At 72.6% G+C, this 55,734-nt stretch carries 51 protein-coding genes, 3 tRNA genes and 2 pseudogenes (2 of these 56 cut by a window edge); 15 read left to right on the forward strand and 41 right to left on the reverse strand.

What is annotated here, in order from left to right:
- From AB0D29_RS08360 to AB0D29_RS08380, 5 genes and pseudogenes are all read left to right on the forward strand, one after another.
- Positions 1-100 carry the end of a hypothetical protein gene (locus AB0D29_RS08360; RefSeq protein WP_362852749.1) on the forward strand. Its footprint begins 248 nt before the window's first position, so 100 of the gene's 348 nt are visible here — the last part of the coding sequence; its start codon lies off the left edge, out of view; it ends in the stop codon at positions 98-100.
- Between the two features lie 82 nt (positions 101-182).
- Positions 183-809, forward strand: a complete 627-nt coding sequence (locus AB0D29_RS08365) for an RNA polymerase sigma factor (protein ID WP_362852750.1) — start codon at positions 183-185, stop codon at positions 807-809.
- Positions 806-1,924 (forward strand): CU044_5270 family protein, encoded by a 1,119-nt coding sequence (locus tag AB0D29_RS08370; RefSeq protein WP_362852751.1) that lies wholly within the window; start codon positions 806-808, stop codon positions 1,922-1,924. The genes AB0D29_RS08365 and AB0D29_RS08370 overlap by 4 nt, the downstream gene beginning before the upstream one ends.
- 96 nt (positions 1,925-2,020) lie before the next feature.
- A pseudogene (locus AB0D29_RS08375) lies at positions 2,021-2,630 on the forward strand (bifunctional DNA primase/polymerase).
- Positions 2,621-2,694 (forward strand) — tRNA-Lys (locus AB0D29_RS08380). The pseudogene AB0D29_RS08375 and the gene AB0D29_RS08380 overlap by 10 nt, the downstream one beginning before the upstream one ends.
- Before the next feature lie 78 nt (positions 2,695-2,772).
- On the opposite strand, the gene AB0D29_RS08385 is transcribed toward AB0D29_RS08380, so the two are convergent.
- Positions 2,773-4,008 (reverse strand): M6 family metalloprotease domain-containing protein, encoded by a 1,236-nt coding sequence (locus tag AB0D29_RS08385; protein WP_362852752.1) that lies wholly within the window; start codon positions 4,006-4,008, stop codon positions 2,773-2,775.
- Between the two features lie 346 nt (positions 4,009-4,354).
- Here AB0D29_RS08385 and AB0D29_RS08390 point away from each other — a divergent pair, with 346 nt between their 5' ends.
- Together AB0D29_RS08390 and AB0D29_RS08395 are read left to right on the forward strand one after the other, a co-directional pair.
- The gene (locus AB0D29_RS08390) at positions 4,355-6,253 is read left to right on the forward strand and encodes an EAL domain-containing protein (protein ID WP_362852753.1); all 1,899 of its coding nucleotides are present in this window, start codon (positions 4,355-4,357) and stop codon (positions 6,251-6,253) included.
- Positions 6,254-6,371: 118 nt separating this feature from the next.
- Positions 6,372-7,079 carry an ALF repeat-containing protein gene (locus AB0D29_RS08395; protein ID WP_362852754.1) on the forward strand — a complete coding sequence of 236 codons (708 nt, stop codon included), beginning with the start codon at positions 6,372-6,374 and terminating at the stop codon, positions 7,077-7,079.
- A gap of 73 nt (positions 7,080-7,152) precedes the next feature.
- Here AB0D29_RS08395 and AB0D29_RS08400 read toward each other — a convergent pair whose 3' ends face one another.
- The 3 genes from AB0D29_RS08400 to AB0D29_RS08410 form a co-directional block, all read right to left on the reverse strand.
- A complete protein-coding gene (locus AB0D29_RS08400) occupies positions 7,153-8,463 on the reverse strand; it encodes a tachylectin-related carbohydrate-binding protein (RefSeq protein ID WP_362852755.1) in 1,311 nt (436 codons plus the stop codon).
- Between the two features lie 149 nt (positions 8,464-8,612).
- A complete protein-coding gene (locus AB0D29_RS08405) occupies positions 8,613-8,831 on the reverse strand; it encodes a hypothetical protein (RefSeq protein WP_362852756.1) in 219 nt (72 codons plus the stop codon).
- 62 nt (positions 8,832-8,893) lie between these two features.
- Positions 8,894-9,076, reverse strand: a complete 183-nt coding sequence (locus AB0D29_RS08410) for a hypothetical protein (RefSeq protein ID WP_362852757.1) — start codon at positions 9,074-9,076, stop codon at positions 8,894-8,896.
- 264 nt (positions 9,077-9,340) lie between these two features.
- On the opposite strand from AB0D29_RS08410, the gene AB0D29_RS08415 reads away from it, so the two are divergent.
- Positions 9,341-10,327 carry a helix-turn-helix transcriptional regulator gene (locus AB0D29_RS08415; RefSeq protein WP_362852758.1) on the forward strand — a complete coding sequence of 329 codons (987 nt, stop codon included), beginning with the start codon at positions 9,341-9,343 and terminating at the stop codon, positions 10,325-10,327.
- Here AB0D29_RS08415 and AB0D29_RS08420 read toward each other — a convergent pair.
- The 4 genes from AB0D29_RS08420 to AB0D29_RS08435 all read right to left on the reverse strand — a co-directional run bounded on the left by AB0D29_RS08420 (position 10,324) and on the right by AB0D29_RS08435 (position 14,589).
- Positions 10,324-10,557, reverse strand: a complete 234-nt coding sequence (locus AB0D29_RS08420) for a DUF397 domain-containing protein (RefSeq protein ID WP_362852759.1) — start codon at positions 10,555-10,557, stop codon at positions 10,324-10,326. The two genes, AB0D29_RS08415 and AB0D29_RS08420, sit on opposite strands and share 4 nt — an antisense overlap.
- Positions 10,517-11,365 (reverse strand): helix-turn-helix transcriptional regulator, encoded by an 849-nt coding sequence (locus tag AB0D29_RS08425; protein ID WP_362852760.1) that lies wholly within the window; start codon positions 11,363-11,365, stop codon positions 10,517-10,519. The genes AB0D29_RS08420 and AB0D29_RS08425 overlap by 41 nt, the downstream gene beginning before the upstream one ends.
- Before the next feature lie 155 nt (positions 11,366-11,520).
- The gene (locus AB0D29_RS08430; RefSeq protein ID WP_362852761.1) at positions 11,521-13,218 is read right to left on the reverse strand and encodes a glycosyl hydrolase family 18 protein; all 1,698 of its coding nucleotides are present in this window, start codon (positions 13,216-13,218) and stop codon (positions 11,521-11,523) included.
- A 255-nt stretch (positions 13,219-13,473) separates the two neighbouring features.
- Complete coding sequence (locus tag AB0D29_RS08435) at positions 13,474-14,589, reverse strand: LLM class flavin-dependent oxidoreductase (RefSeq protein ID WP_362852762.1); 1,116 nt, start codon at positions 14,587-14,589, stop codon at positions 13,474-13,476.
- A gap of 229 nt (positions 14,590-14,818) precedes the next feature.
- Here AB0D29_RS08435 and AB0D29_RS08440 point away from each other — a divergent pair, with 229 nt between their 5' ends.
- Entirely contained in the window at positions 14,819-15,577 is a 759-nt protein-coding gene (locus tag AB0D29_RS08440) for an IclR family transcriptional regulator C-terminal domain-containing protein (protein WP_030718073.1), read from the forward strand.
- Between the two features lie 66 nt (positions 15,578-15,643).
- Here the strand turns inward: AB0D29_RS08440 and AB0D29_RS08445 are convergent.
- The 7 genes from AB0D29_RS08445 to AB0D29_RS08475 all read right to left on the reverse strand — a co-directional run bounded on the left by AB0D29_RS08445 (position 15,644) and on the right by AB0D29_RS08475 (position 24,408).
- Positions 15,644-15,717: transfer RNA gene (locus AB0D29_RS08445), tRNA-Lys, on the reverse strand.
- 68 nt (positions 15,718-15,785) lie between these two features.
- On the reverse strand, positions 15,786-16,445 hold the full coding sequence (locus tag AB0D29_RS08450) for a response regulator transcription factor (protein WP_362852763.1): 660 nt from the start codon (positions 16,443-16,445) through the stop codon (positions 15,786-15,788).
- The gene (locus AB0D29_RS08455) at positions 16,424-17,713 is read right to left on the reverse strand and encodes a sensor domain-containing protein (RefSeq protein WP_362852764.1); all 1,290 of its coding nucleotides are present in this window, start codon (positions 17,711-17,713) and stop codon (positions 16,424-16,426) included. Before AB0D29_RS08455 ends, AB0D29_RS08450 begins: the two co-directional genes overlap by 22 nt.
- 295 nt (positions 17,714-18,008) lie before the next feature.
- Positions 18,009-19,679, reverse strand: a complete 1,671-nt coding sequence (locus AB0D29_RS08460; protein ID WP_362852765.1) for an AMP-binding protein — start codon at positions 19,677-19,679, stop codon at positions 18,009-18,011.
- A 26-nt stretch (positions 19,680-19,705) separates the two neighbouring features.
- Complete coding sequence (locus AB0D29_RS08465; RefSeq protein ID WP_362852821.1) at positions 19,706-20,299, reverse strand: lytic polysaccharide monooxygenase; 594 nt, start codon at positions 20,297-20,299, stop codon at positions 19,706-19,708.
- A gap of 186 nt (positions 20,300-20,485) precedes the next feature.
- A complete protein-coding gene (locus AB0D29_RS08470; protein WP_362852766.1) occupies positions 20,486-23,047 on the reverse strand; it encodes an SPFH domain-containing protein in 2,562 nt (853 codons plus the stop codon).
- An 11-nt stretch (positions 23,048-23,058) separates the two neighbouring features.
- On the reverse strand, positions 23,059-24,408 hold the full coding sequence (locus tag AB0D29_RS08475) for a peptidoglycan-binding protein (RefSeq protein WP_362852822.1): 1,350 nt from the start codon (positions 24,406-24,408) through the stop codon (positions 23,059-23,061).
- Positions 24,409-24,634: 226 nt separating this feature from the next.
- Between AB0D29_RS08475 and AB0D29_RS08480 the strand changes: the two genes are divergently transcribed.
- Positions 24,635-24,708 (forward strand) — tRNA-Lys (locus AB0D29_RS08480).
- 78 nt (positions 24,709-24,786) lie between these two features.
- Here AB0D29_RS08480 and AB0D29_RS08485 read toward each other — a convergent pair.
- The 13 genes from AB0D29_RS08485 to AB0D29_RS08545 form a co-directional block, all read right to left on the reverse strand.
- Positions 24,787-25,446: a class F sortase gene (locus AB0D29_RS08485; protein ID WP_362852767.1), complete on the reverse strand. Its 660-nt coding sequence runs from the start codon at positions 25,444-25,446 to the stop codon at positions 24,787-24,789.
- 12 nt (positions 25,447-25,458) lie between these two features.
- Positions 25,459-26,067 (reverse strand): hypothetical protein, encoded by a 609-nt coding sequence (locus AB0D29_RS08490; protein WP_362852768.1) that lies wholly within the window; start codon positions 26,065-26,067, stop codon positions 25,459-25,461.
- A gap of 98 nt (positions 26,068-26,165) precedes the next feature.
- Positions 26,166-26,945, reverse strand: coding sequence for an HAD-IIA family hydrolase (locus AB0D29_RS08495; RefSeq protein ID WP_030718049.1), 780 nt, complete (start codon positions 26,943-26,945; stop codon positions 26,166-26,168).
- 116 nt (positions 26,946-27,061) lie between these two features.
- Positions 27,062-28,585: an alkaline phosphatase family protein gene (locus AB0D29_RS08500; protein ID WP_362852769.1), complete on the reverse strand. Its 1,524-nt coding sequence runs from the start codon at positions 28,583-28,585 to the stop codon at positions 27,062-27,064.
- 172 nt (positions 28,586-28,757) lie between these two features.
- Positions 28,758-29,831, reverse strand: a complete 1,074-nt coding sequence (locus tag AB0D29_RS08505) for a 2-aminoethylphosphonate ABC transporter substrate-binding protein (protein ID WP_362852770.1) — start codon at positions 29,829-29,831, stop codon at positions 28,758-28,760.
- Positions 29,832-29,917: 86 nt separating this feature from the next.
- On the reverse strand, positions 29,918-30,715 hold the full coding sequence (locus AB0D29_RS08510; RefSeq protein WP_362852771.1) for an ABC transporter permease subunit: 798 nt from the start codon (positions 30,713-30,715) through the stop codon (positions 29,918-29,920).
- Positions 30,702-31,646, reverse strand: a complete 945-nt coding sequence (locus AB0D29_RS08515; RefSeq protein WP_362852772.1) for a 2-aminoethylphosphonate ABC transporter permease subunit — start codon at positions 31,644-31,646, stop codon at positions 30,702-30,704. Before AB0D29_RS08515 ends, AB0D29_RS08510 begins: the two co-directional genes overlap by 14 nt.
- A complete protein-coding gene (locus AB0D29_RS08520; RefSeq protein WP_362852773.1) occupies positions 31,639-32,715 on the reverse strand; it encodes an ABC transporter ATP-binding protein in 1,077 nt (358 codons plus the stop codon). Before AB0D29_RS08520 ends, AB0D29_RS08515 begins: the two co-directional genes overlap by 8 nt.
- Positions 32,712-33,407: a phosphonatase-like hydrolase gene (locus tag AB0D29_RS08525; protein WP_362852774.1), complete on the reverse strand. Its 696-nt coding sequence runs from the start codon at positions 33,405-33,407 to the stop codon at positions 32,712-32,714. Before AB0D29_RS08525 ends, AB0D29_RS08520 begins: the two co-directional genes overlap by 4 nt.
- 5 nt (positions 33,408-33,412) lie before the next feature.
- Positions 33,413-34,534: a TIGR03364 family FAD-dependent oxidoreductase gene (locus tag AB0D29_RS08530; protein WP_362852775.1), complete on the reverse strand. Its 1,122-nt coding sequence runs from the start codon at positions 34,532-34,534 to the stop codon at positions 33,413-33,415.
- 159 nt (positions 34,535-34,693) lie between these two features.
- Positions 34,694-35,458 carry a GntR family transcriptional regulator gene (locus AB0D29_RS08535; protein ID WP_362852776.1) on the reverse strand — a complete coding sequence of 255 codons (765 nt, stop codon included), beginning with the start codon at positions 35,456-35,458 and terminating at the stop codon, positions 34,694-34,696.
- Positions 35,459-35,784: 326 nt separating this feature from the next.
- On the reverse strand, positions 35,785-36,525 hold the full coding sequence (locus AB0D29_RS08540; RefSeq protein WP_362852777.1) for a hypothetical protein: 741 nt from the start codon (positions 36,523-36,525) through the stop codon (positions 35,785-35,787).
- A gap of 436 nt (positions 36,526-36,961) precedes the next feature.
- Entirely contained in the window at positions 36,962-38,089 is a 1,128-nt protein-coding gene (locus tag AB0D29_RS08545) for an ROK family transcriptional regulator (protein ID WP_362852823.1), read from the reverse strand.
- Between the two features lie 127 nt (positions 38,090-38,216).
- On the opposite strand from AB0D29_RS08545, the gene AB0D29_RS08550 reads away from it, so the two are divergent.
- Entirely contained in the window at positions 38,217-39,347 is a 1,131-nt protein-coding gene (locus AB0D29_RS08550; protein ID WP_362852778.1) for a Gfo/Idh/MocA family oxidoreductase, read from the forward strand.
- Positions 39,348-39,417: 70 nt separating this feature from the next.
- Here the strand turns inward: AB0D29_RS08550 and AB0D29_RS08555 are convergent, their stop codons facing one another.
- From AB0D29_RS08555 to AB0D29_RS08570, 4 genes are all read right to left on the reverse strand, one after another.
- Positions 39,418-40,275 carry a fumarylacetoacetate hydrolase family protein gene (locus AB0D29_RS08555; protein ID WP_362852779.1) on the reverse strand — a complete coding sequence of 286 codons (858 nt, stop codon included), beginning with the start codon at positions 40,273-40,275 and terminating at the stop codon, positions 39,418-39,420.
- A 185-nt stretch (positions 40,276-40,460) separates the two neighbouring features.
- The gene (locus tag AB0D29_RS08560) at positions 40,461-41,234 is read right to left on the reverse strand and encodes a YidC/Oxa1 family membrane protein insertase (protein WP_362852780.1); all 774 of its coding nucleotides are present in this window, start codon (positions 41,232-41,234) and stop codon (positions 40,461-40,463) included.
- A 132-nt stretch (positions 41,235-41,366) separates the two neighbouring features.
- Positions 41,367-41,684 (reverse strand): DUF6412 domain-containing protein, encoded by a 318-nt coding sequence (locus tag AB0D29_RS08565; RefSeq protein WP_030718027.1) that lies wholly within the window; start codon positions 41,682-41,684, stop codon positions 41,367-41,369.
- Positions 41,685-41,807: 123 nt separating this feature from the next.
- On the reverse strand, positions 41,808-42,617 hold the full coding sequence (locus AB0D29_RS08570) for a class E sortase (RefSeq protein WP_362852781.1): 810 nt from the start codon (positions 42,615-42,617) through the stop codon (positions 41,808-41,810).
- A gap of 74 nt (positions 42,618-42,691) precedes the next feature.
- Here AB0D29_RS08570 and AB0D29_RS08575 point away from each other — a divergent pair, with 74 nt between their 5' ends.
- The gene (locus AB0D29_RS08575) at positions 42,692-43,687 is read left to right on the forward strand and encodes an SEC-C domain-containing protein (protein ID WP_362852782.1); all 996 of its coding nucleotides are present in this window, start codon (positions 42,692-42,694) and stop codon (positions 43,685-43,687) included.
- A gap of 37 nt (positions 43,688-43,724) precedes the next feature.
- On the opposite strand, the gene AB0D29_RS08580 is transcribed toward AB0D29_RS08575, so the two are convergent.
- From AB0D29_RS08580 to AB0D29_RS08590, 3 genes are read right to left on the reverse strand one after another with little or no spacing between them, the layout of a single operon-like run.
- Positions 43,725-44,651: a YDG/SRA domain-containing protein gene (locus AB0D29_RS08580; protein WP_362852783.1), complete on the reverse strand. Its 927-nt coding sequence runs from the start codon at positions 44,649-44,651 to the stop codon at positions 43,725-43,727.
- A 31-nt stretch (positions 44,652-44,682) separates the two neighbouring features.
- Entirely contained in the window at positions 44,683-44,979 is a 297-nt protein-coding gene (locus tag AB0D29_RS08585) for a hypothetical protein (RefSeq protein ID WP_362852824.1), read from the reverse strand.
- Positions 44,980-45,018: 39 nt separating this feature from the next.
- The gene (locus AB0D29_RS08590) at positions 45,019-45,213 is read right to left on the reverse strand and encodes a hypothetical protein (protein ID WP_362852784.1); all 195 of its coding nucleotides are present in this window, start codon (positions 45,211-45,213) and stop codon (positions 45,019-45,021) included.
- Between the two features lie 275 nt (positions 45,214-45,488).
- Here AB0D29_RS08590 and AB0D29_RS08595 point away from each other — a divergent pair, with 275 nt between their 5' ends.
- Positions 45,489-46,025: a GNAT family N-acetyltransferase gene (locus AB0D29_RS08595; protein ID WP_362852785.1), complete on the forward strand. Its 537-nt coding sequence runs from the start codon at positions 45,489-45,491 to the stop codon at positions 46,023-46,025.
- Positions 46,026-46,059: 34 nt separating this feature from the next.
- Positions 46,060-47,052, forward strand: a complete 993-nt coding sequence (locus tag AB0D29_RS08600; protein WP_362852786.1) for a hypothetical protein — start codon at positions 46,060-46,062, stop codon at positions 47,050-47,052.
- A 42-nt stretch (positions 47,053-47,094) separates the two neighbouring features.
- Here AB0D29_RS08600 and AB0D29_RS08605 read toward each other — a convergent pair whose 3' ends face one another.
- The 5 genes and pseudogenes from AB0D29_RS08605 to AB0D29_RS08625 form a co-directional block, all read right to left on the reverse strand.
- A complete protein-coding gene (locus tag AB0D29_RS08605) occupies positions 47,095-48,438 on the reverse strand; it encodes a DUF445 domain-containing protein (protein WP_362852787.1) in 1,344 nt (447 codons plus the stop codon).
- Positions 48,439-49,261: 823 nt separating this feature from the next.
- Positions 49,262-49,882: pseudogene (locus tag AB0D29_RS08610) on the reverse strand (DUF1707 domain-containing protein); the annotation flags it as partial.
- A 98-nt stretch (positions 49,883-49,980) separates the two neighbouring features.
- Positions 49,981-50,973, reverse strand: a complete 993-nt coding sequence (locus AB0D29_RS08615) for an ATP-binding cassette domain-containing protein (RefSeq protein WP_362852788.1) — start codon at positions 50,971-50,973, stop codon at positions 49,981-49,983.
- A 2-nt stretch (positions 50,974-50,975) separates the two neighbouring features.
- Positions 50,976-51,947 (reverse strand): ABC transporter permease, encoded by a 972-nt coding sequence (locus tag AB0D29_RS08620; protein WP_362852789.1) that lies wholly within the window; start codon positions 51,945-51,947, stop codon positions 50,976-50,978.
- Entirely contained in the window at positions 51,940-52,743 is an 804-nt protein-coding gene (locus AB0D29_RS08625) for an ABC-2 family transporter protein (RefSeq protein WP_362852790.1), read from the reverse strand. Before AB0D29_RS08625 ends, AB0D29_RS08620 begins: the two co-directional genes overlap by 8 nt.
- A 423-nt stretch (positions 52,744-53,166) precedes the next feature.
- Between AB0D29_RS08625 and AB0D29_RS08630 the strand changes: the two genes are divergently transcribed.
- Positions 53,167-55,434, forward strand: a complete 2,268-nt coding sequence (locus tag AB0D29_RS08630; RefSeq protein ID WP_362852825.1) for a transglycosylase domain-containing protein — start codon at positions 53,167-53,169, stop codon at positions 55,432-55,434.
- A gap of 16 nt (positions 55,435-55,450) precedes the next feature.
- Here AB0D29_RS08630 and AB0D29_RS08635 read toward each other — a convergent pair whose 3' ends face one another.
- A protein-coding gene (locus tag AB0D29_RS08635; RefSeq protein WP_319728230.1) for a multidrug efflux SMR transporter crosses the window boundary here: on the reverse strand, positions 55,451-55,734 show its 3' portion. Its footprint extends 37 nt past the window's final position; 284 of the gene's 321 nt are visible here — the last part of the coding sequence; its start codon lies beyond the right edge, outside the window; it ends in the stop codon at positions 55,451-55,453.

Here is a 55,734-nt window from a genome sequence, read left to right on the forward strand (position 1 = left end):
GCTCATCGCCGAGCAGGCGGAGTGGACCGAGGACTACGCCCTCAAGATGATCGAGTTCGGCGAGACCCTCCAGCGCGGCACCGGCACCGACCTCACCTGAGGAGTCGCCCCACGGCGGACGTGACGCAGGTCACGGGAACCCCCTCGTGGGTGCCGGACAGCCGACAGGAGTGACAACAGAAATGCGTACCCGGGTGCGGTCCGGGGATCCGGACGCCTATGCGGAGCTGTTCGACAGCTACGCCCGCACCGTCTACAACCACGCCTTCCGGATGACCGGGGACTGGGCCTCCGCCGAGGACGTCATGTCGGCGGTCTTCCTGGAGGCATGGCGGCTGCGCGCCACGGTCGACGCCGAGGGCGGTTCGCTGCGGCCCTGGCTCCTGGGCATCGCCACCAACCTCGCCCGCAACCACTGCCGCAGCAACCGGCGCTACCGGGCCGCCGCTGCCGCCACGGCGGCGGCCGGCGCCGCGTCCGCGCCCGACCACGCCGACGAGGTGGCGGGCCGGCTGGACGACCGGCAGCAGATCGCGGCCACGCTGGCGCAGTTGAGCGCCCTGCGCGGACCCGAGCGCGAGGTCCTCCTGCTGTGCCTGTGCGAGGGCCTGGAGTACACCGAGGCCGCCCGGGTCCTCGGCATCCCGGTCGGGACCGTGCGCTCGCGGCTGTCGCGGGCCCGTACGAAGCTGCGCAAACTCGCCGACGCGGAAATGAAGAAGAGCAGACGGGAACTCGCGGCTCGCCCCCGACAGACACATGGCGACCGCGCGAAAGCGGTCCGGTCCGCACAGGAAGGAACCCGATGAACGCCGACCTTTCCCGCCCCCGCCCGGCCGGCCAGGAGGAGAGCTCTCCGCTCCTGCCGTTCGCCGAACGGGAACTGCCCGCGGGCCGCCACCAGTTCCACAAGGAGCGACTGATGGCCCAGATCCACGAAGACCTCCGCGCCGCCGACACCACCGCCACGCGACCCGCCCGCACCGGCTCCCGCGCCAGGAGCTCCCGCAACCCGTTCCTGCGCCGCTCGTTCCTCGTGCCCGCCGCGGGCTTCGCCCTGGCCGGCGCGCTCGCCGTCGGCTTCTTCTCGTACGTGGACCGGGGCGCCGCGGACGGGTACGGCTCGACGATCGCCACGGGCCCGGCGCTGACCACCCGTATCGGCACCGCCGACCCCAAGGGCGCGACGCAGCTCCTGGACCGCATCTCCCTGGCGTCCTCGGCCACCGGCTCCGGCCCGGCGGTGCGCCCGGACCAGTTCATCTACATCGGCAGCAAGACGGCCACCACCTACGTGAAGACCGTCGACGACAAGAGCACCCTGGTCAGCCAGCAGCTGCACATGCGCCACGAGTGGAACTCCCCCGACGGCGCCAAGGGCTGGCTGATCGAGCCCGGCAACACCGGACCGAAGGGCGTGTCCCTGGACCGGCGCGTCGTCAACGGTCAGGCCATGGCGCCGTACCTCAACGCACCCAGCTACGACTACCTCGCGGCGCTGCCCACCGACCCCGACGTGCTGCTCCGGCGGATCTACGAGGAGACCAAGGGCATGGGCCACGGCCCCGACCAGGAGGCCTTCACCACGATCGGCGACCTGCTGCGCTCCAGCTACCCGCCGGCCGAGCTCACGGCCGCGCTCTACAAGGCTGCGGCGAAGATCCCCGGCGTGGTGACGGTGGACGAGGCGGTCGACGCCGCGGGCCGCAGCGGCATCGCGGTCGCCCGGCTCGACGAGCACTCGGGCGTGCGCGAGGAGTGGATCTTCGACCGGCAGACCCTCACGTTCCTCGGCGAGCGCAGCGTCCAGGTGCAGGGCGAGTCCGGTGAACAGGGCCTGATCAAGCCCGGCACGGTCATCTTCACCAGCGCCATCACGACGCGCACGGTCGTCGACCGGATGAAGGAGATCCCGGCGGGCTGACTCAGCGTCGGCGCAACATACTCCAGGTGCACCCGCCGCGTCCCGGTTTTCGGTAACTCGGGGCATTCATATCGCTACGGCGGGTACACCTGGCATATGACGACGCTGACGACGGCTCCCGGTTGCCAAACCCGCACCACACGGTCCGCGCACGCCACCCACGTCACCCCGCAGGGCGCCGCCTGGCTCGCCTCCGCCTGCGCCCGCCCCCGGAGCACCCTCGCGCTCTGGGAGGCCCGGCCCGGCCTGCCCGCCACGTTGCCCTGCGGGAGCGCCTTCGACGTCGTCAACGTCCCGCTCGTCCTCGGCCGTCGCGTCCTGGACCTGCTCTGGGCCGAGGGGCCCGGCTCCGGTCCGGTCGCCGTGCACCGCGGCCGGATGCTCCTCTTCACCGCCCCCGGCACCGCCCACCGGCTTCCCGCCCTCCTGGCGTGGGAGGAACGGGGAGGTTCCCGCAGCGCCCCGGTACCCCTGTGCCACGGCCCCGGCGACGCCGTCACCGTGCCGCCGCTGGCCGCCTCCCCCGGCCCCTCGCGGTGGCTGGTGGCCCCCGACGCGCGGGAGCCGTGGCTTCCCGGGCCCGAGGCGCTGCTCTGGGCCTTCGTACGGGCGGCCCGCAGCCCCGCACCGACCGGACCTGGGGATATCGATTTTTCGTTCCGCGGATCCTCCTGCTAATGTCTTCCTCGTCAGCAAGCGCCGCTAGCTCAGTTGGTTAGAGCAGCTGACTCTTAATCAGCGGGTCCGGGGTTCGAGTCCCTGGCGGCGCACAGACAAGAAGAAGGCCCCCACGCGAGTGGGGGCCTTCTTCGTCGTGCCACGGCCGCGCCACGGCGGCCGCACCGCGCTCACGTCGTGATCTTCACCGTGTACGCGCCCGACCGGGTCCGGTCCGCCACCTCGATGGTGATCCGCTCGCCCGGCACCGTGTACGTCTCGCCCACCTCCAGCGGCGCGTCCGCCAGCGGCGGGTACACCGAACGGTCCCAGCACGCCTCCGTGTCCGGATGCGCGTCCATCACCTCGATGGGACCGCCCCCGGACGCCGCCTCGTTGCGCACCCGGTAGACCAGCACCCCCTCCGTGCAGGTGTCCCCGTCGTTGCCGGCGGAGCCCCGCGCCTCGACGGCGACGGCGCTGCCGGGTCCCGTACGGATCACCGCGAGCCGGGTCCCGCCCGTGCCGCCGCTCGGCGGGGCCTGCGCCAGCGGCTGGAGCGTGTGCATGGAGGAGCCCGACTGCACGCAGTCCACCTGGGAGGCGTCCAGCCAGCCCAGCTTCCACTTGTGCCAGGCGAAGAGGTCCGGGGCCATCCCGAACTGGCTGCCCATGACGTCCCAGTCGCCCACGTACGTGTCCCAGTCGCCCTTGCCGTCCGTGGGCCGGTGGTAGAGGTCGGGCAGGTCGAAGACGTGGCCGGTCTCGTGCGCCAGTACGTTGCGGTCCGGCGGGTGGCGCTCGAAGACGGTGACGATCCGCCGCAGTTCGGTGCCGTCCGCGACGATCGGGCGGTCGAAGTTGACGACCTTGGTGGCGTCGGAGTCCACTCCGGGCGCGTCCGGGTCGGCGACGAAGTAGACGATGTCGTACTTGGCGAAGTCCACCTCGGCGTCGGCCGCCTTGACCGCGTCCCGCAGGTAGGCGGCCCGGTCCCCGGGGGCCCAGTCCCGCCTTATCCCGTACGCGGTGGACGGCTTGGGCATCCGGATCCACTGCTTCTGCGGGTGCGGGGTCAACCGGAACCGGCCGTACGAGGCCTGCTCGAAGAACTCGCTGGTGGCGGGGAAGTGGTCGCGGGCGAGCTCCGCGGTCGTGAGGGTGGTGCGGTGGTCGGGGAAGGAGAGGAAGACCATGACCGCATCGAGCGTGCGCTCGGGCTTGGGGTAGGCGCCGTTCCAGCTGTCCAGGCCCAGCGAGTGGTGCGCGCCCGTCCGGGTCAGCGCGCAGGGGCCGGCGCCGGAATCGGCCACCGCGGGTCCCGCGACGAGCGACATGGCGGCGAGCGCGGTGAGGGAGGTGAGCGCCGCGGCGGTACTTCGGATGCGGGAACGGTCCACTCCCCCGGGTGTCTGCTGTCGCGCCACATCGACCTCCGGTGGTGGATTCGTGCCTGTTTAGCCACCTTGAGGCGATTGTCTTACTAATGCCCTGTTCCGCTGCCCCACACGAGTGAGCAATGGGGCAAGTCGGTGACCCCTGGACTTCACGCACCTGCCTACAGAACGTCACGACCGATCACCCGAGATCAGCCAAGGCCTTCGCATGTTCACAGCCGCGCAGAAACGATCAAGCGATCTTGGTCCGGCAATCCGTCATCACGCCGAACTCCCGGAGCTCACACGGCGACGCCGCTGGATAGGGCCTCCCGGCAGCCTCTATGATCGGCACACTTTCCTGCACGGACACTCACGAACACTGCGGGAGCCAACGGTGAGCGGAACCTCAGAGGGAACCGGTTCGGCGGCCGACAGCATCCGATCGGCCATTACGGAGCGTCACCCGGCGGTGCCTGCCGTGCCGGCGGCGCCGTCGCGCGCCGAGTCGGAGCGGCGCGACTACCGGGCGGCCTTCAACGCGGCCCACCTCGCCATGGCGGTCGTGGACCGCGACGGCTACGTGGTCGCCGCCAACGAGGCCTTCGCCGGGCTGTTGGGCAGCGAGCCGGACGCGCTCGTCCACCAGTGCGCCGCCGACCTGGTGGACCTGGCCGCGGAGGCCCGCACCTGGGCCGCGTACCAGGAGGTGCTCCGCGGCCGGCAGGCCCGGCTGCGCTGCACCCGTCGCCTCAAGCACCCCGACGGGCACTCGCTGTGGACCGAGGTCACCCTGGGGCCCGTCCCCGGGACCGGGGACGTCCTGCTGTCCGTTTCCGACATCAGCGACCGCCGCGACCTCCAGGCCCGGCTGCGGCACTTGCAGATGCACGACCCGGTCACGCGGCTGCCCAACCGGGCGCTGTTCTTCGAGCGGCTCTCCGCCGCCCTGGAGGCCTCCTCGTACGACCACGGCGGCACCGGCCGGATCGGCCTGTGCTACCTGGACCTCGACGGGTTCAAGGCCGTCAACGACACCCTCGGCCACCGCGTCGGCGACCGGCTGCTGACGGCCGTCGCGGCCCGGCTGACCCAGTGCGCGGACCAGTCCGGGTACGGGCGCACCGGCGGACACCTGGTCGCACGGCTCGGCGGCGACGAGTTCGCCCTCCTCGTCGAGGACTCCACCGGCACCGAGCAGCTCGCGGACCTGGCGCGGAGCGTACTGGCCGCCGTACAGGAGCCGTTCGACCTGGCCGGGCAGCGGCTGTCGGTCTCCGCGTCGATCGGTGTGGTGGAACGGACCACGGCCGGCACCTCGGCGACCGGGCTGATGCAGGCCGCCGACACGACCCTGTACTGGGCCAAGGCGGACGGCAAGGCCCGCTGGACCCTCTTCGACCCCGAGCGCAACGCGCACCGCATGACCCGCCAGGCGCTCTCCTCGACGCTGCGCCCGGCGGTGGAGCGCGGGGAGTTCGCGCTGGAGTACCAGCCGCTGGTCGACCTGGAGAGCGGAGTGGTGCGCGGGGTCGAGGCCCTGGTGCGCTGGAACCACCCGCAATTCGGCACGCTCACGCCGAATCGGTTCATCGGAATTGCGGAAGAGGACGGATCCATCGTGCAGTTGGGGCAGTGGGTCCTGCGGACGGCTTGCCGGCAGGCGCGGCGCTGGCAGATCGAGCAGCCCAGCGACGCACCGGTCTTCGTGTCGGTCAACGTGGCCGTGCGCCAGGTGTGGGACTCCGACCTGGTGGGAGACGTCGCGGAGATCCTGGCCGAGACGGGCCTGGCGCCGCAGCTGCTCCAGCTGGAACTGACCGAGTCGGCCGTGATGGGCTCCGCGGGCCGGCCGTTGCAGGCCCTCCAGGCGCTCAGCGACATGGGCGTGCGGATCGCGATCGACGACTTCGGCACCGGGTACTCGAACCTCGCCTACCTCAGCCGGCTGCCGGTCTCGGTCCTGAAGCTGGACGGCTCCTTCGTACGGGGCTTCCGCTACGAGGAGGGCACGCACCCGAACCCGGCCGACGAGACCATCGTCGAGGCCCTGGTCCAGCTCGCCCACCGGCTGGGCCTGACGGTGACCGCGGAGTGCGTGGAGACCGCCGGGCAGGCGGCCCGGCTGCGGCGCGTCGGCTGCGACACCGGGCAGGGCTGGCTGTTCTCGCGCGCGGTGGCCCCGGACGTGATCGCGGGCATGATCGGGCGCCAGACGGCGGCCTCCGCGGCCTCGGAGGCGGCCGCCGCACAGCCCGACGGGCCCGCCCCGCACCCGCCCGGCCCCGGACTGTGAGATTCGCCGGAGTGTGGAACCGAACGGCCTGGCCTCGTGGGTAGTTGTCCCCCGCGCGCCCCCTTGTGATGATCTTCTGGCTGTCGCGACCGGACAGTCATTCGATTCAGGGGGACCCATGAAACTGACCCGAGCCGCTCTGGCCGTTGCCGCAGGTGCCCTGGCGCCGGCCCTGTTGCTCTCCACCCCGTCCTTCGCCGCCGCGCCTGCCGGCGCGCCCGCGGCCGTGACCACGGTCGTGGGCTCGGACACGGAGAACGCCGTCGCCATCGCCAAGATCCTGGCCGACCCGGCCAGCGGCAAGGCGGTCAAGCGGGAGGCCGACAAGGCCCTCAGCGGCAGCCCCGAGGACCGCGTGGCCTTCCTGACCACCGGCCTCGCGAAAGCGCAGGACGAGGACAACCTGGTCGCGATCTTCAGGATCCTCGGCGACCCGTCCACCGGCAAGGGCGTGAAGCGCGAGGCCAACAAGGCCATCGACGGCACCCCGGCCGACCGCGTCGCCTTCCTCGCCACCGGCCTCGCCAAGGCCCAGGACGAGGACAACATGGTCGCCATCCTCAAGGTCCTCCACGCCAATCCGGCCACCGGCAAGGCCGTGAAGCGCGAGGCGAACAAGGCCCTGGACGGCACCCCGGCCGACCGGACCGCCTTCCTGAAGACCGGCCTGCGCCTGGCCCAGGCCGAGGACGACCGCGTGGACGTCGTACGGATCCTGGCCCGCCCCGGCATCAGCGACGCGCTGCGCGCGGCGGCCGAGAAGGCGCTGAACGGCACCCCGGAGGAGCTGCGGTACTTCCTCACGGTCGGCCAGTACCAGGTCTGACCGCCTGCTGGACCCACGAGCGAAGGCCGGAACGCCCGACGGGGGGGCGGTCCGGCCTTCGTTCGCGTGAGGTCTATCCGTTGACGACCTTGTCGTAGCGCAGGGCGACGTAGCCGGAGGCGGCGTGGCCGGCGATCCGTCCGTCGCTGCCTCCGTTGAGGTAGTCCTGACCGCGCATCATGTCGTCGTTGGTGTTGGCCTCGTGGATGTACGAGAACTTCCCGGCGGCCTTGTCGACCCACTTCTCGAAGAGCACCACGTGCCCGTCCAGGGTGTTCAGCGCGTCGCCGGGCTGGAGGTCGGACTTGGAGATGGTGGCGGCGACGCTCGGCAGGCTCTGGGTCGTGTAGCTGGTACCGGCGTGCCAGACCATGGAGACGAAGCCGGAGCAGTCGGTGCGATAGGTGTGGTCGCCGTCCGGGTCGGAGGCGTACGCGCCCTGGTTGTAGGGGATGTCGCGGCTCAGCCAGTTCGCGGCGCGGCTCATGATCTCGCTGCGCGCGATCTGCCCGCCCTTGGTGGAGGGGGTGGGGGTCGGGGGCGCCGGCGGCCGGTAGGTGCAGTCGTTGGCGAAGGCGGACAGCAGGGTCTGGGTCCAGCCGCTCGCGTCGACCGGGTCGGCGGGGTGGTAGGCGATGTCGTCGCCCTTGCCGTCGGTGGGATCGGCGTCGTGGTACCAGTACATCCCGCCGTTCGTCCGGCCGTAGTAGAGGCCGCCGCCGGGCGAGACCAGGCTGTCGACCGCCGACCAGCCGGAGCCCTTGAGCTCCGAACTCTCCCAGTCCCCGACGCCGTTGATCTGGTACGAGAGCAGTCGACCGTCGGCCGTGCTCGCGATCAGGACGTCGTCGCCGGCCGCGGCGAGCGTCTTGAGGACGAAGCCCGTGTCGATGACCGCGTGCTTGGCGATGTGGGCGGGGCCGCTGGGCTTGGCCTGGGAGACGTTGTAGCGGTGGAGCTCGCCGGCGACCGTGCCGTAGAGGTGGCCGGCGCCGTCGTAGGTCAGCTTGTCGAAGGTCCAGCCGCCGTCCCAGATCTTGGTGACTCCGGCCAGGGCCAGGGCGTTGTCGTTGGTCTGGATGTCGACGCGGTACAGGTCGCCGGCCGTCGAGGTCACGAGGACGGTGTTGAAGTTGAGGGTGGCCATCGCCTTCGGCGTGAAGCCGAGGTTCGAGCCGATCAGGGTCTTCACCCGGTCCCCGGTGTTGGGGGATATCGCCGTGTAGGTGAGGCGGCCGTCGGCGAGCGTGCCGTAGATCGAGACGTCGCCGCCGCAGACGGCGGCGGCCTGGGCCGGCGCCGAGGTGAGGGTGACCATGCCGAGGGTGGTGGCAGAGACGGCCAGGGTGGCGGCGAAGCGGCGCTTGAGGGACGACGAGAACATGGGTGTCTCCGGATTCTGGGCAGCCCTGACGTACGCGCGGCGGGCCGGGCGGCGAGGGCGAGAGGGGAGAGAGCGGGAGGGGGAGCCCTGGTGCGGCTCGGGGGCGCGTGGGCTCGGGGGCTCGGGCGGAGCCCCGGCCGGGGACGCCGTCAGCGGCGCGGCTCGGGCGTCCGGTAGCCGTGCGCCCGCAGCGGGGCGCTGGCGCCGTCGAGGATGGCGTGGGCCTGGGTGAGGGCCGCGGCTTCGGAGGCGGCCCGCAGGAAGAGGTAGACGTCCACGCCGTCGGCCGCGGCTTTGGTCCGCAGGTGTTCGAGTCCGTGGACGGCGGGCGTGTGGGCCCAGATCAGATCGGAGACGAGCGCGAGCACGCCCTCCTGGTCCGGATCGGCACGAGGCCCTGAGAGTGAGGCTCGGATGATGCGCACGCCGGCTAGTCCCAGTTGATGCTGCCCCGGGCGGACGCGGGCGCCGTGTCCCAGTTGATGCTGCCGTCGACGGAGGCGCTGACGCGGTGGTCCCCGGTGGAGGCGGTCACCGAGGCGGTGGTGACCGCGCCGGCGCAGAGGGCGGTGAAGACGGCGGCGACAGCAGCGAAGCGGGCGGTGCGGGACATGGTTTCCCCCAGGTCACAGGCTCGGAAGCAAGGCGTTCGGTGCGGTGTGCTGCGCGCTGATCGGGATCGTCCTTGCGGCTCTGGCCTGAGTCGGGGAGTTCCCTCCCCGCCGTCCCGGTGAACACCATGTTGCTGCGCGCGGGACCTGCGAAGAAGAGGTTCCGGCTGTCACCAACAGGCCTGGCACCTTGGTGACAGACTTCGCCTACGATCGCGGGGGCGACGCTCGCGGGGGCGGTCCAACTACAGCCGGGGGGCTGGGAGATGCTGCAGACACTGGGGCTCGGAGCCGATGTGGAAGCCGTGTACCGGGGCATGCTGGCCGACCCTTCGGGAGGCATCGCCGAGCTCAGCGCCCGCCTCGGCCTCACCGCGACCCAGGTCCGCGAGAGCCTGGACCGGCTCGTCGACCTCGACCTGCTCAGACCGTCACGGGACTGCCCGGGCGGGCTGCGCGCGGTACGACCCGAACTGGGCCTGGAGCTGCTCCTGCGCCGCCAGGAGGAGGAGCTGGCCCGGCAGCAGCAGGAACTGGCCCGCAGCAAGGCGGCCGCGGCGCAGGTGGTCTCCGAGTTCGCGGAACTCAGCCCGAACACCGAGGTCGACGGCGCGGAGCGGCTCGTGGGGATGGACGCCATCCAGGGCCGCCTGGAACAGCTGGCCCACGGACTGACCCGGGAATGCCTGGCGATCCTGCCGGGCGGCGCACTGTCCGAGGCGAGCCTGGAGGCCTCCCGGCCGCTGGACCGGCGCGCGCTGGACGGAGGCATCGAGATGCGCTCGGTCTACCAGGACAGCGCCCGCAACGATCCGACGACGCTGGCCTACGCGCGGTGGCTGACGGAACGGGGCGGCCACGTGCGGACGAGTCCGCTCCTGCCGCCGCGCCTGCTGATATTCGACCGCGCGGTGGCGGTGGTCCCGATCGACCCCGACCACTCCCGTCTGGGCGCCCTGTGCACCAGCGCGCCCGGGATCGTGGCCTCCCTCATCACCCTGTTCGAGCAGACGTGGAACTCCGCCGTGCCGCTCGGCGCGGACCGCCCCCGCCCCAGCGACACCCGGCCCACGGCGACCGAGCTCGAACTGCTGAAGCTCCTGGCCTCGGGCATGACGGACGAGGCCGCCGCCAAGCGCCTCGGGGTGTCCCTGCGGACCGTCAGGCGCCAGATGGCCGCCCTCATGGAACGCCTCCACGCGGCGAGCCGCTTCGAAGCCGGCCTCAAGGCGGCCCAGCAGGGCTGGCTCTAGAGGCTCTTCACGAAGGCCGCGAACGCCTCTGCCGTGACCGTGAAGACCGGCCCGCCGGGGTTCTTGGAGTCCCGTACGGCGACGCCGTCTCCTCCGGTGGTCCCGCTGTACGAAGCCTTGTGCCAGGCGAGGGTGCCGAGGGGGGCGCACTCGACGCACTCGCCGCCGTTGGTACCGCTGTAGGACGACTTACGCCATTGCACGCTCGTCAGTTCCACACTGGTCCCCATAGCGTTCCTCCATTACGCGTGCGATCAGAAGAGCCGATTCCTCCGGCGAGAGAGCGTCGGCCTGCAGCCGAGCGTATCCGACCGAACGCTCCCGGATCACTTGCGGATTGGCCGTCATGTGGCCCGAGTCATAGCTCTCCGTGTAGAAGAGATCGGGGTCGCTGTCGAAGCGGAGGAGGGTGAACGACCCCATCATCCCGCTGTGTTCGCCCGTCGAGAAGGGGAGAACCTGAATCTGGATCCACGGGCGGCCAACGAGCGTCAGCAAATGCGCCAGTTGATCCCGCATAACCTCCCGGCCGCCGACGTTGCGATGCAGCAGAGCCTCATCCAGCACCACCAAGAGCACCGGCGGGACCTCCCGAGCCAGTATCCGCTGACGCTCCATGCGCGCCGCCACGATCTCGTTCACCCTGTCCGGATACTCCACGGCCAGCAGCGCCTTCGCGTACGCCTCCGTCTGGAGCAGGCCGTAGACCAACTGCGACTGGAACGTGGAGATGTACGTCGCCCGGGCCTCCATCTCCGCGTACGGCTGGAACCACGTCGGCAGCACGCTCCGCAGGACCAGGCCCACCAGGCGGGAGAAGTGCCCGTCCGTGTTCAGCGCCGCGTCGAGCCGCTCGGAGAAGTCGCGGGTCGGTACCCGCTTCGTCGTCTCCACCTGCCCGATCAGGGAGCCCGTGCAGAAGATGATGTCGCCCAGCTGAGACTGCTTCAGCCCGGCCGCTTCCCTCAGGCGACGCAGTTCGTAGCCGTAGTAGTCCAGCGGCGAGGCACTGGGATCGATTTCACGGGCCTGAACCATGCGACGGCACCCCCAAGCGGAAACGAGCTTGTCGCCGAGCGTAGCGGCGCAGATACACACCGGTGTCGCGAATCCGGCAACCATGTCACACACCGCCGCCCCGCCCCCGGAGAGGGGACAGGGCGGGGTGTCGCTCGGCGCGGGGTGGGGGGAGATCAGCAGGCGCCGAGGTCCTTCCAGACACCCCATTCACCGGTGGTGCCCGGCGTCTCGTTCTGCGTCCACCACTGGGCCTTGTACTTGCGGCCGTTGTGGGAGACCTCGCTGCCGCCGGTGTAGACGGTGCCCGCGACGTACGCCGGGGTCGAGCCACAGCCCGTGGTCGGGGGCGTGGTCGGCGGGGTCGTCGGAGGCGTGGTCGGCGGCGTCGTGGGCGGAGTGGTCGGAGGCGTGGTCGGCGGGACCGTGGCGGAGCCGAGCGCGTCCGAGATCTGGTTCAGCAGCGTGGTGTTGTTGTCCAGGCCGAGCAGGGAGTACATCATCGCGCCGGCCAGGCCGCGCTGCTTGCCGTAGTCGACCCGGGCCTGGATGGCCTTCTGGTTCAGGCCGGTGAAGAACTCGCCGTCCTTGTAGAAGTACGAGGCCTTGGCCTGGTCGTCCCAGAAGGTGGTCGCCGGGTTGTCGACGAGGCCGCCGAGCTCCTTGTAGTTGGCGATGCCGGCCTGCTGGCTGGTGGGCCGGGCGGCCGAGGCGCCGGTCGCCGACTGGGCGAGGCCGTTGGTGGTCCCGGCGGGGACGCCCTTCCAGCCGCGGTAGTAGAACTCGTAGCCCAGGGTCAGCTTGTTGGCGGGGAAGCCGCCGGTGATGCCGTAGGCCGGGTTGCCGTCGATCCAGGAGTCGATCGCGTTGTCGATGCTGTACTTCTGGGTGCCCGGCGCGATCGGGTCGGTCGGGTCGTTGGCGCCGGAGTACAGCGGGGACTGGTGGTACGTCGGCCCGTCGCCGTCCCAGGCGCCGTGCATGTCGTACGTCATGATGTTCGCGTAGTCGAGGTACGCGCCGATCTTGTCCGTCTCGATGTACTTGATCTTGTCCTGACCGGCCGGGAGGGCCGAGGTCAGGAGGTACTTCTTGCCGCCGTTGGCCGCGCCGTAGGCGTCGAGCTGGGTGCGGAACTCCTTGAGCAGGAGCGTGAAGTTCTGCTTGTCCTCGGGGGCGTAGTGGTTGCCGAGGTGGCCGCCGGACGAGCCCGGGTACTCCCAGTCGATGTCGATGCCGTCGAAGATCCCGGCCGCGACGCCCTGGCCGCCGTAACCGCCCTCGACCGGCAGGTTGCCCTTGATGTACTGGTCGATGCAGGAGGACACGAGCTTCTTGCGGGAGGCGTCGGTCTTGGCCGCGTCGCTGAAGTACTTCGAGTAGGTCCAGCCGCCCAGCGAGATGTTGATCTTCAGGTGCGGGTACTTGGCCTTCAGCTGCTTGAACTGGTTGAAGACGCCGACGATCGGCTGGTCCCACTTGTCGGCGACCCCGCTGACGCTGTCCGCGGCGCTGAAGGACTTCTGGTAGTCGGCGTACGAGTCGCCCGCGCCGTCACCGGCGTTGGGGTTGTTGTCATCACCCGCCGCCTTGTTCGCCTCGAAACAGGTGAGGTCGGTGGGGTGGATGTTGCCGAACGAGTAGTTGATGACGTCCAGCTTGCCCGCTATGCCGCGGGTGTCGAGGTGCTTGGGATAGAAGGCGTTCCCGTACACGCTCCACTGGTCGTAGTAGGCGATGCGGACACCGCCCGCCGCGGCGGTGGTGCCGGCGTCGGCGGCCTGGGCCGTGCCGAGTCCCGCGAAGGAGGCAAGCGCTCCGGCTGCCAGCGCGGCCGTGGCGGCGGCTGCGATGAGGGGTTTACGGATGTGCATGAACTGCCTCCGGGGGGCTGGGAGGAGAGAGCAAGAAGTTCAGGTGAGAGAAGTGATAGCGATCACTCCAGCCCCGCGTCAATGGTTCGGACCAAAGAAGGACTAGACCACTCTGGCGCTATTTCCCCAAGTCAGAGACTTGAGCGCACATCAGAAACCGCTCGCCACCCCGGGTGACGAGCGGTTTAAGGCTGCCTTCAGACATCCCCCCGCAAGGTTTCGTCAACAAACCAGCCAAACCCCGTTTGCATACGGTCAGTCGGCCGCCGGCGCCTGCGCGGGCATGGCGTACGCGTCTGCGACGAGTTCGTACGAGCGCAAGCGGGCAGCCCCGCTGTGGGCGTTGGCGGTCAGCATCAGCTCGTCCGCGCCGGTCCGCTTGGCGAGGTCGTCCAGTCCGGTGCGGACCTCGTCGGGGGTGCCGTGGACGATGTTCGCGAGCCAGCCGTCCACGAACTCCCCCTCCGCCGGGGAGAAGGGGTACGCCGCCGCCTCCTGCGGCGTCGGAACCAGTCCGGGCCGCCCGGTGCGCAGCCGCAGCATCGACAGCGCGCCCGTGAGCACCTGGGCGCGGGCCTCCGCGTCGGTGCCGGCTGCGAGCGCCGAGACCCCGATGACGGCGTACGGGGCGTCCAGGACGGCCGAGGGGCGGAAGCTCTGCCGGTAGAGGTCGAGGGCGGGCAGGGTGCCGGCCGCCGAGAAGTGGTGGGCGTAGGCGAAGGGCAGGCCGAGTTCGCCGGCGAGGCGGGCGCTGAAGCCGGAGGAGCCGAGCAGCCACAGCGGCGGCCGCCCGGCGGGGCCTTGGACCGGGCCCGGTACGGCGTGCACGCGGGCGTACGGGTGCCCGTCGGGGAAGTCGTCGTCGAGGAAGCGGCGGAGCTCCATGAGCTGGCGCGGGAAGTCGTCCGCGGACTCGTCGAGGCGCCCGGCCCCGCGCAGCGCGGCGGCCGTGCGCCCGTCGGTGCCGGGGGCCCGGCCGAGGCCGAGGTCGATCCGCCCGGGGGCGAGCGCCTCCAGGGTGCCGAACTGTTCGGCGATGGCGAGCGGGGCGTGGTTGGGCAGCATGACCCCGCCCGATCCGAGGCGGATGCGGGAGGTGTGCGCGGCGAGGTGGGCCAGGATCACGGCCGGAGAGGAGCTGGCGACCCCGGGCATGGAGTGGTGTTCGGCCACCCAGTGCCGGTGGTAGCCGCGGGATTCGGCGAGCCGGGCTATGGCCACGCTGGTGCGCAGGGAGTCGTGGGCGGTGCTGCCTGCGCCGACGGTGACGAGGTCCAGGACCGAGAGCGGTACGGTGGCCCGGCCCTGCGCGGCACCCCGGATGCCACCGTCCCCGCCGTGCTGTCCATGTGCGCCACCGGTGTCACTCATCGTCGCTCCCGCCTCGCCGTGTCGTCCGTACGAAGAATTCGAACCGTGAACGGCGGCCGGGCATTCCCGGCGCACCGGGACAGCGCGCGTGACCATGGCATATGCCAGTGGAGTAGATCCAGGCAGAGAGACGTGATTGAGCCATCAATCTCCTCAACAGGCGCTCCACATGGGCCTCTTGATGGCTATCGTGGTAGGGCAAGCGGTAACAACCTGCTAGGGGGAAACCGTGGCGCTGAAGCCCGAGCCGACCGCGCCGTTCCACTCGGTGCAGTACGCACTACGCGTACTCGAAACGATCGCACGGCACACCGGCGGTGTGACCGACGTGCAGATCGCGCGTGAGACCGGCCTGCCCGCCGTCCATCTCGCTCCGATGCTGCTCATGCTGCGCCGGGAGGGGTATGTCCTGCAGGTGTCCGACGGCGCCTACGCCATAGGGGACTCCCTCGTCCTGCTCGGCTCGGGCATCGACCGGCAGCAGGCGCTCACTGACAAGCTCCAGGAGACCCTGGACCGGCTGCGCGACTCGGTCGGCGCGGCCGTCTACATCAGCCGGTACGTGGACGGCGAGGTCAGGATCACGCAGTTCGCGGACAGCCCCCGCACCCCGAAGGTGCACGAGTGGGTCGACTTCCGCTCCGCCGCGCACGCCAGCGCCGTAGGAAAGTGCCTGCTCACGCAGCTGGACCTGAACGGGCGGCGCGACCACCTGTCCCGGCACAAGATCGCCCGGCTCACGTCGAAGACGATCGTGAACGAGCGGATCCTCTTCTCCAAGCTGGACGCCCAGCCGGCCACCGTGCCGATGCTGGACCTGCAGGAGTACGCCGTGGGCACGGTCTGCGCAGCGGTCCCGATCACGGCCGGGGCCTCGGTGGGCTGCCTGGCCCTGTCGATGCCGGTCGAGCACGCGCACCGGCTGCGCGCCGCGGCGGACACCCTGAACCGGAAGGCGGCACCTCTGCTGCTGTCGCTCACGCTGTGAGGTCGCGGTAGCCCAGAAAACACTTCGGGCGGTTCCCGGTGAACCGGAAACCGCCCGAAGTACAGGTGCGCCGCCAGGGACTCGAACCCCGGACCCGCTGATTAAGAGTCAGCTGCTCTAACCAACTGAGCTAGCGGCGCCTGACAGAGAAAATACTACCTGCTCCTCAGGGGTGCTCAAAACCAATAGGAAGGGCTGGGCGAGGGCCCTAGCCGCGGAGGTACGCGAGGACCGCCAGGACCCGGCGGTGGGTCCCCTCGCCGGGCGGCAGGTCGAGCTTTCCCAGGATGTTCCCGATGTGTTTGCCGACGGCCGCCTCGGAGACCACCAGCTCACGGGCGATGGCCCCGTTGGACTTCCCCTCCGCGACCAGACCCAGCACCTCCCGCTCGCGCGGGGTCAGCGCGGCGAGCGGATCGCGCCGCCGGCGCAGGAGCTGGCGCACGACCTCCGGGTCCACCACCGTGCCGCCGCCGGCCACCGTGACCACCGCGTCGAGGAACTGCCGCACCTGCCCGACCCGGTCCTTGAGGAGGTAGCCGACGCCGCTGCCGTCTCCGGAGTCCAGCAGGTCGGCGGCGTACGAGCGCTGCACGTACTGGCTGAGCACCAGCACCGGCAGGCCGGGCCGGGCCGCCCGCAGCTCCACGGCCGCGCGCAGTCCGTCATCGGTGTGGCCGGGGGGCATCCGTACGTCGGTGACGACGATGTCCGGGTCGTGGGCGGCGACCGCGGTACGCAGCTCCTGCGCGTCCCCGACGGCGGCCGCCACCTCGTGGCCGAAACGCGTCAGCAGACCGACGAGCCCCTCGCGGAGCAGGACCCCGTCCTCGGCGAGGACGATCTTCAGGGGTTGCTCACCGGGCACGGGATCTCCAGGCTCAGGACGGTCGGCCCGCCGGGCGGGCTGGTGATCGTCAGTGTGCCATCGAGGACCGCGATCCGGTCCGCCAGTCCGGTCAGCCCGGATCCGGCCGCCGGATCCGCTCCGCCCCGCCCGTCGTCCCGTACGCCGATCAGCAGCGCGGCACCGGTGTGCCGGGCGGTGACGGCGGCGCGGGCGGCGCCGCTGTGCTTGCCGATGTTGGCGAGGGCCTCGCAGACGCCGAAGTAGGCGGCGGCCTCGACGGACTCCGGCAGCCGGGGAAGGCCGGCGGCCAGGTCGGTGTCGACGGGGACGGCGGATCGCTCGGCCACGTCGGCGAGCGCGCCGGTCAGGCCGTAGTCGGTGAGCACCTGGGGGTGGATGCCGTGGATCAGCTCGCGCAGTTCGCCGAGGACCTTGCCGGCCTCGTCGTGGGCGGCGGCGAGCTGGTCGGCGAGCGGGCCCGGGGGTACGTCGAGGCGGGCGATGCCGAGGGTCATCGTGAGGGCGACGAGCCGCTGCTGGGCGCCGTCGTGGAGGTCGCGCTCGATGCGGCGGCGCTCGGCCTCGAAGGCGTCGACGAGACGGGCCCGGGAACGGGTGACCTCGGCGAGCAGGCCCCGGAGCTCGCGCTCGCGGGGGGCGAGGAGGGCGCGGGTGAGGGCGGCGCGGGCGCCGGCGAAGGATCCGAGCGGGTACAGGAGGGCGGGGAGGAGCACGGCCCCGGCGACGGCCAGGGCGAGGGCCTCGGGATAGGAGGTGACGAGCCAGAGTTTGCCGATCCGGGCCTCTCCACCGCCGAGGGCTAGCTGGAGGGGGGCGGTGAGCAGGACGAGGGGGAAGCCGAGGAAGAAGGCGAGGGCGGCGAGGTCCACCCACCAGAGCAGGAAGCCGTGCAGGACGGCGTGGCCGAACTCGCGCCAGGTGGCCTGTTCGCGGTAGCGCAGCCGGGCCCAGGCGAGGAGGCCGGGCTCGGCGGGGACGCGGTGGGGGCTGGGGGCTGGGTCGTCGTCGACCAGGCGCAGGCGGCGGCGCTCGACGGCAGCGGCGGGGATGCCGGCGAGGCCGAGCAGGGCGAGGAGGGGGATGCCGACGAGCGCGATGCTGAGCGTGGCGCCGGCGGTGGCGAGGAGGACGAGGACGAGGAGGACCGGGATCCCGGTGAGGGCGCTGCCGGCGAGGTAGCCGGCGGCGCGCCAGGGCCATGCGGAGCGGAGGTACTGGCGGCCGTGGGAAAGGGCCTGCCAGGTGGTGCGGGGGGCGTCGTCCATGCGGGCACGCTAGCCGCGGGGCGCACGCCTGGACCATGGCCCCAGCCCGCCTGCCCGGGTATGCCTGGCCCTACCCCACCGCTGCGCGGAGCCTTCTCCCCGCCCCGCCCTTTCACCGTCTCTCCCCCAGCTACCGCTGGGAGGTGCCCCCAGGGCTCCGCCCGGACCCGCTCAAGACCTGGGGCTCCGCCCCAGACCCCGCTCCTCAAACGCCGGAGGGGCTGAAGTACAGCCTCGCCGGCGTTTGAGGCGCGGGGGTCTGGGGGCTGGCCCCCAGCAGCGGCGGGGCGGACGGCTAGCGGCGCAGGAGGTCGGCTCGGCCGTGGGATTCGTACGTCGCGAGGAGGGCGGCCACATCGGCCTCGGTCAGCAAGGCGTAGCCCCCGGCAGGGGATCGGTGCCAGACCGGGTCGGGGCAGCGGAACGCGGCTCGGCGGAGGGAGACGCGGTGGATCTTGTTCGTGGCCGTGACCGGCATGGCCGGGAGGATGCGGACGTAGCGCGGGGACATCTTCGTGCCCAGGTCCGGCTGCGCGGACAGGAAGGCGGCGAAGGCCGCCGGGTCGAAGACCGCGCCCTCCCGGAGGGAGATCGCGGCCATCACCTGGTCGCCTGCGACCTCGTCCGGGACGGCGTAGACCGCGACCGCCGCCGCGTCGGCCCAGCGGGCCAGGATGTTCTCGATCACCGCCGCGGCGAGGTTCTCGCTGTCGACCCGCAGCCTGTCGTCCGTACGGCCCGCGAAGTAGAGGAAGCCCGCCGCGTCGCGGAAGAAGAGGTCTCCCGTCCAGTACCAGCCGTCCCGGGTGCGGTCGGCCTCCGCGGCCGGGTTGCGCCAGTAGCCCTCGAACAGGCTGCGGCCCCGGTTGACCAGCTCGCCGATGGCCGCTGAGCCGTTGAGCAGGCGGCCGTCCCCGTCCAGCACCGCGGGCGGGCATTCCGTGCCCGTCTCCGGGTCGATCACCGCCAGGTCGTCCCCCGCGCCCGCCCGGCCCAGGGCACCCGGCGGGGTGTCGGGGCTGCGTTGGACGGAGGCGCCGCCCTCGGTGGCTCCGTAGCCCTCCACCAGCCGGACCCCGAACCGCTCGGCGAAGCGGGCCGCGTCCACCGCCCCGGCCTCGGTGCCGAAGCCGAGCCGCAGGTCGTGCGCGCGGTCGTCGGGGCGGGGCTCGGTGGCCAGGAGGTACTGGATCGCCCGCCCGACGTAGGTGAAGTAGGTGGCGCCGTACGCCCGTACGTCGTCCAGGAACGCCGAGGCCGAGAAGCGCCGGCGCAGCGCCACCGCGGCTCCGCCGACGAGGGCGGGGAGCCAGTCGGCGATGACGGCGTTGCCGTGGAAGAGCGGCATGCAGACGTAGTGGACGTCCTGCGGGGTGACGGAGAACTGGCGGGCCAGCGCCGAGCCGGCCGCGGCGAGCCGGCCCTGGGTGCAGATGGCGGCCTTGGGGGCGCCGGTGGAGCCGGAGGTGAAGTAGAGGAGGAGGCGGGAGGAGGGGCCGGGGAGCCGCAGGGCCGCCTCGCCGGGCTTGGCCGCGGCGTAGGGCGCGAGCAGGGCCTCGTACTCCTCGGTGCCGGTGACCAGGATGCGTACGCCCGGCAGGTCCAGCCCGCGCAGCAGCGGCAGGTGGGCGCGCTCGGTGATCAGGATCCGGCAGTCGGTGTGCAGGATGTCGCGGGCCAGCTCGGGGCCGCGCCGGGTGGGGTTGATCCCGGCGACGGCGGCCCCGGCCAGGGCCGCCGCGCCGAGCCAGAACGGGAACTCGGGGGTGTTGTCGAGCAGCACCCCGAGGTGCGGCTCGGCCCCCGGAGGCATGAGGTCGACGAGGAGCGCGGCGCGCGCGGCGGCCTCCTGGGCGGTCCGGTGGTGGGTGAGGACACCGCCCTCGTGTTTCAGCCCGGGCCGGTGGTCGCCCCATTGGCGCGCTATGAGCTCCGCGACGGTTTCGGGTGCAGTCGTCGTCCGCATGCCGCCGGAGGGTAGCTGACGTTCCGTCAGAATTGAACGTCGGAGCAGGCGTAGAAGGCCATCGGGGTGTCGTTGACGGTCCAGACGGCCAGGATCAGGTGCCGGCCCGACTTGCCGCCCGGCATGGCCCCCTGGTGGACGGTGGTCATGGCGGGGCGGGCACCGTTGTAGGCGACGGTGAGGAAGGGCTGGGGTTCGAGGTCGGCGCGGGTGAGGGCCTTGGTGCCGGTCCAGCCGTCCTTGGTGACGTAGTACTTGAAGTCGGTGGTGGAGTGGTTGGCGGTGAACTGCCACCGGAAGGCGTAGCTCTGCCCGCTGGTCACCTTGGTGGTGGGCCAGGCGCCGCCGCGCGGGTTGTCGAGCTCGGCGAACTGCGAGAGCCCGCCGGAACATATCTTGCCGTCGGCGGGGCCGGCGGCCGGGAAGCCCTTGAAGCCCTCGACGCTCTGCGGCTCCCACTGGATCGCGCCGCAGTCGGAGACGGTCTTGTTGGCGCAGAGCTTCTGGCGGCTGATGGGGGTGTCGGTGTAGCCGTGGCTGCTGGCACTGGGGGCGCCGATGAGGGTGATGCCGGCGACGAGGCCGAGGCCGAGCGCGGCGACGCCGGCCCGTCCGGGCATGCGGACGTTACGCATGATGCTCCTTGAACGTGGGGGGAGTTCGGTGAGCGCGCGCGTGGGGATTAGGTCTAGACCAAGTCCCAGATTATTGACGAGAGTTGGCCATGTCCATACCAATGGGAGAACGGGTGGTCCGGTAAATTCCGGCCACCCGTTCCCGTACTGCCGTACTGCCGAACTGCCGGCCTACTCGGGGCGTCCCGTGTAGAAGGCGACCGTGAGGTCCTTCACCAGGGCCTTGCGCTCGTAGTCGTCGAGCTCGACCAGCCCGCGCGAGGTCAGCCGGTGCACGGTGTCGTCCACCGCGTCCACGACCGAGGTCAGCACGGTGTCCCGGTGCTTGGCGTCGATCGCCGCGACCCGGCGGCGGCGCATGGCCTCGGCGACCTCGGCCGCGTACTCGATCCGGGTCGGCTGGGCCGAGAACACCTCGATCCCGACGGCCTCGGTTTCGGCCGCCAGCATCCGGGTCAGCGCGTCACCGACGGCCTCGGCGTCGCGCAGGGTCGGGGCGTCCTCGTGGAAGGCGTCGGCGGGGAGCTGGGACAGGACGCGGGCCATGGCCGATTCGACCTGCTCGGCGAGGTACTCCGTGTGGTCCTCGACGGCGAGCGTGGCCCGGGCCGTGTCCTTGACCTGCCAGACGACCTGCACGACGACCTGGAGGGCGAGGCCGCCGGAGTCCACGGCGGGCATGGGGTCGCTGCGCCAGTGCCGCAGCCGTACGTCGACCCGGCGGCGCAGGAGGAGGGGGCTGACCCAGGTCAGGCCGGTACGGCGGACCGTGCCGCGGTAGCGGCCGAAGAGGGTGAGCACCCAGGCGTGGCCGGTGCGGGCCCGGCCGAGTCCGCCGAGCGCGACGAGGGCGACGACGCCGAGGAAGGCCAGCGGGGGCCAGTGGGTGGCGCGCAGGCCGTGGTAGGCGCGGGGGGCCGCGCCGAAGGCCGCCACGAAGGGGGCGGGGACGGCTCCGGCCCGCCAGAGCACGGCCGTGCAGCCGGCGAGGGCGATGCCGCCGACGGCCACGCCGACCCAGCCGGGCAGTACCGGGCCGCGGTGCTCCCGGAGCCGGTCGTCGCCGCGGGGGACGCGGCGGCCGGGGGCGGGCCGGGGGGTGGCCCGGGACCGGCCGGTCCGGGGGGCGGGCGCGGGCATCGGCCGGGGGTCGCCGCGGAAGGGGAGGTGCACCGGCACCTCGGTGACGGAGGTACCGCGTTGCCGCCCGAAGCGGGGGGCGTCCTCGGAGTCGCCCTCCGCCGGCGGCTTCTCCAGGCCGCGCGCCACGGCCTGGGCGACGATCTCGGCCGCGCCGGGGCCGGGCACCCCGGGGTACGCGGCCACGAGCTCGGGCTCGGCGTCGGGCGCGGGCTCGGGCGCGGGCTCGGGCGCTGACCCGATGGTGCGCAGGCTCAGGGTGGCCACCCCGGCAGCCGGGGTCTGCGCGTCCTGGGGGTGCGGGATCTCCGGGCCCGCGGCGGCCACCGGCTCGGGCCCGGACTCGGACTCGGACTCGGGCTCCGCCCGAGCCGCCGGGACCTCCCATCCGTGCGGTGGCACCGGTTCGTCGGCCTGCGCCGAGCGGGCCACCGGGGCCGCGGCCCAGCCGGACGAGGTCTCGGCGGGAGCACTCGCCCCGGCCTCCTCGCGCGGCGCACCCACGGCGGCGGCCGGGGCCGGAGCGGCATCCGGGCGCGGCTCGGCCACGGCCACGGCCCCCGCCCCCGCCGCCGCTGCGGCCGGGCCGAACGAGCCGGAGGCCACGGCCAGGGCCTCCGCCTCCCACGCCGGGTGCTCGCGCGGCACCTCCGCCGCCGCACCGGAGTCCGGGCGCGGCACGGCGACGGCCACGGCCGAGCCGTGCGAGGCCGCGACCTCGGGCTCCGCCGCCCACGCGGACTGCGCGGCGCGGCCGGGCCCGCTCGGGGCGACGGCGGCCCGAGCGAAGTCCGCGCCGGGCACGGGCTCCGGCCCGGCCGCCCACGCCGGGCGGGACGCGGCGGCGGGTGCGGGCGCGGCCGTACGGACGGGCTCCGGCTCCCCGGCCGTCCACGCCGGGTGGGAGCGGGGCCCTTCCGGCGCCGTCCGGGAGGCAGGTGCCGGCGCGCCCTGGCCGGGCCCGCCTTGGGCGAGGACCGCCGACGCCGTACGGGGGTCCGGGCCGGGCACGGGCTCCGGCCCGGCCGCCCATGCCGCGCGGACCTGAGCGTCGGGCGCGGACCCCGTCGCGGACCCGAAGGCCGGCGCGGGCCGCAGCTCGGCCGCCCATCCCGGGTGGGAGCGCGGCCCTTCCGGCGCCGGGCGGGACGCGGGCCCGGCCGGCGTGCCCCGGCCGGACCCGGCTTGCGGGGCGGTGGCCGGCTCCGGGTGCGCGCGCCCCGGGACCGACACCGCACGTACGGGCTCCGGTTCCGCGGCCGCCCACGCCGGGTGGGAGCGCGGCCCTTCCGGCGCGGGTGCCGGTGCACCCAGGCCAGGCCCGGCCTGGGCGGCGGCGGGCTGCTCCGGGGCCGTACGCGCGGGCTCCGGCGCGGCTGCCCACGCCGTGCGGGCGTGCGGGCCGGGCGTGGGTACGGCGCCGGGAGCGAGTGCGGGCTCCGGTTCCGCGGCCGCCCACGCCGGGCGGGCGTCCCGGCCGGGGGCGGTGGCGGTGGCGGGCTGCGGCTCTGCCGGCCGCGCCGGGACGGCGTGGGGCGCCGTCGGCGGTACGCGGAGGGTGCCCGTCGTCGAGGTGGTGCGCGTGGGGAACATCGTTACCTCCGTCATGCGAACAGCCGGCGCCAGGTTTCCGGGCCCGGGTAGCCGTTGGCCGAGGCGCCGCGCCAGCCCTGTGCGCGCTGGAAGGCCTCGACGTTGCGGCGGTCGGCCTCACCCCAGCGGGGGCCCGGGCCGGATGTGTAGTACTTGCCGAAGCCCTTCTTGACCAGCTGCCGGCCGAGGGCCTCGACGGCCGCGTTCGACTGGCCCGGGCGGAACATCGCGGGCCCCGGGTAGGCCCGTACCCCGCCCGGTCCCGGCGCCGCCCCCACCAACGGGGCGATGTCGGCGCCCTGCTTCTCGACGAGCAGCCGCCAGGTGTGCGCGCCGGGGATGCCGTCGGCGTCCGCGCCCGACCAGCCCTGTGCGCGCTGGAAGGCCTGGGTGGCGAGCTTGTCGTGATCGCTCCACGTCCGGTCCGCCACCCCCTTGGGGTAGAAGCGGTACGCGCCGCGCTCGATCAGCATCCGGCCCAGCTGCGCCACGAAGTCGTTCGTGGCGCCGGGGGCGAACTTGTCCGCACCCGGGAAGGCCTTGGCGTCGCCCGGCTTCGGGCCCGCCGCCGGCGGTTCGGGGACGACACCCGGGACCTCCGGAACGACCCCGCCCGTCACCCCGTTGAACCGGTACGGGACGTACTTGGCCGCATTGCTCCAGTAGCCGTAGGGCGTGGCCAGCTTCCGCGTGTTGGGGCGCGTCTGCTCGTAGGCGACGTAGTGCGTGCGCGTCTCGTCGACCCAGCCGCCGAAGAGGACCACGTGCGAGCCGTTGTTGGGGTCCGCCGGGTTGTGGAAGAGCAGCATGTCCCCCGGCAGCAGCTCCTCCTTGGTGATCTTGGTGGCGAATTTGTCGAGGCTGCCGGTCCACTCGTTCGAGCCGAGGTTCCAGGCCATGGAGACGTAGCCCGAGCAGTCCTGCCGGTAGCCGTCCGTGAAGTACGTGGACATGCTGTACGGGACCTGCGCGTCCAGCCACAGCTTCGCCCGGGTGATGATCGTCGTGCGGTCGATCCGCTTCACCGCGCCGGGCTTGGCGGGCGCGCCGGGCTGCCCGACCGGGCCGCCCTTCGGGCCGTGCAGCGGGGTCCGGCCGCCCTGCGGGGAGCCGGGGTCGTCCAGCGCCACCGGGCCGGTGACCGGGGAGGTCACGGTCACCGCGGCCGCGCTCCCACCGCCGAGGACCACTCCCGCGGCCGTGGCCAGGACCAGTGCCCGCCGGGCCCCGCGGGCCGCGGGGTGCCCCCCGTCGCGCAGCGGTATGGCCCGCGCGCGGGCGAGGGAGCGGCGGCGCTGGGCGCATCCCCGGCACACGCAGTCGCCCGCGGGCTCGTACTCCTCGAAAGCGGGCATCGGCATCTGCACATGCGTCGGAGGCTGCGTCGTCATGCGGATCCGTCCACTCCCCTGCTCGTCCCCTGCTCGTCCACTGGTCGGCCGGGCCCACATCTGATAAAGCATCAGATGTGCACGGCGCAGACATATCGTGCACGATAAACCCCTCAAACATGGGTTAATCGGACAAGGCGGGCGTGGCTGGTCACGAGCACCCGCAGAGGTGGGGTAGAGTTTTCCCTGTCAGCAAGCGCCGCTAGCTCAGTTGGTTAGAGCAGCTGACTCTTAATCAGCGGGTCCGGGGTTCGAGTCCCTGGCGGCGCACAGACGGAGGAAGCCCCTCGCAGCGAAAGCTGCGAGGGGCTTCTTCGTTCCCCGGTCCGGCTGCCGTGCGGGCCGCCGTCAGGCCGCCGTGCCGGGGCGGGCCCCCACGCCCGTCAGGTAGGCGGAGACCACCACGTTCGCCGTGTACTCCTTGGCCGCCTTGTCGTAGGTGCCGCCGCAGGTCACCAGCCTCAGCTCCGCCCGGCCCCGGACCCGCGGGCCGTACGCCTTGTGCGCGTCGAAGTCCGCGCGCTCGTAGACCCGTACGTCCTCGATCGTGAACTCGGCGACCGATCCGTCCGCCCGCACCACCCGCACCTTGTCACCCGGCTGGACCGTGCTCAGGCCGTAGAACACCGCCGGCTTGGAGCGCGTGTCCACGTGCCCCACCATCAGCGCCGCCCCGGCCGTCCCCGGCTGGGCGCCCCGCCCCCACCAGCCCACCGTCCCCGGACTCTCGTACGGGGGCGGTTCGAGCGCGCCGTCCTTGTCCAGGCCCCGGGAGATCACCGGGGCCTGGATGCCTATGGAGGGCACGTCGACGCGCTGGGGCAGGGCCGCGGCGAGCGGGGCGTGCGCGGCCGGCAGCCCCGGGCCCACCGCCCCGCCGGCCTGGCCGGTGGGCGGGGCGGGCGCCACGGTGAGCTGGCGGCCCCACAGCCACAGGCCGAGCACCAGCACGGACCAGGCGGCGAAGGTCAGCAGCCGGCCGCTCCCGGATGCCTTGGCCTCACTCATCCGGCCCCCGCCTCACTCGCCGCTGCGGCGGCGGCGCAGGGCCAGCGCCCGGCCCGCGACGGCCAGGGTGGCGACGGCGGCCAGGATGGCGCCGATCACCGTGTGCGGCAGGCTCGGGCCGTCGTCGCCGTGTTCCTTCTTGGCCGCGGCGGCGACCGGCTCGGCCGCCTCCGCGAGTTCGGCGGACATGCCGCCGCCGCCCGCGTGGACCGGCCAGACCGGCGAGGCGTGGTGGGTGGGGTGGCGGTACTGCGAGATCTGGACGGAGCCGGTGACCTTGTCGTGGCCGTCGCACGTCACCCGGATGGAGTGCCAGCCGGGCGAGGCGTGCGAGCTGATCATCGCCTCGCCGTAGAGCGGACTGCGGCCGCCGTCACGGCCGTAGAGGTCGACGTCCGCGACGAAGACGGCGGACTTGGCCGCCCCTCTGGTGCCGTCGCATCCGTTGACGCGCAGCTTGACCTGCGCTCCGGGGTGGGCCGGATCCGGGTCGACCGTGATGCTGCCGCGGTCGCCGCGGTCCTCCTCGCCCGCCAGGGCGATGGGCGCGGTCACCGCGGAGAACGCCGCAAGGGCGACGGACACGGCGGCGGCACGGAGAGCGATCGGGACACTGCGCATGGTGAACCTCCTCGTCAAGGAGATTCACGCGCGGCGCGCCGCTCCGCATCCGGAACGGCGCCGTACGTGTCAGCCGTACGGCCGTACGGCGGTACGCCTCAGACGAGGTCGACCAGATCCGCGATCGAGTCGACCGTCTTGGTCGGGCGGTACGGGAACTTCTCGGTGTCCGCGACCGAGGTCAGGCCGGTGAGGACGAGGAAGGTCTGCATGCCCGCCTCCAGGCCGGCCAGCACGTCGGTGTCCATCCGGTCGCCGATCATCGCGCTGGTCTCGGAGTGCGCGCCGATCGCGTTCAGGCCGGTGCGCATCATCAGCGGATTGGGCTTGCCGGCGAAGTACGGCTGCTTGCCGGTCGCCTTGGTGATCAGCGCGGCGACCGCGCCGGTGGCCGGGAGCGGGCCCTCGGTGGAGGGGCCGGTCTCGTCGGGGTTGGTGCAGATGAAGCGGGCGCCCGCGTTGATCAGGCGGACCGCCTTCGTCATGGCCTCGAAGCTGTACGTCCGGGTCTCGCCGAGGACCACGTAGTCGGGTTCGTGGTCGGTCAGGATGTAGCCGATGTCGTGCAGGGCGGTGGTCAGACCGGCCTCGCCGATGACGTACGCGGTGCCGCCCGGGCGCTGGTCGTCGAGGAACTTCGCGGTGGCCAGCGCGGAGGTCCAGATGTTCTCGACGGGAACGTCCAGGCCCATGCGGGACAGCCGGGCCTGGAGGTCGCGCGGGGTGTAGATCGAGTTGTTGGTCAGGACCAGGAAGGGCTTGCCGGACTCGCGCAGCCGCTTGATGAAGGCATCGGCGCCGGGGATCGGGGTGCCCTCGTGGATGAGGACCCCGTCCATGTCGGTGAGCCAGGATTCGATCGGCTTGCGCTCTGCCACTGGACTGTTCTCCGCTCTCGGTGGCCCATGACCTATGGCCTCTGGTCTGTACCACCCTATCGGGGCCGGGCTGTGGACGTCCTGGCTGTCCACAGCCCGGACCGCGGGGGCCTGGATCAGCTCAGGCGGACGTTGTCGACGGTCCAGTACCAGTTGTTGTTCCCGCTGTAGCGGAAGCGGACCTGGACGTCGGTGGCGCCGGCCGGGACCTGGAGCGCGAGGGACTCGGCCTTGGCGACGGCGTCGGCGGTGTAGGACTTCACGACGGTCGGGGCGCCGCCGTTGTAGGAGACCAGGACCTGGGCGCTCTGGCCGGCCTCCTGGCGGTAGTGCGTCTGGAAGGTCAGATTGCGCGTGCTGCCGCCGGTGACCGCCCACTTGGGGGTGATCAGGGTGGAGTCGAAGGTGCCCGTGTGGCTCTTGTCGTCCCACTCGTCGGAGTCGGCGACGGCGAAGACGTCACGGGAACGGACGTTCAGCTCGCGCCACTGGTCGCGCTGCGACTGGCTCCAGAACTCGTCGGTGGCGAAGGCCCAGCCGGCCCACTCGGTGACACCGCCGGTGCCCATCTTGGAGTTGTCCACGGACCAGCCGGCGGGCGGGGTGTGCGTGAAGCCCTTCACGCCCGCGGGGATGCCCGTCTCGTCCACGCGCGCCTGGAGGTTCGGGCGCAGGGTGTCGAAGGGGTCGTCGTCCGGGGCGTTCAGCGGGACCCCGTCGATGCCGGGGGCGCTCACGCCGACCTGGGCGAGCGCGGTCGCGGCCACGTCGACCAGCTTCACGTCGTCGCGGACCGAACCGGCCGGGATGCCCGCGCCCTTGGCGATGACGAAGGTGCCTCGCTCCTGGATGGTCGAGCCGCCGTGGCCGCCGGAGTTGGTGTGGCCGTGGTCGGTGGTGACCAGGACCTTCCAGTTCTCCTGGGCGTACGTGGGGCGGTTCTGGACGGCGGTGAGGAGCTGGCCGACCAGGGCGTCGACGCGGGCGATGGTGTCGAGGTACTGCTGGCTGGCGGCGCCGTAGGAGTGGCCGGCGGCGTCGATCTCGCCGAGGTAGACGAAGGCGGCGTCCGGGTTCTGGTCGCGCAGCTCGGCGGCGGCCGCTGCGGCGATCTTCGGGTCCTCGTTGCGGTAGCCGTCGCGGTCGCCCTTGAGGGAGAGGCGCTTGTCGACCTTCGGGGAGAAGATCGGGCCGTTCTGGTCGGTGGAGGTGATGGGCTCCCAGTCGGCGGCCGCGTACGTGTTGAGCGCCGGCTTGGCGTTCTCGATGCGGGTGAGGAAGTCCGGGTACGCGGTGTAGTTCTTGCCGGTGAAGGAGTTGTCCTTCACCCCGTGCTTGTCGGGCCAGACCCCGGTGGCGATGGTGGACCAGCCGGGGCCCGAGGAGGTGGCGGCCATCGGGTTCGCGTAGAGGGTGCTGCGGGCGGTGAGGCCCTGGGCCATCAGGCCGTTCAGGTGGGGCGCGTTGGCGGCCTTGACGCGGTCGAGGACCGCGCCGTCGATGCCGATGACGAGGACCTTGTCGGTGGTGGCGGCCGCGGCTGCGGCGCCGGCGGGGGCGGCCGCGACGGTCGCGGCGATCAGGGCGGTGGCGGTGGCGGTCGCGGCGACGAGACGGCGTCCGGGCAGGACAGGGGACACGTACTCCTCCTGGGAGCAAGTGAGCGGCGAAAGGTGCGGGGACACGTACGGGTACGGGCGCGCTGCCGGGCGTGCCGGCATGCGCCGGGTCCGGACCGAAGGTGCGGTCCTCGGTCCAGACCCGTTATGCAAGCGTCACTCTGCCGGCCGTGGGTGGCCAGGAAGTAACCGGTCAGCTTCCGGTCGCCGACTTCCACGCGTCGACGTAGCCGGTGAGGTTCTTGTCGATGTCGGCCCAGTCCGGCTCGAAGATCTCCACACCCGCCATGATCTTGGTGAGCTCGACGGCGTTGGCGTCGGTCGGCTTGACGTCGGTGCGCGCCGGGAAGCCGCCGCCGACCTCGCTGACCAGCTTCTGGGCCTCCTCGCCGAGCATGAAGTCGAGGAGCTTCTTGCCGTTCTCGGAGTGCGGGGCCTTGTCGACGAGGCCGGCCGCGTAGGGCAGGGCGAAGCTGGTGGGCTTGCCGCCCTCCTTCGCCGGGAACCAGATGCCCAGGTTCGGCATGGACTTGGACTGCGCGAAGTTCATCTGGACGTCGCCGTTGGCCACGAGCAGCTCGCCCTTGTCCGTCTTCGGCGCGAGCTTGCTGGTGGAGGAGGACGGGCCGACGTTGTTGGCCTGGAGCTTCTTCAGGTACTCCATCGCCGGCTCCTTGCCGCCGAAGTCGTGCATCGACTTGATGAGGACGGCCGTGCCGTCGCCCGCGACGCCCGGGGTGGAGTACTGCAGCTTGCCCTTGTACTTGGCGTCGAGCAGCTCCTCCCAGGTCTTGGGGGCCTCGGGGAGCTCCTTCTTGTTGTAGACGAAGCCGAAGTAGTTCTTGACGACCGAGGTCCACTTGCCGTCGGCGGCCTTGTCGGCGCCGTTGACCTTGTCGGAGCCCTGCGGCTCGTAGGGCTGGAGCAGGCCCTTGCCGTCGGCCTGCTGGATGAAGGGCGGCAGGGTGATCAGCACGTCGGCCTGGGTGTTGGTCTTCTCGCGGACGGCGCGCTGCACCATCTCGCCCGAGCCGCCCTCGACGTACTTGACCTCGATGCCGGTCTTCTTGGTGAAGTCGGCGAAGACCTTGTCGTACCAGCCGTCGCCCTTCTCGCTCTTGAGGCCGTCGGCGCTGTAGACGGTGACGACCTTCTCGCCGCCCTGGGAGTCGGCGGAGGAGGAGCCGCCGCAGGCGGTGAGGGAGGCGGTGAGGGCCAGGCTGCCGACGACGGCGGCGGCGCTGCGGAGCAGGAGCTTGCTGGGCATGGAACTTCCTTACGGGGAAAGGGAGTCAGCGGGATTCGGGGAATTCGGCGGAGAACCAGCGGGGATTCAGCGGGATTCAGCGGGATTCAGCGGTACGAGGCCTTGGTGCGGACCCGGGAGACGGCCAGGAGGACCAGCAGGGTGGCGGCCATCAGGACCACGGCGACGGCGGAGCCGCCGAAGAGCGAACCGCGGTCGGTGGCGGTGAAGATGCGGACGGGGAGGGGCATCCAGTCCGGCGGGTAGAGCATCATCGTGGCGCTCAGCTCGCCCATGGACAGGGCGAAGCAGAGGCCGGCCGCGGCCGTGAGGGACGGCAGCAGGAGGGGGAGCTTGACCCGCCACAGGACGTACGCGGGGCGGGCGCCGAGGGAGGCCGCCGCCTGCTCGTACGCAGGGTCGAGCCGAACGATGGCGGCCGAGACCGACTGGTAGGCGAACGCCGTGACAAGGATCGTGTGCGCCAGGATGACGATCGAGCTGGTGCCGTTGAGCAGGACCGGCGGCCGGCTGAAGGCGACGAGCACGGCGAGGCCGACGACCACGGACGGGACGGCCACGGGCAGCATGAACAGCGCGTCCAGGGACCGCTTCCCGCGCTTCTTCAGCGTGGCGGCGGCCAGCGCGGCCCAGGTGCCGACGGTGAGGGCGAGGAGGCTGGCGGCGAGGGCGGTGACCAGGCTGGTGGTCAGGGCCTGGAGGGATTCGCCGCGCACGGCGGAGGCGTAGTTCGCGGTGGTCGGCCCGGAAGGGAAGGCCCCGGACCAGTGGGTGGAGAAGGACGCGGCCACCACGACGAGCAGCGGCAGGGCGAACAGCGGCAGGAAGAGGAGGCCGAAGAGGCCCCAGGCCGCCCAGCGGCCGGTCTTGCTATGCACCAGCACGCTTGCTCACCACCCGGTAGAGGCCGAACAGGCCGACGGAGATCGCGATGTTGACGACGGCGACCACGCAGGCGGCCGCGTAGTCGGATTCGAGGATGGCCTTGCCGTAGATGAGCATCGGCAGGGTCGTGACGTCCTTGGCCCCGGTGAAGAGGACGATCCCGAACTCGTTGAGGCACATGACCAGGACGAGGCTGCCGCCCGCGGCGAGCGCCGGAAGGGCCTCGGGGAGGATCACCTGCCGGACGATCCGGGCGGGCCGGGCGCCGAGGCCGGCGGCGACCTCCAGCTGGGCGGTCTCCAGCTGGGAGAAGGCCGCGAGCAGCGGGCGCATCACGAAGGGCGTGAAGTAGGTGATCTCCGCGAGGAGGACGCCCCAGGGGGTGGTCAGGAAGTGGAAGGGCCCCTCGGCGGCTCCGGTGAGGCCGGTCCAGGCCCCGTTGGCCATGCCCACCGTCCCGTAGACGAAGAGGAGGGCGAGGGTGACGAGGAAGGAGGGGAAGGAGAGGAACACGTCGATGAACTTCGCGACGGCCCGTGCCCCGGGGAAGGGCACGAAGGCGATGATCAGCGCGAGCACGAACCCGAGGACGAGGCAGCCGGCGGTGGCCCCGACGGCCAGCCAGACGGTGGTCCCGAGCGCCTCGCGGAAGCTCTGCGAGGCGAAGACGGAGGCGTACGCGTCGAAGGCGCCGCCCCCGTTCTCGGGGCTGAGCGACTGCTGGACGACCAGCGCGAGCGGATACAGGAACACCAACGCGAGCACGGCGACGGGCGGCAGCACCCACAGCGCGCCATTCGGCCTCGCCGAATCCAGCCCCGCCTGGGGGCCCCTCCCAGCGGTAGCTGGGGGAGCTTGAGGCGCGGGGTCCGGGGCGGGGCCCCGGTCTTGAGCCGGCACGGCCGCCCCGCGCCGAGCGACCTCAGCCATCCGACACCCTCCCCCAGCTACCGCTGGGGGGACCCCCAGCGGCCAGCAGCACCGCATCGCGCGGCTCGAAGTTCAGCGTGACCCGGTCCCCCAGCGCCGGAGTCTCCCGCAGCTCAGGGAGGTCCGCCTTGACCCGGTGGCCGTCGACGTCGACGTACAGCCGGTGCGTCGAGCCGCGCCACTGGACCTCGGCGATCGTCCCCGTCAGGGCGTTGGGGCCGGCCCCGAGGCCGAGCAGGTGCGGCCGTACGCACAGCGTCGCCGTGGAGCCCGGCGCCGCGCGGCCGCGGTCGAGGGTCAGGGTGCGGCCCTCGAAGACCGCGCCGGCCTCGGCGACCGTCACCGGCAGCAGGTTCGCGTTGCCGACGAAGGACGCGGTGAATTCGGTGCGCGGGGCCCGGTACAGCTGCTGCGGGGTCCCGCAGTCCTGGAGGCGGGCCTTGTCCATGACGGCGATCCGGTCGGCCAGGGTGAGCGCCTCGACCTGGTCGTGCGTGACGTACAGGATGGAGACGTCGGGCAGTTCGCGGTGCAGACGGGCCAGTTCGGCGAGCATCCCGGAACGCAGCTGCGCGTCGAGCGCCGAGAGGGGCTCGTCCAGCAGGAGCACCCCGGGGCGGATGGCGAGGGCGCGGGCGATGGCGACCCGCTGCTGCTGGCCGCCCGAGAGCTCGCGGGGGTAGCGCCGCGCGTAGGCGCCCATGCCGGTCAGTTCCAGGGCCTCGGCGACCCGGCCGGGTATCTCGGCCTTGGGCGCCTTCTGGGCCCGGAGGCCGAAGGCGACGTTGTCCTCCACCCGCATGTGCGGGAAGAGCGCGTACTGCTGGACGACCATGCCGATGCCGCGCTTGTGCGGCGGGAGCGCGGTGACGTCCTTGCCGCCGATCAGCACCCGGCCCGCGACGGGCCGTACGAAACCGGCGACCGCGCGCAGCGCCGTGGTCTTGCCCGAACCGGAGGGGCCGAGCAGCGCCATCACCTCGCCCGGTTCGACGGTGAGGTCGAGGGAGTCCAGGACGGTCGCGGCGCCGTAGGCGACGCTGACCCCGTCGAAGCGGATGCCGCTCACGCCGACTCCCGTAGCAGGTCCGGGAGTTCGGCGACGGAGCCGAGGACGTGGGTCGCGCCGTTCGCCGTGAGCGCCGCGCGGTCGTGGGCGCCGGTGAGGACGCCCGCGACGATCCCGGCGCCGGCACGACGGCCGCTGAGCATGTCGTAGGCGGTGTCGCCGGCGACCACGGTGTCGCGTACGTCGGTCACGGCGCCGGTGCGCAGGAACGCGGTCAGCACCATGTCCGGGAAGGGCCGGCCGCGGCCGCCCGCGTCGGCCGGGCAGAGGGTGAGGTCGGCGAGGTCCTGCCAGCCGAGCGCGTCGAGGATGGCGTCCTGGGTGACGCGGGCGAAGCCGGTGGTCAGGACGACGGTGCGGCCGTCGGCGCGGAGTTTCTCGACGGCGGCGCGGGCGCCGGGGACCGGGGCGATCAGGCCGCCGTCGACGAGCTCCGCGTACGCCTCCTCGAAGGCGGAGTTGGCGCGCCGGGCGAGGTCCTCCGTACCGAAGAGGTGACGGAAGACGGTGATCTTGGACTCGCCCATGGTGTCGCGGACGTACTGGAGCTTGGCGGCGTGGTCGGGGGTGCCGGGTTCCACGCCCAGGCGTTCGGCGGCGCGCTCGAAGGCGCGCTCGACGAGGCCGCCGTCGGCGACGGTGGTGCCGGCCATGTCGAGGACGATCAGGTTCTGCGTGCGGTTCTCGGTCATCTGACTTACCAGCCCAGTTCGTTCGCGGTGGTCTCGGCTATGGCGGGCGAGCAGGTCATGCCGCGCCCGCCGGGTCCGGTCACCAGCCAGACGCCGTCGGCCACCTGCTGGCGGTGGACGACGCGGGTGGTGTCGGTGCACTGCGCGTACACGCCCGCCCAGCGGCGCTGGATCCTCGGCAGCGGGCGGCCCAGGAAGCCCTCGACCACCCCGGTGAGGTGCTCGTAGGGGTCTTCGAGGGTGTCGAAGGCGAAGGGGTGCTCGTACTCGTGGGTGTCGCCGATGGTCAGTCCGCCGTCCTGGCGCTGGACCATCAGCAGCTGCATCTTGTGCGCGGCGGCGACGGGTTCCTGGTCCTGCCCCGCGTTGAGGGCGTCGAGCGCGGGGGACGTGTAGGCGGGGTAGTAGCGGAAGCTGTCGGCGTCCGCGACGGAGGTGGTGAGCGTCTCGCCGAGCGGGGCGGTCTGCATCATCTGGAGGCGGACGCGGCGCACGGGCAGGTCGGGGACCAGCTCGCGGACCAGGCCGGACAGCCAGGCGCCGGTGGCGAGGACGACCGCGTCGCCGCGGTGCACGTCGCCGTGGTCGTCGCGGACGGCGCCGGGGGCGATCACCTCGCGCACCTCCCGGCCGGGCAGGAAGGTGTACCGGCCGGTGGCCTTGAGCGCCTCCCGCAGGTGGAGCTGCGCGGTGCGGGGCTCGACGGCCGCGTCGCGTTCGCACCACAGGGCGGCCGCGAAGTCGCCGCGCAGGGCCGGGTTGATCTGCCGCGCCTCCTCGGCGGTGACCAGCTTGTAGCCGCGGGCGGCGGCGTCGGGGCGGGCCAGGGCCGCCTCGGCGACGGCGTACTCGCGGTCGGTACGGACGGGGGTGAGGGAGCCGTTGGCGCGGAAGCCCAGGCCGGGCACCTCCGCGCCGATGCGCTCCCAGAGCTCGCGGGCCCGCAGGGCGGTGTCGAGCTCCTCTCCCCCGGCCCGTCCGCTGACCCAGATCTGGCCGAAATTGCGCAGTGACGCGCCGCGGGCCTCCGCCTCTCGCTCGATCTGGACGACCTCGTGGCCGCGTTGGACTGCTTGCCAGGCGTGCATGGTGCCGACCACGCCGCCTCCGACGACTATGACTCTCACGCCGCCAACGGTGGGCGCGGACCGTGACCCGGAAGGATCCGTCCGGCAACGCGTCGGTGAACGGCCCTCGACACTTGGACTAGACCCGTTATCTTTTTGTGACCAGAGCGCGGTGTTCATATGTCCCTTTCCGTCGGGTGTGCGTGGATCGACCTGGGGCTATTCGGCTCGCAGGCGGGTCGTGAAGCTGAACCGATCACCACGGTAAAGCGAACGGACCCGTTCCAGCGGCCGGCCGTCCTGGTCCCGCGAGAAGCGGTGGATGAGCAGCATGGGCAGGGCGGGCGGGGTACCGATCAGCAGGGCTTCGCGGGGGGTCGCGAGCACCGTCTCCAGCCTCTCATCGGCCTCCCCGAAGGCGATGTCGAGGCTGTCGCGGAGGTATCCGTAGAAGGAGGAGTCCGGCTGGAAATCGCTGTCGAGGCGGGGGGCGCGGGCCACTCGGATGTACGTGCTCTCCAGGCCGACGCGCTCGTCATCGGCCAGCAGGACCCGCTCCAGGTGCCAGACGGGCTCGCCGGGCTCGGCGCCGATGCCGGGGGCGAGGTCGGGCGGGCAGGGGAACTGCTCCAGGCCGATGAGGTGACGGCCCGGGCGGCGGCCCTGGCGGCGCACGCCCTCTGTGTAACTGGCGAGGGAGAGCGGCTGCTCCAGCTTCGGGCCCGCGACGACCGTCCCGCGGCCGTGGCGGCGCAGCCGGCCCTCCAGCAGCAGCTCGCGCAGGGCCTGGCGGACGGTCTCGCGGGACACCTCGTACTGCTCGGCGAGATCCCGCTCGGTGGGCAGCGCGCCGCCCTCGCCGAGCTCGTCGATGAGCCCGGAGATGCGGGCCTTGACGGCGTAGTACTTGGGGATGCGGCCGTGCTCCGGAATGCCGGAACGCACGGGTGAGCCGGGGCGGTGGCGCGGGGTCTGTTCTTCCACGGTGGGACTCTATGCGGGGCGGCCCGGGGGGCCGTACGGGGGCGGGCGGGGGTTGGCCCGGCCGCGGCCCGCTGTGGTCGGCCCGTTGTGGCCGGGGTCAAGGATCGGGGCTCCGCCCCGGACCCCGCGCCTCAATCGCCGGCGGGGCTGGATTGGGGGCCGGTTCCGGCGGGGCCGGGCGCGCGCCGGGGCGTCTCCTCGGACGCCGAACGTGTCGAGGGGTCGGAGGGCTCGGCGGCAGTGCGTTCGACGCCCTGCGGGGATCACCCCGGCACACACCCGACCCCGCCGGACCCGACCCGGGCGGTCGGACAGTTCGGGGTGGATCAGGGGCGGTCGTCGGAGGTACGCAGGCGGCGGGCGCCCAAGAGGAGGCCGCCGCCGGTGGCGAGCGCGGCCACGGCGCCCGCTCCGTACGCCCACTCCCGCGGGCCCGTGTGCGCGAGGGAGCCCGCCTCGACGGGATCCTCCGGGCTCTCGACGGAGAAGCGGTAGCCGCCGGCCTCGCCGATCCAGTCGCCGTCGTCGCCCTTGCGCTGGACGAGGGCGGCGTCGGCGAGGACCTCGCCGGTGGGGGCGTCGGGGGCGAAGGCGAGGCCGACCCTGACGGTCCGGGAGCCGCCGGGGCCGACGGTGAAACCGGGGAAGGCGTCGCCGCCGTCGAAGACCGCGATGATCTCGTCGCGGTCGCTGCGCTCCAGGCTGGCGGGGAAGGTGCCGCCCGGCGCGTCGAACTCCATCCGCAGGTGCGCGGGGCGCAGGGCGCGGGCCTTGTCGGTGAAGACGACGACGGGGTGGATGGCCGTGCACTCGGAGTCCGTGGTGTTGGTCAGGTCCAGGTACCAGGTCTGCGGATCGCCGCCGGTGCGGTACACGGCCGGGCCGCCGCGGATGCGCGCCCCGATGGGGAAGGCGGTGCTCTTCCCGTCGCCACAGGTGGCCTGTGCGCGGGAGGGCAGCGCGGGTGCGGGGCGGGCCCCGCCGCCGGTCCCGATGTCCGCGGCCGCGGTGGGGGCGGTGGTGGCTACGAGTACGGCGGTGAGGGCAAGGGCTTTGCGCAGTCGCATGGAAGACCTTCGCTGCTCGCCGGACGGGACGATGATCAGACCAGGTGACAATCACCCTGGCCCTGCCCGCACCGTGCCACGCCCGCGGACCCCCACCCCACGCGCCACGCCTGAGCCGTTCCGGTTTACGCCCGATCGCCTGACGGGTCAACCCCCGAACCGCCCGACCGCCCGGGTCGGGTCCGGCGGGGTCGGGTGTGTGCCGGGGTGATCCCCGCAGGGCGCCGAACGCACTGCCGCCGCACTCTCCGACCCCTCGACACGTTCGGCGCCCGAGGAGACGCCCCGGCGCGCGCCCGGCCCCGCCGGAACCGACCCCCAACTCAGCCCCGCCGGCGTTTGAGGCGCGGGGGTCCGGGGGCAGCGCCCCCGGCAACGGCGCCGCACCCGGCACAACCCCCGGCACCGCACCCGGCACGGGACCGGCAGGGGACCGTCACTCCGCCCGCCCGAACACCGGCCCGAGCGCCAGCTCCGCCGCCCCCTCCGCCACGCCCGCCCCCGCGAGGGCGACCACCGGCCGGGCAGGATCCAGCGCGCGGGCCGCGAGAACCGCCCCGACCCCGGCCACGAAGACGTCCGGCGCCGCCTCCACCACCCGCCCGCCGAGCAGCACGCGGTCCACATCCAGCAGCGCGACCAGGTTCGCCGCGGCCTCGCCCAGGATCCGCGCCGCCTCGGGCAGATCGCCCCGAGCCACCGCCCCCAGGCACAGCACCTCCACGCAGCCGCGCGCCCCGCACCGGCAGGGTGGGCCGTCCATCAGGAGCACTTGGTGCCCGAACTCCCCGGCCGCCGAGCGCGCACCCCGGTAGACCCCGCCGCCCAGCCACAACCCCGCGCCGAGCCCGGTCCCGACGTGCAGGTACACGCAGGTGCGGGGCCCGCCGCCGGCATACCCGTACGTATCCGGAACGCCGCCCGCGCCGCCCGCGCCGAACCCGGCGTCCGCCACATACCCGGCGTCCCCCGCGTCCCCCTCCGCATCCGGCCACGTGGCCCGCAGCCATGCCCCGGCGGCCGCCGCCGCACCGGCGTTCGTGTCCTTGTCCAGCAGTACCGGCAGGCCCAGCCGCCCCTGGAGCACCCCCCGCAGCGGAAAGCCCTTCCAGCTCGGGAACCCGGTGACTCGCCCCATCGTCCCGGCGCGGTGGTCGAGCGGTCCCGGTGCGACCACCCCGACGCCCAGGAGCGGCAGCCCGACCGGGTCCGCGACCCGCGCGACCGCCCGTACGACCGCCTCCACCACCGCTTCCGGGCCGGCCCCGAAGTCCAGCGGGCCACGGCACTCGCCGACGACCCGGCCCGCCAGGTCCACCCGTACCGCCCGGAGCTCGTCGCGGTCCACGTGCACCCCGACCGCGTGCCGCGCCTGCGGCACCAGGCGGAGCAGGGTGCGCGGTTTGCCGCCGGTGGACGCGGCGCGCCCGGCCTCGGCGATCAGCCCGTCCGCGCCGAGCCGGGCCGTGATCTTGCTGACGGCCTGCGGGGTGAGCCCCGTACGGGCCGCGAGCTCGGCGCGCCCCAGGCCCGCCGGGCCCGCGCCGCGCAGCAGATCCAGCATCAGCGCCTCGTTGTACCCGCGCAGTGCCGGCAGGTTCACCCCGCCGCGCCTGTCCCCGCTTCCCCTGTTCACGAGCCCATTGTCCACCTTCCTTGCACTCCAGCAACACTGTTGCCAAAGTGGTTGCATGAGCACCTCCGCCTCCTCCACCTCCCCCACCTCTTCCGCCCCCACCACCCCACTCCGCGTCGGCCTCATCGGCTACGGACTCGCCGGTTCCGTCTTCCACGCCCCCCTCGTGGCAGCCACGGACGGACTCGCCCTCGACACCGTCGTCACCTCCGACCCGGCCCGCCAGGCCCAGGCCCGCGCGGAGTTCCCCGACGTCCGCATCGCCGCCACCGCCGACGAGCTGTGGGACCGGGACCTCGACCTCGTCGTGGTCGCCTCCCCCAACCGGACGCACGTCCCGCTCGCCACCACCGCCCTCGAAACCGGGATCCCGGTGGTCGTGGACAAGCCGCTCGCCGCCACCGCCGCCGAGGCCCGCGCGCTGGCCGCCCTCGCGGACCGCAGCGGAACCTTCCTCTCCGTCTTCCAGAACCGCCGCTGGGACAACGACTTCCTCACCCTGCAGCGCCTCCTCGTGGAGGGCGAACTCGGTGAGATCCAGCGCTTCGAGTCCCGTTTCGAGCGCTGGCGCCCGCAGCTGAAGGGCGGCTGGCGCGAGTCGGGCGCCCCGGAGGAGATCGGCGGCCTGCTGTACGACCTCGGCAGCCACGTCGTGGACCAGGCGCTCGTGCTCTTCGGTCCGGCCGTACGGGTCTACGCGGAGACCGACGCGCGCCGCCCGGGCGCCGAGACCGACGACGACACCTTCATCGCCGTCACGCACGCGAACGGGGTCCGCTCCCACTTCTACGTCAGCGCGACCACCGCCCAGCTGGGACCGCGGTTCCGGGTGCTGGGTTCGCGGGCCGGGTACGTGAAGTACGGACTCGACCCCCAGGAGGGCGCCCTGCGCGAGGGGCTGCGGCCGGACGGCGAGACGCCTTGGGGCGAGGAGCCCCCGCACCTGTGGGGGCGGGTGGGTTCCGGAGAGTCCCCGCTGACCGGCGGCGGGACCCCGCTGCCGACCGAGCCGGGCGACTACCCGGCGTACTACGCGGCGGTGGCGGCGGCCCTGCGCACGGGCGGGCCGGCCCCGGTCACGGCACACGAGGCCGCGCACTGCCTCGACGTACTGGAGGCGGCGCGCAAGTCGTCCCTCGAGGGCGTGGTGGTGGAGATTCCCGCCGCACCGTCCGGTTCGGAGTGACGTACCGCGCGCGCACGAAATGAGGGGGCGGGACCGCGATGGCGGCCCCGCCCCCTCCTTGCGCGTGTCCCTAGGTGCTCTTGAATTCCTGGCGCTGACGGCCCAGGCCCTCGATCGCCACCTCCACGACGTCACCGGCCCGCAGGTACGGCTTCGGCTCCGGCTGGCCCATGGCCACGCCGGCCGGCGTACCCGTGACGATGACGTCACCGGGGTAGAGGGTCATGAACTGGCTCAGGTACCGGACGACCTCGCCGACCGGGAAGATCTGGTCCGAGGTGCTGCCGTCCTGCTTCAGCTCACCGTTGACCCACAGCTTCACGTCCAGGACCTGCGGGTCCGGGACCTCGTCGGCGGTGACCAGCCAGGGGCCGAGCGGGGTGAAGGTCTCGCAGTTCTTGCCCTTGTCCCAGGTGCCGCCGCGCTCGATCTGGAACTCGCGCTCCGAGACGTCGTTGACCAGCACGTAGCCGCCCACGTGCGCGAGACCCTCCTCGGCGGAGGACAGGTAGCGGGCGGTGCTGCCGATGACGACGCCGAGCTCGGCCTCCCAGTCGGTCTTCACGCTGCCGCGCGGGATCAGCACGGTGTCGTCGGGGCCGACCACGGTGTCCGCGGCCTTCAGGAACAGGATCGGCTCGGCCGGCGGCTCCGCGCCGATCTCGGCCGCGTGCCCGAAGTAGTTCAGGCCGATGCCCACGACCTTGCCGATGCGGCCGACCGGCGCACCGATCCGGAGCCCTTCGGCGCCCAGGACCGGAAGCTCACCGGACGCGGCCGCGTCCCGTACCCGGGACAGCACGGAGTCGTCGGCCAGGAGGCCGCCGTCCACATCCGTGATCAGGCCGGACAGGTCACGCAGGGTCCCGTCCTGGTCGAGCAGCGCGGGGCGTTCCGACCCGACGGGTCCGACACGCAGCAGCTTCATGGGCATTCTCCCGTGGTCGTGGGTGGTCGGCCCATGGGCGTGCCACGGGCCGGCCGATGGGTTGCGGCCATCGGAGGATTGGTTGATCCTCCAAGAAGTTCGCCCAATCCGCAAGACCTTGTTCACGGACTGGAACGCGCCCCTCCACCGCCCGCCACCCACTCCACCTACGCCACTTGCGCCACTTACGCCATCTGCTCCACCTGTTCCGTCCGGCCGGCCTTCTCCGCACGCTCGGCCCGCTCCTTGCGGTGCTGGAGCCAGATCCGCTCCGCCACCGACCACGCGGTGGTGGTCAGCAGGTACAGCCCGGCGGCCAGCGGCACCACGGCGGCCGTGATCAGCGTCCCGAACGACAGCAGGGGCAGTACGCCGCCCAGCTTGCGCATGACCTCCTGCTGCTCGGCGGTCACCTCGGCCACGACCCCGGCCTTGACGCCCGGCTTGGTGCCCGGCTTGGCGCCCGGCTTGGTTTTCGCCGCTCCCGGCTTGGCCTTGCCACGGCCGGCCGATGTCGCCGCGGAGGCGGAGGCCGCCGCCGCGGCCGCGGCCTTGCGGCCCCGTACCGCACTCCAGGCGGCGACCACCGCGATCGCCCCGAACAGGCCGAGGAACACCAGCCCCTGTGCCCCGAACGGGCCGCCCTCCCCCAGCGCCTCGGTCCACCGGGAGCCCAGCGGCGCGGCGAAGAGCCGGTGTCCGAGCAGCTCGTTGGCCTCGCCGCCGACCTTCGACGAGGAGAACGCCTGGTACATCACGAAGAACACCGGCAGCTGGAGCAGCAGCGGCAGGCACCCCGCCGCCGGGGTCGCCCCGCGGAAGGCGGCCCGGCTCAGCGGGTGCAGCGCGAGCCGTACGAGCACGGTGAACAGCACGATCGCGGCAGCGGTCGCGGACTGGGCCAGTACCGGCTCCAGAAGCCGGCCCAGCTCAGCAACAAGGTGGGTGAAAACGGACACGTGGGCCCTCCGAAGGGTCTCGTCGAACGTCGAAAGAGATGCATTTCGGCGTGACGACCCGCGAGGGGCGACAACAGTGATCAGTCAGCAGAAGGCGAGAACAAGCACGACAACAGGATGTACTGCGCGCCCCTACGCGGCCGTCAGGAGGGCACGGCCGGGTGCCCTGGGCCGCGACCGGCCCGAGGCGTCGGGATCACGCTGCGGCAGGAACGCCGTGCGCTGCTCGCGATCACGTATCGCGGTGCGTATGCGGTGCGGCGGCACGGGCCGCACGAGCCGCGTGGCGGCGGCCAGGGCCTCGGTGCCCACGGCGACGGTGGCCGCGAGGGCGACCACGACGGCGCCCAGCCCGCTCTCCCCGGCGAACAGCCCGAGGACTCCCCCGAGCAGCACGAGCGGGAGCAGCACGGCGAGGGCGCGCGAGGCCCGGGCGAACACGTTGGCCATGCGGACCTCCCCCTCTCCACTCCGTACTCCGGCACGCGCATTCACGTACGCGTTCGATGGTAACCGGCCCCGCTGACAACGGAACGGGGTCGGGAGGACTCGAGGGTCAGGAGGGCTTGGGGGTCACGATGGCTTGAGGGTCCCCCAGACCACCAGCCGGTACTTGGAGCTGTACTCGGGCGTGCAGGTGGTGAGGGTGATGTACGCGCCGGGCTCGCCGTACCCCTGGTCCGGCTTCACGACGCTCCGCGGCACGGGCGCGATCACCCCGGTGTCCCGCTCGGTCGTCTCGCTCAGGGTCTTGCCGACCACGTACGTGAACCTGCGCCCCCGGATGTCGACGATCAGCTCGTCGCCCGCCCGCAGCCGGTTGATGTAGCGGAAGGGCTCGCCGTGGGTGTTCCGGTGGCCGGCCAGCGCGAAGTTCCCCCGCTCCCCGGGCCCGGCGGTCCCGGGGTACTGCCCGACGTAGCCCTTGTCCAGGACGGCCCGCTTGTCGATCCCCTGCGCGACGGGCACGACGAGCCCGAGGCGCGGGATGCGCAGGACGGCGTACGCCCGGTCCCGCTGCGCCGCCGGCCCGGCGGCGGCCTTCTCGGCGGGGCCGGGCCCGGGCGGTACGGGTACGGGTACGGGAACGGTCGCGGTCGGCTCCGGAAGATCAGGTGCGCCGGGTACGCCGGGTGCGCCGGGTGCGTCAGGTGAGTCAGGTGCGTCAGGTCCACCAGGTGCGGGATCCTGCCCCCAGGCCCGCTCCAGGGCCTGGACCCGGTCCTGCGCGGCGGCCGCGGCCTGCCGGTTGGTCCACCACACCTGGTGCACCACCAGCAACAACACCACCACGCCCACGGTGACGGTCAGCTCGGCGGCCGCCCACAGCACCCCCACGAGACCGGCCCGGCGCGCCCGCCGGCCGCTCCCCTGAACCACCACAGGTATGTGATCCCGCACGGGCGGCACCCTAAGTCCTCCCCCGTCAACTGACCAGCGGCAGTACGGTGTGAACCATGCGCCCCGACACGCCTGCCGAGCACATCGCCGAAGCCGAGCGCCTCATCCGCACGGCGACCCGCTACCCCGAGGACCAGGAGCCCTTGCTCCTCCAGGCCGCGGCCCACCTCGAACTGGCCGACGCACGCGACCGGGCGAGCGCCCTCTACGACCAACTCCTGTCCTCCTCGCCTTCCGACCCCCACCTGATCAAGGCCCTGCAGGCGGCGAACCTGTGGGAGTACGGCCACGAGGCGGAGGCCCGCGCCCTCATCTCGGGGATCCGCGCCGCCTCGCCCAAGGACCCGGCGCCGTGGGAGGTCATCGCGGAAGCCCTTGAGGCCCACGACGAGTTGGAGGCCTCGCACGAGTGCTTCACCGAAGCGGCGACCCTCCTCATCACGGAGGACGACCCGCTCACCCAGGCCACCACCGCCCTCCTGACGGGCCGCCACCGGGTACGCCGCCTCCTCGGGCGCCCGCACGACGACTGGGACATGGTCGCCGACACCCGTCACATCGGCCCGATCCCCCTGGACGAGCTCCACGACCCGAAGCGCATCTGGGCGCTCGGCTCCGACGACCCCGCCGAACTGCGCGCCGAGATCGCCCGCCTGCGCGCCGAACTGGGCGACCGCCGCGCGGCCCTCTCCCGCCCGTTCCCGGTGGCGATCCTCCACTGGCCCGCACGCGAACTGGCCGAGCTCCTCACCTCGTACCCCACGCTCGCCACGGAGTACGCCTCGCACGAGGCCCACCTGAGGGAGATCGAGACGTCCCTGCGCGCCCTGGCCGCCTCGGGCACCACGAACCTCGGCATCGTCACCGCGAGCGTCCCCTCCTACGAGGCCTTCGCGGCCTCCGAGAAGACCTCCCCGGCCTCCCCGTCCCTCCTGGCCGAATACGCCACCACCCTCGCCGCCCGCGGCAAAGCCACCCCCTGGCCCCCCACCCCCACCAACCCCTGCTGGTGCACATCGGGCAAGCCGTACGCGGAATGCCACGGGGGCTGAAGGGCCCTGGGGGGCGGTAGCCACCACGCCTCCGCCCCTACGGGAGCCGGTTCGCCCACCGCTCGCGGTGCTTGCGCGCAAACTGGATGCCGATGTTGTGACCCTTGGCCTGCGCAAGCGCCGCGCGGAACCGGCCGGTGATTCCGTCGATCACATCGAGCTCGTCCGTCAGCTGCAGGGCGCCCCGATCGAACAGGGCGTGGCAGTTGGGGCACAGGCACAGGACGTTTTCGATCCGGTCGTGACCCAAGTGCGGCTTGCCGACGGCCTGTATGTGCGCCGCCTCGCTGTAGGCCTCGCCCTCCAGGGAAACGATCAGCCGTGCGCGACATATCTGGCAGGTGTTGTCGTACATCTTCTTCACCGCGCGCACGACCGTGGAGTCGCGCACCAGTCGATCCTGGGAGATGTAGCGCCGGGCCTGTTCCTCGAAGGGCGTCTCAGCACCGGCCAACGGGTCCACGGGCTGAGGGGTCGGCACCTGTCCGGGCCGGATCTTGAGCAGCTCGAACTGGCAGATGCCGAAGCCTTCCTGCCCGGCCGTCAGCCAGTGGTCCGCCACCCTGAACAGCCCGCGGTAGACGTAGCCCTTGGTCGCTCGCCGGCGCTTGCCCCGGGTGATCCCGAGGCCCTCGATCACGCGCACGGGATGTCCCATGGCCTGCGAAACGACCAGCGCAGCGTTGCCCCGCTTCCCCAGGGACTGGTCGGCGACCATCCGCCCCGAATCCCGGTCGCGGCCCCCTTCGCCTGTATAGACGATCAGGTCGCCTTCGTCACGATCGTCTATGTAGCCGCCGGAGAGCACGATGGAGTCGGCACCCGTCTTCTCGGTGCCCGAGATTCCCTGCCCCTTGAAGCGGTGAAGGCCGTGGGCGTGGAGCTCCGTGTGGCCCTTAAACCAGTCCCCCTCAGCCACACCGTCAGGGGTACCGAACGCGACGGATCTTGAAGGCGCAGTCATGCGCGCATCATGTCAAAGGATCAATCGTGGGTCAGCGGTCGGCCGTCGCGTAGGTGGCTGCGGCCATCGTGGTGGCGGCTGTGAAGACCGCGGGCCAGGGGCCGATCTTCTTGGCCAGGGGGTGGGAGGCGGCGAAGGCGGCGATGTAGGCCGCGCCGAGGACGGCCGTCGTCGTCGGGGTCGTGCGGCGGTGCCATTCGCGGGCCGCGACGGTGCCGGCGGCCGCGAGGACCACGCCGCCGAGGGGGCGCTTGCCGGTCCAGCGGGCGGCGGCGTAGCCGCCGACGAGGCCGGCTGCGGCCACGAGTGAGGTGGGGATCTGCGCCATGGTGGGGGCATCCGGCCGTTCGGACGTCATCGGTCGAGGCTAACGCGCCCGGCGGGTGAAGCGGCGCGCGGCCGCCACCCCCAGCACCACGACGGCTCCGCCGAGGACACCGGGCGGGACGCTGTCCTGAACGGCGCGGGGAAGCACCGCCATCACTCCCAGGATGATGAAGAACGCCACGGCGCAGCCTCCGAGCGCGACCAGTACGCGGGTGATGAGGGTGTTCGTCGGCACGTTGGGCTCCGGGGTGTCGTGCTAGTCGTGCGGTTCCTGCGCGTCGTGCAAGTCGTGCCAGTCGTGCGATGCGCTCGGCTGCGCGCTCTCCCCGTTCAACGCCCGCCCGTGCACCGCCGATACGGGCGTTCCGCGACACCGTACGGAAGTCGGATTTGTCGCACACCCTCCGGATCCGTGCACCTGCCCTCAAGGGAACCTCCCCGGCGTAGATTCACTCTCTGAGAGGGGCGATACGACCGAAGCCGCCCAAGCCGGCCCAAGGAGCTGCAAACGTGATCTGTTATGGACCGGCCGTCCTGGACCTGTCGGACGAACTCGCCGACGCCTACAGCGAGGTCTTCTCCGCGCCGCCGTGGAACGAAGACGAAGAAACCATTCGCCAGTTCGCCGCCCGGCTCCAGGCCGACAGCCGCCGTACGGGATTCCGTACCGCCTTCGCCCAGTCCGCCGTCGGCATCGACGGATTCGCCACCGCCTGGCTGACCCCCAAGACCTTCCCCACCGACCGCTCCTACGGGCGCGTCACCGCACAGCTCGGCCGACCGCGCGTACGGGAACTCCTCATCGGTGCCCTGGAGATCGACGAGCTCGCCGTACGCCCGCACGCGCGCGGCCACGGCACCGGCCGCGCCCTCCTCGCCGAGATCACCGCCGACGCCCCGGACTCCCGCGCCTGGCTCCTCACCGCGCGCATGGCCACCGACACCGTCGCCACCTACCGCCGGCTCGGCTGGCACGAGGTCACCCCGCTGCCCGGAACGGAGAACGGCGTCGTCGTCTTCCTCGCCCCGAACCACCCCTCGGCCTGAGCATCGCCCGCACCCCACCGGGCATATCCGGGGCATGATCACACGCATCGCCGTCGCCCAGCGCCAGCTCAACATGGCCACCCACCACCAGCTCAGGCAGGCCGGGATCCCCGCCGCCACCATCAGCGGCCGCAGCCGCCGCGCAGGCCCCTGGCAACGGCTCCTGCCACGGGTGTACCTCCTGCAGACCGGCCCGCCGGAGCCCCGGCAGCACGCGCTGTCCGCCGTCCTGTACGCCGCCGAGCCCGCCGCCGACCCGCTGTCCGGGGCGACCGCCGCGCTCACCGGCGGCGCCGCACTCGCCCTCCTCGGCATCCGCGGCGCCCCGCCCGACCCGCTCCACGTCCTCGTACGCTCCCCGCGCACGGTGACGGCCGCCGGCCGCGTCCGCCCCGCCCCGACCTCCCGCTGGCCCGCGACCATCCACATCCACGGCGTCCCCAGCGCCCGCCCGGTCCGGGCCGCCGCCGACTTCGCGGCCCGCACGGACGACGCCGACCTGGTGCGTTCCGTCCTCGCGAACGTCGTCCAGGGCGGCTGGTGCCACCCCCACGACCTGCACGCCGAACTGCGCGCCGGGCGCGTCCGGCACCGCCCCGCCGTCCGCGCCGCCGCCGCGGAACTGCTCGCCGGGGTCCGCTCGATCGCCGAGGGCCGCGCCCGCGACACCCTGTCGGCCACGGACCTGCCCGCACCCCTGTGGAACGCCCGTCTCTACGCCCCGGACGGCGCCTTCCTCGCCTCACCGGACGCGTACTGGCCCGAGGAGGGCGTGGCGCTGGAGGTCGACTCCGCGGAGTACCACTACACGCGCGACGCCTGGCAGGCCACGCTGCACCGCCGGCTGCGCCTGGAGTCCCGCGGCGTCCTGGTCGCCAGTACGACCCCGGCGATCCTCCGGGACCGGCCGGCGGACGTCATCGGCGCCCTGCGCGCCCTCCTCGCCCTGGGCGCGGCCCGCCCCGCGCCACCGGGCGTCACCGCCCGCGGGCACGCCCAGCTGGAGCTGCCGCTCCCGGGGCCGTAGCCCCACCCCCGCCTGCGCCTGCCCTTACGCCTGCGCCCGCGCCTACGCCCCGAAGGCGCGGGACACCGAGTAGATCAGCAGGCCCGCCAGGGCGCCGACCACCGTGCCGTTGATCCGGATGAACTGCAGGTCGCGGCCGATGTGGGCCTCGATCTTGCGGGAGGTGTGCTCGGCGTCCCAGCCCGCCACCGTGTCCGTGATCAGCGAGGTGATCTCGGTCCGGTAGGTGGTGACGACGTAGACGACCGCGCCCTCGATCCAGCCCTCCAGCTTCGCCTGCAGCCGGCCGTCGGTGGCCAGCCGCGCGCCCAGGGAGATCAGCGAGGCGCGGACCCGCAGGCGCAGCTCGCTCTGCTCGTCCTCCGCCGCCGAGATGATCATCGCGCGGATCGCCGACCAGGCCGAGGCGATGACGTCCTGGACCTCGTCGCGCGCCAGGATCTCGGACTTGAGGCGCTCCACCCTCGCGCGCGTCTCCGTGTCCGACTGGAGGTCGGCCGCGAAGTCCCGCAGGAACCGGTCCACCGCCCCGCGCGCCGGGTGCTCGGGCATGTCCCGCATCTCCGTGACGAAACGGAGCAGCTCCTTGTAGACGCGCTCGCCCACCTTGCGGTCCACGAACCGCGGGGTCCAGCCGGGGGCGCCGCCCTGGACCGCGTCCGTGATCGAGTCCCCGTGCGTGACGAGCCAGTCGTGGGCCTTGGCGCAGATCAGGTCGACGGCCCGGCGGTGGCCGCCGTCCGCGACGACCCGCTCCAGGGTCTTGCCGATGCCCGGCGCGATCTCGGCGGTCTCCGCGCGCCGGGTGATCGCCTCGCCGACGACGGCCTGCACGTCGGAGTCGCGCAGTACGGTCAGCGCCCCGCGCAGGGCGGCCGCCAGCTCGGCCGTGACCCGGTCCGCGTGGGCGGGCTCGGCCAGCCAGGCCCCGAGGCGGCCGCCGATGCCGAGGGCGTGGAGGCGGGCCCGGACCACGTCGGAGGAGAGGAAGTTCTCGCCGACGAACTCACCGAGGGTGACGCCGAGCTGGTCCTTCTTGGTCGGGATGATCGCGGTGTGCGGGATGGGCAGGCCGAGCGGCCGCTTGAAGAGGGCGGTGACGGCGAACCAGTCCGCGAGCGCGCCGACCATGCCGGCTTCGGCCGCGGCGGCCACGTACGCGGCCCAGCCGCCGGCGCCCCACGCGTGCTGGGCGTACTTGGCCAGTACGTAGACCAGCGCCACCAGGATCAGCAGACCGGTCGCGATGGTCTTCATCCGCCGGACACCGCGCCGGCGCTCCTCGTCCGCGGCGTTGAACACGAACGCTCCGCGGGCGGGGGGCGGTACGGGTGGTGGTGGCGACGGCGGCGGGGCGGTGCCTCCGGCTGTGCTGCGGTTCTCCACGTGCTCCTGCCTTCCCCCGGGGGCGCCGGTTTTGTCTGCATAGCATCCGACTCCTGGGAGGCCCGAGGAGTTCCCGCCACGCCCTTTCGCTCCCGCGCGGGCTGCGGTACGGAGACCCGCGCCGCTCCGCTGCCCGCGCGGGCTGCCGTACGGAGACCCACGCCTGGCTTGCCGCTCCGCGACGGGCCAAGCACCCTCGGCCTCCGGCCGATCGATCCGTTCCCTGCCCGGAACAGGGCCAGGCCCGGCCCCGGCCGGATCCGCTGCCGCGAGCCGGAGCCCCGGCCCACCGGCGGCCGAAGCCCGGGCCCCGGACTCCCCGAAGGCGACAGCATGGGCCGGGGCCCGGCGTCGACGGCAGGGCCACGGTCCCGGTCCGCGCCGCCGACGCGCCGGCGCCGATGTGGCCCCTGCCCAGCGCACAGCCGCGAGCGGCCACAAGCCGAACCACCTGCCGGCCTGTCGCCGCGCCGATGCCCAGGCCCGGACGGGCCGGCCCGCCGACCCGCCGGCCCGGCAGCCACTCCGGCGGGCGGCGCGGCGCCCGGCCGTGGGCGCAGCGGCGGGCGACACGGCGGGTCCGGAGGGTCCGCGGGGCGGCGGGCCGCCCGGCCCCCGGCCCCGCGCACCGCCGGCGACGGCCGCAGGCCCGGCAAGTCGAGCCGTCGGCCCGCCTGTCGGGAAGCGGCCCTGTCGACGGGCCGATGCCCGCCGCCCCGGGCAGGCGGGCCCAGGCCTCGGACCCTGGCAGGCGGGCACCGCCGGATGGGCACTGTTCGCGCCGCTACAGCTCTTTGCGGAGGGATGGGCCCGCCACTGGGGGCTTGGGGTTCTTGACCTTGATTTCCACGCCGCCCCAGAAGGCGAAGCCCGTGATGACGACCCGCGGGGCGCCCGGCAGGGACGGGCCCGGGCTGTGGCGTTGGTCGAAGGCGCCCATGAAGCCGAAGCCCCGTACGTCGAGCTCCACCCCCGGCGGCACCGTGATCTCGATGCCGCCCATGATCGCGACGCAGTTGATCACCACCTCGCGCTGCGCGAAGTCCGCCTCGCGCAGGTCCAGCTCGCCGCCGCCCCAGAACGCCACGGCGTCGAAGCGCGCCGGCACCGTCCACCGGCCCTTGCGCTGGAACCCCGACATGACCGCGACCGCCAGCGTGGAGGTCCCCGCCCCGCCGATCCGCCCCGGCCACGGCGCGGCCGCCGACCCGGCGGCCGGTACCGGCTGCGCGGCCGGCCCCGCCGCCGCCGGCAGGTCCCGCGTCAGCGGTTCCAGTTCCGCGTACGTCCGGGACTTGTACGCCGCCTCCAGCCGCTCCTCGAATTCCTCCATGTCGAGCCGGCCCTCGGCGACGGCGTCCCGCAGACGCTCCGCCACCCGGTCCCGGTCGGCATCCGACGCCCTCAGCTCCGGCAACGGCTTCTCCGGCCGATCGTCACTCATGCGCACCAGACTATGCAGGGTTTCCCGGGAGTTGTACGGGGAGGACCTGGGCTCGTCCCTGAGATCGACCCCGGTTTTCCCCTGATCGACCCGCGGCGTCAGCCCCGGCCCGCGTACATGCGCGCGATCACGTCCTCGATGTCCGGCTCCCGCACCGACAGGTCCACCAGCGGGTACTCCGCCGCCACCGCCGCCACCAGCGGGGCCGCCGACGTCCCCGCCGGGAACGCCAGCCACTGCCGCGGCCCCTCCACCTTCACCACCCGCGCACCCGCCACCTCGATCGGCGCGAGCTCCCGCTCCAGGTCCACCACCAGCGTCCGCTCGCTCGCCCCCGCGGAACCCTCCGAACCCGCCGAACCCGCCGCGTGCAGCCCGTCCAGCACCCCGTCGTACATCAGCCGCCCGTGGTCGATCACCATCACCCGCTCGCACAGCTGCTCGATGTCCTGGAGGTCGTGCGTGGTCAGCAGCACCGTCGTCCCGAGCTCCTCGTTCAACTGCCGCAGGAAGCCCCGTACCTTCGCCTTGCTCACCACGTCGAGCCCGATCGTCGGCTCGTCCAGGTACAGCACCTCCGGATCGTGCAGCAGCGCCGCCGCGATGTCCCCGCGCATCCGCTGCCCGAGCGACAACTGCCGTACCGGTACGTCCAGCAGCTCGGCCAGGTCCAGCCGGTCCACGCAGCGTTCCAGGTTCTCCGCGAACCGCGCCGCCGGGATCCGGTACATCCGCCGCATCAGCCCGTACGAGTCCTTCAGCGGCAGGTCCCACCACAGCGTGGTGCGCTGCCCGAAGACCACCCCGATCCGGTGCGCGAGGCGCATCCGCTCCCGCGACGGGTCGATGCCCGCGACCCGCAGCCGGCCGCCGCTCGGGGTCAGGATGCCCGTCAGCATCTTGATGGTGGTCGACTTCCCGGCGCCGTTGGGCCCGATGTAGCCCACCATCTCGCCCCGCGCGACCTCGAAGCTGATCCCGTCCACCGCCCGCACCTGGCGTTTCTCCCGGCGCATCAGACTCACCCGGCGCCGTACGTCGAAGACCTTCTCGACCCCGTCCAGCGAGATCAGCGCATCCTCGTCAGCCACAGCTAGCTCCCCGTGCTTCGGTACGAACGGACTCCCGCGCGCCACGCCAGCGACGCGGGCAGGAACACCAGGAAGGCCACCGGCGGACCCAGGTACGCGACCCACCCGGGCAGTCCCAGCGGATCGGGCCGCCCCAGCACGTACAGCGCGGGCAGCCAGTTGACGAAGGCGAGCGGCACGACGAAGGTGACCCCGCGCAGCAGGTCCTTCGCGAAGATCGTCGGAGGGTACTGGAGCATCGTGCAGCCGCCGTAGGTGAAGGAGTTCTGGACTTCCGCCGCGTCCCCGGCGATGAACTGGAAGGCCGCCCCGGTCAGCATCACCGCCGCGAAGATCGCCGCCCCGGCCACGATCATCACGGGCACCATCAGCGCCTTCCCGGCCGTCCACTCCACGTCCAGGGACCAGAGCGCCCAGCCCAGCACCCCGAGCCCCTGCATGACCCGCCCCAGCCGGCGCAGCGCGAACCGGTCCGCCGCCACCTGCGCGAGCACCGGAACCGGACGCACCAGCATCGTGTCCAGCGAGCCGTCCCGGATCCGGGCACCGATCCGGTCCGTGTTCCCCATCAGCAGGTCCGCCAGCCCCAGGGAGGCCGAGCAGGCCCCGTACAGGAGGGCGATCTCGGGCAGCGTGAAGCCGCCGAGGACGTCCACGTGGGAGAACATGATGTAGATGGTGACGAAGTCGAGGAGGGTGATCGCGGCGTTCCCGAACGCGGACAGCGCGAAGGACGCCCGGTACGTCATCGTGGAGCGGATCCACATCGCCACGATCAGCCCGTAGCCGCGCAGCCCCTCCCGGACCTGCCGTACGCGGGCGGACCCGCCGAGCGGACCCGCACCCGACGGCGCCCCCGGTCCCGCACCCGGCCCCGCGCCCGGTCCCGCCCCCGACGCCGTCAACTCCCGCCCCGGCGACGCCTCGACGGCCTCGACGACCTCGGCCGCCGCCACCGCTTCCGCCTCAGCCACCCTGGACCACCACCTTCCGCGTAGCCGCCGACTGCAGCAGCCGCCCCGCGCCCAGCAGTACGAGCGCCCACCCGGCCTGGAACCCCAGCGCCTCGGCCGCGCCCCCGGCCCCCGCGTGCTTGCCCAGCAGGACGTCCATCGGCACCTGAAGGATCGCCGACCACGGCAGGACGCGCACGAACTCGCCGAAACCGCCCGGGAAGACGGTCAGCGGCAGCACCATCCCGGAGAAGAAGATCGTGACGACGGTCGCCATCAGGTTGATCCCGGCCCCGTCCATCAGCCAGAAGGCCAGCAGCCCCAGCAGGTAGCGCACCGCGAAGCTCACCACCAGCCCGAGCGCGACCGAGACCAGGAACAGCAGCCAGCGCAGCGGATCGGTGGGCAGCGCCAGCCGGAACGCCAGCGCCCCCGCCGCCAGCGGGACCAGTCCGCGCCCCAGCAGCTGGAAGCCCGCCCGACCCATGTCGGCGGCGAGCCACCACATCTGGAGGTCCGCCGGCCGGTACAGGTCGACGGCGATGTCGCCCGTGCGCACCCGCTCCTGGATCTCCTCCTGGAAGCCGCCCCCGATCAACGCCCCTGCGGCGAGCAGCGACTGGCTCACCCACACGAAGGTGAGGGCCTGCGCCTGGTCGTAGCCGCCGAGTCCGGGGCGCTCGTCCCACAGTGCGATGTACGTGTACGCCACGATGAAACCGAACGTGGTGTTGGTGAAGACCCCGGCCGCCGTCGCCGTTCCATAGGTGGCGTACCGCCTGAATCCCCCTGCCGCGACCGCCAGGTAGAGACGCACTCTCCGGCGCACCGTATCCCTCCGTTTTCCACGTCGTTCCTACGTCGGCCAAAGCGCGCGAGCTTAGTGCGGAGGGGCGATCCACGCGACCGATTTACGCCCGTCCGGAGCGGAATCACCGGCCATCGGGTAGACACCATGAGGTACAGAAGTGGATATTTCGAACGGCGTCGAGGAGTCCTGGAGATGAGCGACCAGTCACCACCCCCGGGCTGGACCCCTCGCGACCCGGACACCCCGCCCGAAGCACGGCAACCACGGGCGAACCAGCGGCCCCAACAGCAACCAGGAGCCCGGCAACCGGGGGACCGGCAGCAACCGCAGCCGCAGGCCCAGCCCCAACCGCAACCCGGCCCGCCCGCACCGGGGAAGCCGCCCCGCCGCAAGCGCATCGGCTGGCGCCGCCTCATCCCCACGTGGCGCATGGTCCTGGGCGCCGTCCTGCTCCTCGCCCTGCTGATCGGCGGCGCCCTCGTCGCCGGCTACCTGCTCGTCGACATCCCGCCGGCCAACGCCGCCGCCACCGCGCAGTCCAACGTCTACCTCTACTCCGACGGCTCGCAGATCGCCCGCGACGGCGAGGTCAACCGCGTCAACGTGCCGCTCTCCCAGATCCCGCGGACCGTGCAGGAAGCCGTACTGGCCGCCGAGGACCGGGACTTCTACTCCGAACGGGCGGTGGACCCCAAGGCGATGCTCCGCGCCGCCTGGAACACCGCGACCGGCAAGGGCACCCAGTCCGGCTCCACCATCACCCAGCAGTACGTCAAGAACTACTACCTGGGCCAGGAACAGACGATCAAACGCAAGGTCAAAGAGTTCTTCATCGCGATCAAACTCGGCCGCGAGAAGTCGAAGGACTACATCCTCGAGGGCTACCTGAACACCAGCTACTTCGGCCGCAACGCCTACGGCATCCAGGCCGCCGCCCAGGCCTACTACGGCAAGGACGTCAGCGACCTCACCACCGCCGAGGGCGCCTACCTCGCCACCCTCCTCAACTCCCCCAGCGCCTTCGACGTGGTCGCCCACCCCCAGAGCCGCCCCCGCGCCCTCGCCCGCTGGAACTACGTACTCGACGGCATGGTCAAGAAGGGCTGGCTGTCCGAGACCGAGCGCGCCACGACGCAGTTCCCCGAGCCCGGCAAGGTCCGCGCGGCCGCGGGCCTTGCCGGACAGCGCGGCTACCTCGTGGAAGCGATCAAGGACTACATCGTCGAGAACAAGATCCTCGACGACAAGACCCTCGCCGAGGGCGGCTACCGGATCACCTCCACCATCGACAAGCGCCGCCAGACCGCCTTCGTCGAGGCCGTCGACGACCAGATGATCGGCAAACTCGAACCGGACACGCGCAAGGCGGACCGGCTGGTGCGGGCCGGCGGGGTCTCCATCGACCCGGCCACCGGCAAGGTCGTCGCCATGTACGGCGGCATCGACTACACCAAGCAGTACGTCAACAACGCGACCCGGCACGACTACCAGGTCGCCTCCACCTTCAAACCGTTCGTCTTCGCGTCCGCCGTCGAGAACGGCTCCCGCACCCAGGACGGCCGCCGGATCACCCCGAACACGATCTACAACGGCGACAACAAGCGCCCCGTCGTCGGCGGCCGGATCCGTTTCAGCCCCGAGAACGAGGGCCAGATCTCGTACGGGAACATCACCGTCAACACCGCCACCGACCTCTCCGTCAACGCCGTGTACGCGCAGATGGTGGTCGACGTCGGCACCGGCAAGGTCAAGAAGACCGCCATCGACCTCGGCGTCCCCGAGGACACCCCGAACTTCGTCACGGGCCCCGCCATGGCGCTCGGCACGATGCAGGCCAGCGTCCTGGACATGACCCAGGCCTACGCGACCCTCGCCGACCACGGCCGACGCACCCCGTACACCTTCCTGGAGAAGATCACCAAGGGCGGCGACACGATCGGCCTGCCCGAGCGCACCCCCACCCAGGCCATCAGCCGCGAGGCCGCCGACACCACCACGTCCATGCTGGTCAGCGTCGTGGACAACGGCACCGGTACGGCGGCCCTCGCCGCCGGTCACCCGGCCGCCGGCAAGACCGGCACCGGCGAACTGGACCGCTCGGCCTGGTTCGCGGCCTACACCCCGAACCTGGTCACGGTCGTCTCGATGATGGGCCAGGACCCGGACACCGGAACCCTGCAGTCCCTCTACGGAGCCCTGGGCGAGCCCCGCATCGGCGGTGGCGGCTACCCGGCCCGGATCTGGGCCGCGTACACGAAGACCGCGCTGGAGGGCACCGACCCCGTCGACTTCGACCTGGAACTCCAGCCGGGCGCGGCGCAGCCCCCGCCCCCGCCCTCCCCGGAGTCCAACCCCCCGCAGGAGACGCCGGACGACGAGCTCACGCCCACGCCCCCGCAACGGCCGACCCCGCCGACGGGCGGCCGCGACAACGGCGGCCAGAACCAAGGGGGTCAGAACAACGGCCAGACGCAGGGCGGCCAGAACCAGGGAGGACAGAACAACGGCGGCCAGAACAACGGGGGCCAGACCCAGGGCGGGCAGAACAACGGGGGTCAGGACAACGGCGGCCAGACGCAGGGCGGTCAGGACAACGGCGGCACCACCCAGGGCACCCAGGGGACGACGGGCACCCAGGGCGCCGACGGCGGGCCGGCCGAAGGACTGCGCCCGCCGCCGTCGGCGTTCCTGGAATGACCGCCGACGCGGGCGGTCAGTGACCGGAGGTCACCTTCAGCCCGACCACGGCCACCAGCAGCAGACAGATGAAGAAGATCCGGGAGGCGGTGACGGGCTCGCCCAGCACCGCCATACCGAGCACGGCCGCGCCGGCGGCGCCGATGCCCACCCACACCCCGTACGCGGTACCGATGGGCAGGGTCTTCGCGGCGTACGACAGCAGCACCATGCTGGCGACGATCCCGGCGCCCGTGAACACACTGGGCCAGAGCCGGGTGAAGCCCTCGGTGAATTTCATGCCGATCGACCAGCCGACTT

The sequence above is a fragment of the Streptomyces sp. NPDC048424 genome (assembly GCF_040651555.1).
Classification (GTDB): Bacteria; Actinomycetota; Actinomycetes; order Streptomycetales; family Streptomycetaceae; genus Streptomyces.

Bases quoted from the DNA above. Each gene is read 5' to 3' on its own strand.
- AB0D29_RS08365 (WP_362852750.1), top strand. From the start codon at position 183: ATGCGTACCCGGGTGCGGTCCGGGGATCCGGACGCCTATGCGGAGCTG.
- AB0D29_RS08370 (WP_362852751.1), top strand. From the start codon at position 806: ATGAACGCCGACCTTTCCCGCCCCCGCCCGGCCGGCCAGGAGGAGAGC.
- AB0D29_RS08395 (WP_362852754.1), top strand. From the start codon at position 6,372: ATGAAACTGACCCGAGCCGCTCTGGCCGTTGCCGCAGGTGCCCTGGCG.
- AB0D29_RS08400 (WP_362852755.1), bottom strand. From the start codon at position 8,463: ATGTTCTCGTCGTCCCTCAAGCGCCGCTTCGCCGCCACCCTGGCCGTC.
- AB0D29_RS08410 (WP_362852757.1), bottom strand. From the start codon at position 9,076: ATGTCCCGCACCGCCCGCTTCGCTGCTGTCGCCGCCGTCTTCACCGCC.
- AB0D29_RS08415 (WP_362852758.1), top strand. From the start codon at position 9,341: ATGCTGCAGACACTGGGGCTCGGAGCCGATGTGGAAGCCGTGTACCGG.
- AB0D29_RS08420 (WP_362852759.1), bottom strand. From the start codon at position 10,557: ATGGGGACCAGTGTGGAACTGACGAGCGTGCAATGGCGTAAGTCGTCC.
- AB0D29_RS08425 (WP_362852760.1), bottom strand. From the start codon at position 11,365: ATGGTTCAGGCCCGTGAAATCGATCCCAGTGCCTCGCCGCTGGACTAC.
- AB0D29_RS08430 (WP_362852761.1), bottom strand. From the start codon at position 13,218: ATGCACATCCGTAAACCCCTCATCGCAGCCGCCGCCACGGCCGCGCTG.
- AB0D29_RS08435 (WP_362852762.1), bottom strand. From the start codon at position 14,589: ATGAGTGACACCGGTGGCGCACATGGACAGCACGGCGGGGACGGTGGC.
- AB0D29_RS08455 (WP_362852764.1), bottom strand. From the start codon at position 17,713: ATGGACGACGCCCCCCGCACCACCTGGCAGGCCCTTTCCCACGGCCGC.
- AB0D29_RS08460 (WP_362852765.1), bottom strand. From the start codon at position 19,679: ATGCGGACGACGACTGCACCCGAAACCGTCGCGGAGCTCATAGCGCGC.
- AB0D29_RS08465 (WP_362852821.1), bottom strand. From the start codon at position 20,299: ATGCCCGGACGGGCCGGCGTCGCCGCGCTCGGCCTCGGCCTCGTCGCC.
- AB0D29_RS08470 (WP_362852766.1), bottom strand. From the start codon at position 23,047: ATGTTCCCCACGCGCACCACCTCGACGACGGGCACCCTCCGCGTACCG.
- AB0D29_RS08475 (WP_362852822.1), bottom strand. From the start codon at position 24,408: ATGCCGATGCCCGCTTTCGAGGAGTACGAGCCCGCGGGCGACTGCGTG.
- AB0D29_RS08485 (WP_362852767.1), bottom strand. From the start codon at position 25,446: ATGAGTGAGGCCAAGGCATCCGGGAGCGGCCGGCTGCTGACCTTCGCC.
- AB0D29_RS08490 (WP_362852768.1), bottom strand. From the start codon at position 26,067: ATGCGCAGTGTCCCGATCGCTCTCCGTGCCGCCGCCGTGTCCGTCGCC.
- AB0D29_RS08505 (WP_362852770.1), bottom strand. From the start codon at position 29,831: ATGCCCAGCAAGCTCCTGCTCCGCAGCGCCGCCGCCGTCGTCGGCAGC.
- AB0D29_RS08515 (WP_362852772.1), bottom strand. From the start codon at position 31,646: ATGGCTGAGGTCGCTCGGCGCGGGGCGGCCGTGCCGGCTCAAGACCGG.
- AB0D29_RS08525 (WP_362852774.1), bottom strand. From the start codon at position 33,407: ATGACCGAGAACCGCACGCAGAACCTGATCGTCCTCGACATGGCCGGC.
- AB0D29_RS08540 (WP_362852777.1), bottom strand. From the start codon at position 36,525: ATGCGACTGCGCAAAGCCCTTGCCCTCACCGCCGTACTCGTAGCCACC.
- AB0D29_RS08545 (WP_362852823.1), bottom strand. From the start codon at position 38,089: ATGCTGGATCTGCTGCGCGGCGCGGGCCCGGCGGGCCTGGGGCGCGCC.
- AB0D29_RS08550 (WP_362852778.1), top strand. From the start codon at position 38,217: ATGAGCACCTCCGCCTCCTCCACCTCCCCCACCTCTTCCGCCCCCACC.
- AB0D29_RS08555 (WP_362852779.1), bottom strand. From the start codon at position 40,275: ATGAAGCTGCTGCGTGTCGGACCCGTCGGGTCGGAACGCCCCGCGCTG.
- AB0D29_RS08565 (WP_030718027.1), bottom strand. From the start codon at position 41,684: ATGGCCAACGTGTTCGCCCGGGCCTCGCGCGCCCTCGCCGTGCTGCTC.
- AB0D29_RS08575 (WP_362852782.1), top strand. From the start codon at position 42,692: ATGCGCCCCGACACGCCTGCCGAGCACATCGCCGAAGCCGAGCGCCTC.
- AB0D29_RS08580 (WP_362852783.1), bottom strand. From the start codon at position 44,651: ATGACTGCGCCTTCAAGATCCGTCGCGTTCGGTACCCCTGACGGTGTG.
- AB0D29_RS08585 (WP_362852824.1), bottom strand. From the start codon at position 44,979: ATGGCGCAGATCCCCACCTCACTCGTGGCCGCAGCCGGCCTCGTCGGC.
- AB0D29_RS08600 (WP_362852786.1), top strand. From the start codon at position 46,060: ATGATCACACGCATCGCCGTCGCCCAGCGCCAGCTCAACATGGCCACC.
- AB0D29_RS08630 (WP_362852825.1), top strand. From the start codon at position 53,167: ATGGTCCTGGGCGCCGTCCTGCTCCTCGCCCTGCTGATCGGCGGCGCC.